Here is a 56365-nt window from a genome sequence, read left to right on the forward strand (position 1 = left end):
GAAGCGGTGGGCGGCCTCGGTCTCGCGCAGCGTGTAGGCGGTGTGGGGCTGGGCGAGCTCGGTGGGGAAGGTGAATGCCGCATCGGCGGCGTGGGCGAGGTAGCGCTGGGCGAGCTCGCTGAGGGCGAGGCCGTGGGAGATGCCATCGGTGAGGGCGTGGTCGGCGCCGTAGTAGAGCGTGAACGAGCCGCCGTGGTCGATGGCGCCGAACGCGCAGCCCGGCGCGCTCCAGGGGACGCATTGGGCTGCGAGGTGCTCGGTGATGTGGCGCGCGGCATCTGCGCTAGCGACGGCGTCCCCGTCGCGCAGCGTGGTCGCGATGCCTTCCGGTGGGTGGACGAGGCGGGTGTAGCTGCCGTCGCGTTCCTCGAAGAAGGTGCGGGTGTTCTCGTGGGTGGCGCTGAATCCGGTGACGGCCGCGGCGAGGGCATCGCGGTCGAGCGGCTGGTCGATGCGGGTGAGGCCCCCGATGAACGCCCGGTAGGGCTGGCCCGCTGCCTGGTTGGCGGTGGCGGCGCGCAGGTGATCGAGCTGCAGGAAGCTGGCGGTGTGCTCGCGCGGCGCGCTATCGGCCCGGGGCGCGGGCGAGACGGTCACGGGGATGCCTCCGGTGGCGTTCCACTCGGACAGGGCGGTGAGGATCAAGCGGTCCTCCTGTTCATCGGGGGCTCGTTCGTTGGGTTCCCGGGCGGGAGCGGGCGTGCTCAGGCAGCGACGGGGGTGGTGCTGGCGCTGCGCAGCACCGTTGTGAGCTCGCTGAGGAATGCCTCGATCGCCTGGTGCGCCTGGGGGGCATCGGGGTAGCGGGTGGAGACGTTGAGCCCGTGGGGGGTGCGGTTGATCCAGAAGTAGACCTCGTTGCTGCTGTAGCAGTCGGAGCGCAGGGCCCGGCCCTGGATGTCGGGCATGCGGTCGGCCTCGGGGAGGTAGCGGATGTCGACGTAGGAGACCACGAAGCGGGGTGTCGCGGTGGTGCCGAGCAGCTCGGCGACGCGGGCGAACGGGGCGAGGGCGAGTGGCTTGGTGGCGGCGAGCGCGCGGGTGGCGGACTGGAGCGCGCCGGGCAGGTCCTGGCCGTGGGCGACCGAGAGCGTGAGGGGGACGATGTTGACGAACCAGCCCATCGATTCGGCCCAGCTCTCGTGGACGCGGGTGTGCACGGGCATGATCGTGGAGAAGGTGGTGCTGCCGCTAGTGCGGGCCTGCGCCAGCGCGAGGGCGGCGAGGATGCCGGCCTGCGAGCTGAAGCCGTTGGCGCGGCAGGTGGTGTTGAAGGCGTGCGCCTCATCGGGGGCGAGGAGCCAGCGGGAGAGGCTGGCCTGCCTGCCAGTTCCGGTGGTGGCCGAGACGGGGCCGCTGGCGGGCTCGACGGGAGCGAAGGCGGGGAATTGCCCGTCGTGCTGGTCGAGGAACTCGCGCCAGGCGTGGACGGCGGGGGCCTCGGGGTCCAGCGCCGCGCACGCCTTCTGCTCGAGGGCGGCGAAGTCGAGGTGGCTTCCGTAGGACTTCGTGGTGGTGTGCTCGGTGCCGTCGATGATGTCGTTGTAGAGCGCCCGCAGCTCGCTGATGGCGATGACCTGGCTGTAGGCGTCCATCACGGAGTGGTCGGCGCCGAAGATGCAGAGGAAGGAACCCGTGTCGCTGCTGGGCTCAAGGGTGGCGAGGATGCAGTGCGGCCAGGCCAGTGGCGAGAGGGCGGTCTCGAACTGCTCGGTGAGGAAGTCGCGGGCCTCGGCGCCGGTGCGGGCGCGGGTGACAGGGACGGGCACGGCGTCGATGGCGTCGGCGGGAAGCGTCTGGCGGGCCCAGCCTGCGGGCGTGGGGATGACGGTGGTGCGCAGGGCCTCGTGGCGGGCGAACCAGGTGGTGATGAGGGTGCGCATGGCGTCGGCGGAGTAGGGGCGCTCGATGCGGAACGCGGAGCCGATCCAGCTGCCGCGGCCGGGTCGGTCGGTGGCGCGGTCGACGCGGTCGCAGTGCTCGCGGTGCGCGGAGGCGAGCGGCCGGGGATCCGGGGCCCAGCTTCCGCGGGCGGCCACGGGGGTCCAGGTGGTGAGGCGGCCGTCGGGGAGCGGGTATTGATCGAGCTCGGTGTATTCCATCGTGGCCCCTTATTTCCTATCGCAGGGTTTGTTTTCTGGCGGCTTGCGATGGATTGATCGTAGGGAGCATCAAACTCTTGCGGGGATCGTGCTGCGGAGTGGGTCGGATCACGCTTGCAATAGTGCTGTGGATGTGAATAATCCTGCGATGCCCGGTATTTCGCTTCGTTCCAGTACGTCACTTGCCTGGTCAGGGAACGATCGACGTAAAGATCTCCCGAGGTGGTCGAGGCGTGAATGCGTCGCTATTGTCGCCTTCATCGGCTTTCTGTCGCAGTGATGCCCGTTATTGTTCTCGGCGGCGTTAAAACCGTTGCGGCCATGTTTCGCAGGGCGTCCGGGCGGGCAACGCGAGATGAATACCGGGTGCTGTGACAGTCCATTCACCGAGCCTGCCGAGTGAGCGCCATCACGGCGAGCGGGGCCGAGCGTGATATCTCACTCGCGCGCGGGCTGCGGCGTGGCGGGCGCCCGCAGGGCCTCGCGCCATTCCGACCACAGCGCGTTCATGACGTGGCCGGAGGCGTCGGTCCGTGGGTAGCGGGAGCGCAGGAAGATGCCGCGCTCGTCGCGCCAGAGCCAGAACTGGGCGTCGTCGGCGACGGTGGAGTTGCTGATGTGCACGGGATCGGTGCAGGTCGCGCCGTCGTGGCCGGGGGCTATGCCAGGCAGTGCCCGATAGTCGATGTAGGACAGCATGTAGACGTCCTGGCGGGTGCGCTGGAACTCGTCGGCGAGCGCGGTGAGCACGTGCGCGAGGGGGACGGGGGCGAGCTCGAGGGCGCTGCGGAAGGCTGCGTGGTTGGCGGCGAGGTTGGTGGCGAAGCTGGCGCTGGGCACGTTGATGGTCAGCGCGACGGTGTTGGTGTACCAGCCGAACGTGCGGTCGGACAGGGGCCGGTGGCGGGTATGGACGGGCATGAGGATGTCTTGCCGCAGAGGGCCGCCGCAGGCCTTGGTGGCCATGCCGAGCGAGGTGGCGAGCCCGCTGAACATGCTGCCCCCGTGGGTGCGCACCCATTTCTCGAAGTGGTGGGCCTGGTGGGCGTCGAGGAGCTGCCGGGAGTCGTCGGCCTGCGGGTGCAGCGTGCCGGGCTCGCCGATGCCGAGGGGGAGCGGGAACGAGGGCGCGGTGCCGCCGGAGGAGCGCAGGTAGTGCAGCCAGCGCTGGATGCGCCAGTCCTCGCGGGGGGTGGGGGGCATGGCGGTCTCGTGGGCGGTGTCGGCGACGAAGTCCCCGGCGTCCCCGGGCGCGAGGGGGGTGCCGTGGTGGGCGGCGAGGTAGTCGCGGGAGAGCTCGTGGATGGCGAGCGCGATGGAGTAGGCGTCGGCGTGGACGTGGTCGAACGCGGCGATGATCGTGGCGGTGCTGCCGTGGTCGATGGCGAGGAAGCGCATGGCGGGGTAGCGGGTGGGCCGGCAGTGCTCGCCGAGCAGGCGGGCAAGGAGCTGCTGCATCTGGCGAGGTGTGGTGGCGTCGTGGGGGAGCCGCTGCGGCCCGGTGATGGTGGTGCTGGCGTGGATGTGCCGGGTGACGGTGCCGTCCTGAGCCCGGAACTCGCTGCGCAGGGTGGGATGGCGCTGCAGGAACGCGGTGAGCGCGGTGGCGAGCGCGGCGCGGTCGAGGGCGTGGGTGACGGTGAAGGCCGCAGCGAGCCAGACGCTGCGCCCGTCGGGATCGGCGGTGGCTCCCGCTAGGTGGAACTGCTGGTTGAACGAGGGGGCGATGGGGGAGCGGGTGGGCGTCCCGGTGGTGGTGATGGGCCATTCCCAGATCTCGCCGGGCTGGGGCTGGTAGCGGCTGATCGTGGTGAGCTCCATGCCGATAGGAGCTTAATCGGCGCGGTCTCCTGCTGCAGCGTAAGCGCGGTCCATGGTGGCTCGCAGCGGGATATCCGGGTCGAAGTCGAGGCCGAGGGCTTGCATGTTGGTGCTGATCAGTTGCAGCGTCCAGCCGCAGAGCAGGCCCTCGAGCTGCGCGGCCTCGGGGACGCCGGTGCGCCGCCAGCGGTTGACGGTGGCATCGACGAGGCCGACGAGCGCGAAGGCGAGGGGCTCGGCGCTGGAGGTGTCGGCGCCGATCGCGTCGAGGACCGCGGTGAACAGGTCGGCGATCTGGGTGGCGATGGTGGTCTTGGCGGTGGTGGCGACGTCGGGGCCAGCGGTGCCGTCGCGGGATGCGCGGGAGCCCACGAAGTGGTGCAGGTGGGGGTGCTCGGTGGTCCAGGCCAGGTAGGTGTGGACGCTGTCGTGGATGAGCTCGGTGGGGGTCCGGGCCAGGTCGAGGCGGGGCGCGAGGTCGGCGAGGACCTTGTCGGCGATGTGCGCGCGGATCTGGTAGTCGAGGTCGGCGCGGTCGCGGAAGAACCGGTAGATGACGGCGCGGGTGACATGGGCGTGCTCGGCGATGCGGGAGACGCCGACGGCGGGGCCGTCCTTCTCGATAGCGGTGAGCGCGGAGTCGAGGATCTTCTGTCGGCGGGCCGCTTTGTGGTCCTCCCAGCGCACGGCGCGGCGGTCGGTGGGGCGATCATCCGGGCGGGGGCTGCGGGGAGTTGTCCTGGGCACGCCGAAAAGATTATCGAACAAACCCCTTGTGTGTAACACGTTGGATCACATAGATTGCTGATACACGATGACTCAGGTACCTGGGCTCGACTCTCCAGAGGAGCAAAAACCATGGCCCGCAGCACCATCCGCAACAAGGTCTACGTCGTCGGCGTCGGCATGACGAAGTTCGAGAAGCCCGGCTCCCGCGACTGGGACTACCCCGACATGGCCCGCGAGGCCGGCATCAATGCCATCGACGACGCCGGGATCGCCTATCACGAGATCGGCCAGGCCTACGCCGGCTACGTCTACGGCGAATCCACCTCCGGCCAGCGAGCCATCTATGAGCTCGGCATGTCCGGCATCCCGATCGTCAACGTCAACAACAACTGCTCCACCGGCTCCGCGGCACTGTTCCTCGCCGCGCAGGCCATCCGCGGCGGATCCACCGACTGCGCTCTCGCCCTCGGCTTCGAGAAGATGCAGCCCGGCTCGCTCGGCTCCACCTACGACGACCGCGAGCAGCCCATGATGCGCCACCTCCTCGCCCTCGCTGAGCTGCAGGAATTCGCCATGCCCCCGGCGCCCTACATGTTCGGCGCGGCCGGGCGCGAGCACATGGAGCGCTACGGCACCACTGCCGAGCAGTTCGCGAAGATCGGTGTCAAGAACCACCGGCACTCCCGCAACAACCCCTACGCGCAGTTCCAGGTGGAGTACACCCTCGACGAGGTGCTCGGCGCCAAGCAGATCTACGCGCCCCTGACCAAGCTGCAATGCTCCCCGACCTCCGACGGCGCCGGTGCCGCAATCCTCGCTAGCGAGCGCTTCGTCGAGGAGCACGGGCTCTCCGGCCAAGCCGTCGAGATCGTCGGCCAGTCCATGGTCACCGATATGCGCTCGACCTTCGACGACAACAGTGCCATCAGCCTCGTCGGTGCCGACATGACCCGCACCGCCGCCCGGCAGGTCTACCAGCAGGCCGGCATCACCGCCGACGACATCGACGTGATCGAGCTGCACGACTGCTTCTCCACCAACGAGCTCATCACCTACGAGGCCCTCGAGCTGTGCGGGCCCGGCGAGGGCGGCAAGCTCATCGACAACGATGACACCACCTACGGAGGGCGCTGGGTCGTCAACCCCTCCGGCGGCCTGATCTCGAAGGGCCACCCCCTTGGCGCCACCGGCCTCGCCCAGTGCGCCGAGCTGACCTGGCAGCTGCGCGGCACAGCCGGTGCCCGCCAGGTCGACAGCGCCGCCACCCCCAGCGGCGTGGCGCTGCAGCACAACATCGGCCTCGGTGGCGCAGTGGTCATCACCGCCTACCGCCCCGCCGAGCGCTAGCCCACCCCACCCCAGCAAGAAAACCCCAGCAACAACCGATCGAAGGAACCCCTCATGGCATCCGTATCCGTCTCCGCCCACGTCCCCGCCGCCCCCGAGAAGGCCTGGGACCTGCTCTGCGACCTCACCCGCTGGGACGAGTGGCTCACCATGCACGTCAAGTGGAAGGGTGAGATCCCCACCGAGATCGGCACCGGAACCACCATCACCCAGGTCGTCTCGGTCATGGGCATGGCCAACAAGATCGAGTGGAACGTCGATGAGTACGACGCGCCCCGCCTCGTGCGGATCTCGGGCACCGGAATGGCCGGGGTGAAGGTCGAGTTCGTCCTCTCCGTCGCCCCCGAGGACGCGGGATCCAACGTCACCATCGACGCTTCCTTCACCGGCACGATGATCGTTGGACCGATCGGCAAGGCCGTCGCCAAGAACGCCCGGGCCGACCTCGAGACGTCCATCGCGAAGTTCACCGAGCTGCTCGGCTGAGCCCGCCATGACACCCTCCGCCAGTCCTCCAGCCACTCAGGCCGTCGCGTTCGACTCCTCGGGCCTCGGCGAATGGACCGATCCCGAGGTCTTCGACGTCACCGCGGAGCGCATCGCTGCCTACGCCGCGGCCACCAACGACCCCATCGCCAGGCACCGCGACGGCACCGTCGCGCCACCGGTGTTCGCGGTGGTGCCAGTCTTCTTCTCGATGGCACCGGCCGCGCTGTCGGTCGCGCCACCGGAGCTGCTGATGAAGCTCGTCCACGGCGAGCAGGACTTCCGCTTCCACCGGCCCATCCTCGCCGGGGACCAGCTCACCGTGCGAGCACGGCCGATCGGCTTCACCGGTAGGCCCAACGGCTCCACCGTGGTCGTCTACGCCGAATCCCGGGATCGCGGTGGCGAGCTCGTCAACGAGCAATGGATGACCGCGTTCTTCCGCAACGTCGATGCCGGCGAGACACGGGGCGAGCAAGCCCCGGAGCACCGGTTCGATGACTCTCTGCGCGAGCAAGCACCCGTGGCAACGCTCGCGCAGCACATCGACGAGGACCAGACCTACCGCTACTCGCCGGCCTCGGGCGATCCCATGCCCATCCACCTCGATGACGAGATCGCCCGCATGGCCGGGCTGCCCGGGATCATCAACCACGGCCTGTGCACCATGGCCTTCGCCTCCTGGGCAGCGCTCACCGAGCTCGGCGACGGCCAGACCGAGCGGCTCCGGCGCCTCGCGGTCCGCTTCGCCAAGCCCGTCCTGCCCGGGCAGGACATCACGACCCGGATGTGGGCGAGCCCGCAGCGGCAGAGCACCTACCACTTCGAGACCAGCGTGGCCGATACGCCCGTCCTCACCGATGGACTGATCGAGCTCGCCTAGTCCCAGAGATCCGCCCGAGAGATCCGCCAGCCCCCTCAAGGAGCCACCCACGATGAACACGCTCGACGGAAAAGTCGCCATCGTCACCGGCGCCGGGCGCGGCATCGGCCGCGAGCACGCACTCCTGCTCGCCGCCGAGGGAGCCCGCGTCGTCGTCAACGATCTCGGCGGCGCCAACGATGGCACCGGCACCGACGCCGGGCCCGCCCAGCAGGTCGTCGACGAGATCACCGCCGCTGGCGGCACCGCCGTGGCCAACACCGACAACATCGCCACCTGGGCCGGGGCCGAGCGTCTCGTGCAGCAGGCCATCGACACGTTCGGCGACCTTCACATCCTCGTCAACAACGCCGGCATCCTCCGCGACGCGTTCCTCGCCGGCATGACCGAGGAGCAGTGGGATGCCGTCATCGCCGTGCACCTCAAGGGCCACGCCGCCCCCACCCACCACGCGGCCGCGTACTGGAAATCGCGCGCCAAGGCTGGGGAGCACGTCAACGCGGCAGTGATCAACACTTCCTCGGCGTCGGGCACGTTCATGCCCAACGCGGGGCAGAGCAACTATGGCGCAGCCAAGGCCGGCATCGCCGCGTTCACCCTCGTCGCCGCGGACGAGCTCGAGCGCTACGGCGTGCGCGTCAACGCCATCGCTCCCATCGCCCGCACCCGCCTCACTCTCGCCACCCCCGGCATGGGCGCGATCTTCGCCGAGGAAGTCCCGGAGGGGGAGTTCGATCCCTTCAGCCCCGCCAATATCGCGCCGCTCGTCGTCCGGCTCGCCCACCCCGAGTGCAAGCTCACCGGCAAGGTCTACGCCGTGCAGGGCGGCGCCATCACCGAGCTGCACGGCTGGACCGGCGGCACCACCATCGAATCCGACGGCCCCTGGACGGTTCGCGACCTCGCGGACCGCCTCGGGTGAAAGGCACCATCATGGCATCGGCCAGCACAGAAGCATCCGCTAGCGCCCTGCGTGCTATCGAGCATGGCGTCGGTATCCTCGACGAGCATCGCGCGCTCGCCGACTCCGTCCGCGCCTTCACCGAGCGCTATATCCGCACCGAGGACGTCCGCGCCGAGATCGACGCCACCGACGAGGAACGCACCCCGCCGTTCTGGTCCGAGCTCGCCGGCCAGGAGCTCCTCGGGCTCGCCATCCCCGAGGAGCACGGTGGCAGCGGCGAGGGGATCCTCACCCTCGCCGTGGCGCTCGAGGCGCTCGGGCGCCGCATCGCCCCCGGCCCCTTCGCGCCCACCGTGCTCGCGAGCGCCATGATCAGCGCCTCGGACTCCAAAGCACGCGTCGAGCTGCTGCCGGGCCTCGCTCGCGGGGAGAAGGTGGCCGCCGTTGCCCTGCGTGGCACGTTCACCGCCACCCGCGATGCTGACGGCCTCGTCCTTGACGGTCACGCCGATGCGGTGCTCTCCGCCGAGCACGCCGACATCCTCGTGCTGCCCGTCACGCTCGGCAACGATGAGACCCTCTGGCTCGCTGTCGACGCCGCCGAGGTCCACGCCACGGCCCAGGACAGCATCGACCTGCTGCGCGGCTCCGCCCGCGTCGAGGCACGCGGCGCGCGCATCAGCACCGGGCGCATCCTTGATGGTCTCGGGCACGAGCACGGCCAGGCACTCGCCACCACGATCCTCGGCGCCGAGGCGCTTGGCATCATGTCCTGGTGCGTCACCACGGCCGCGGAGTACGCCCGCGTCCGCGAGCAGTTCGGGCGGCCCATCGGGCAGTTCCAGGGCGTCAAGCACCTCTGCGCGCGCATGGGAGTTGCCCTGGAGAAGGCTCGCGCCGTCATCTGGGATTCCGCGAGCGCCCTCGACAACAACGACGACACCGCGGCCCTCGCTGCTTCCATCGCCGCGACGATCGTGCCCCGCGCCGCGGTCACCGTCGCGCAGGACTGCATCCAGGTGCACGGCGGCATCGGTTTCACCTGGGATCATGACGCGCACATTTACTACCGGCGGGCGCTGGCCATCCGTGGCGCGCTCGATCACCACGACGCGCACGCCCGCCGCGTGGCCGATTCCGCGCTTGCCGGGACCACTCGGGGATCGACCATCGAGCTGCCGCCCGAGGCCGACTCGATCCGCTCGCGCATCCGGTCCGCCCTCGAGCCGATCGCGGGCATCACAGACGAGGACGAGCAACTCATCGCCCTCGGTGACGGGGGATGGGTGCAGCCGCACCTGGCCGAGCCGTACGGCCGCGCCGCGGCCCCGCTCGAGCAGATCGTCATCGCCCAGGAGATCGACGCCGCCGGGATCGCTATGCCCCAGCTGCTCATGGGCGGGTGGGCGATCCAGGCCATCGTCGCGCACGGCAGCGAGCAGCAGAAGCGCGACCTCGCCGTGCCCACCCTGCGCGGCGACCTGGTGTGGTGCCAGCTATTCTCCGAGCCCGGCGCGGGATCGGACCTCGCCTCGCTCAGCACCAAGGCCGTGCGCGCCGAAGGCGGATGGAGGGTGACTGGCCAGAAGATCTGGACGACCGTGGCGCAGTTCGCGGACTGGGCGATGCTCATTGCCCGCACCGATCCCGACCAGCCCAAGCACCAGGGCATCACCTACTTCGTGCTCGATATGTCCAGCCCCGGCATCACCGTCCGGCCGCTGCGCGAGATGACCGGTTCAGCGCTGTTCAACCAGGTGTTCCTTGATGATGTGTTCATCCCGGACGAGAACGTCGTCGGCCAGGTCAACGACGGTTGGCATGTCGCCCGCACCACCCTCGCCGGGGAGCGGGTGGCGCTGAGCCAGAAGATGGAGGCCTACGCCACCGATCGTGACCTGCTGCAATTCGCGCGCGGCCGCGACCTCTCGCCGACCTCGCTGGTGCGCCTCGGCGAGCTGCTCGCCGAGAGCCAGGCCGTGGACCTCATCGGCGCGCGCGTCGTGCTCAAGCAGCTCGCCGGCATCGACGTCAGCACTACCTCCTCGGTGGGGAAGCTGCTCGCCATGTCGCTCGGCCAGGCGATCTCCGAGTTCGTCGTGGAGGAGCTCGGCCCCGCGGGCACGGCAGCGGTGCCCGGCGAGCCCAGCGACAAAGCCATGGAGCAGCTCCTCGCCGGTCGTGCCACCACCATTTATGGCGGCACCACCGAGGTGCAGCTCAACGTCATCGGCGAGCGCATGCTGGGCCTGCCCCGGGACGCTGACCCCGTGGCCGCGCGGTGACCGAGGGCATCACGCAGCCGGGCCGCGCCATCGTCCAGGGCGCAGGCAGGGATCTCGTCATCCTCGTGCACGGGTTCTCCGACAGTGCCGACGGGTGGCATCGCGTCCAGCCGATCCTCGCGCGCGGGCGCACCGTGGTGGCCATCGACCTGCCAGGCTTCGGGCAGTCCCACGAGGCATGGCCGCTGCCGCTGCTCGAGACCTACCGCGACCTGATCCTCGCGGTAGCACGCGAGCACGGCCGCGGCGGGACCACCACGATCGTTGGCAACTCCCTCGGTGGCGTCGCCGCAGCGCATGCCGCCGCTCACGCCCCGGACCTGATCGATAGGATCGTCCTCGCCGATGTGCCCGGGCTCGCGCCGACTCCGCCGCTGTGGGCGCGAGCCTCCTCGGACCGGGCCGAGGCAATCCTGCGCGCGCTCACGCGCAGGCTTCCCGCCCCGGCGGCCATCACTGTGTTCGAGCTCGTGTTCAGCGCCGCGGCCCGGCACCGCAAGCGCCTCGACATCGCAGCCCGCCGCGCCGTGCGGGAGAACTACCCCCACCCGAGCACGGTCGTCGCGCTGCTGCCCAAGGCCCGCGATGTGCTGCGCGCCATCGACGAGCTCGACCTGCCTGGCCTGATCGCGGACCTGTCGATGCCCGTGCACCTCGTCTGGGGCGAGCGTGACTGGCTGACACCCCCGCGCACCGGCCGCCACCTGCTCGCCCACCCCCATGTGAGCAGTGCCGTCCTCCCTGGCTGCGGGCATTGCCCGCAGCATGACCGGCCGCGCGCCTTCGCCACGTACCTCGAGGCCGTGCTCGGCGCCCCCCGTGACGCGGTCGGCCAGGACACCACCGAGAGAAAAGAGATCGTTCCGTGAACCTGCTTCGAAGCGTGCCCCGCATCACTGGGACCGTCCACGGCGCCCGCGCCATGATCGCCTCCGGCATCGTGCCGCTCTCGCGGCCCGGCCTGGGGCTCCGGTCCATCCGCGCTCTCCGCCGGGAGGGACCGTTCGTGGGGGCGATGCAGGTTCCGCTCGGGCGCGCGCCGCATACCGTGGCACTGATCGACGATGCCGGGCCGATGACGTACTGGGAGCTCGATCAGGGATCGACCGCGTTGGCGCGGGCGTGGGGGTCGTGCGGGCTCGGCAGTGGATCAGTGGTGGCGACGCTCTGCCGCGACCACCGGTACCTCGTGATCGCCATGCTGGCCGCAGGCAAGCTCGGGGCCCGGCTCGTGCTGCTCAACACCGGGTTCTCGGGGCCGCAGCTGCGCGCCATCGCCGAGCGCGAGAAAGTCGACGCATTGGTGCATGACAGCGAGTTCGACGCGATCGTCGCGCATGCGCCCGCTTCGGTGACCACCTACCTGGGCTGGCACGACCCGGATGCCCCAGCGCGCCGCTCTTGCCCCTCGATCAGCGACCTCATGCTCTACCCGCCCACGCTGCCGCTGCCCCGGCCCCGCTCGTCGCGCGGATTCGTCCTCCTCACCAGCGGCACCACCGGCACCCCCAAGGGTGCGCCACGGGAACGGACATCGATCTTCTCGACCGGCCAGTTCCTCGACCGCATCCCGCTGCGCGCGGGCGGGACCACGATCATCGCTACTCCTGTGTTCCACGGCACGGGCCTGTCGCAGCTGCTGATCGCGCTCGCGCTCGGAAGCACCGTCGTGCTCGCGCGCAGGTTCGACCCCGCCACCACGCTCGCAGCGATCGAGGAGCACCGTGCCGACTCCGTGATCGTCGTGCCCACCATGCTCCACCGCATGCTCGAGGTGGATGCAGCCGCCGCGGAGCGCCGCGACACCTCGTCGCTCCGGGTGATCCTCACCGCTGGATCCGCGCTCGCCCCCGAGCTGCAGCGCCGCGCCGCCGAACGGTTCGGCGATGTGATGCACAACCTCTACGGCTCCACCGAGGTCGCGGTGGCCTCGGTAGCGACGCCCGACGAGCTGCGACGGGCGCCGGGCACCGTCGGCAGGCCACCCGCGGGATGCCAGGTGATTCTCGTTGACCGCGACGGCAACGAGGTGACCGTGGCCCATAGCCGCGGGCGGGTATTCGTGGGGAGCGGGCTCTCCTTCGAGGGCTACACCGATGGCAAGTCCCGCGAGACCTACCGGGGCCTGCTCGATACCGGGGACATCGGTCACTGGGACTGGTCGGGCCTGCTCTATATCGATGGCCGCGCCGACGACATGATCGTCTCGGGCGGCGAGAACATCCACCCCATCGCGGTGGAGAACAGCCTCCTCGAGCATCCGGGCGTGAGCGATGCCGCGGTGATCGGAGTGCCGGACGAGGACTTCGGGCAGCGACTGCGGGCGTACGTCGTGCCCGCCGCCGAGGGCGGGGGAGCACCCGAGGATCTCGCGGATTCCGTTCGCGATCACGTTCGCTCCCAGCTTGGCCGGCTAGCCGTGCCGCGTGATGTGGTGATTGTCGAGGAACTTCCGCGCAATGCCACCGGCAAGCTGCTCCGGAGCGTGCTCCAGGATAGTGTGCTGCAGGATACAGAGACGGTCATCACAATAGATGAGAACGTGCGGCGCTGATACATTCAAGGGTTGCGGGATGGTGGTGATCCCGGGGCGCTATTCGTACACGGAAGCACTCGGGCTGGGCCTTTTGAGCAGTGCTTTCTTCTTTGGCGGGGGAGTGGGAAGCGCCTGGCGGCATGGCTGTTTCGCTGGTTCGCGGACTGATTGCCGGGCCTACTTGATGTTAAGCAAGGAATAATGCGCGGTCCCGGAATGCCGCAATTGTTGCCTTTTCTGTTACGCGGGCAATAACTGCCGGGCCTCGCCCGAAAATGGTGCTCCGCGCTATTCCTTGAATCCCTTTACGATCAGCGCATGGCCATACGACTCGCACCGCTCGACTGCGCCGCCTACCGGGTGGAAGCCGCCACCGGTCGTCGCGTGGCCAGCCAGGCCGTGTGGAAATACGATCGCCCCGTCGATCACGACGCCCTCGCGCGCTTCCACCGCCGGCTCGGGCAGGGCCCGCTCGCGCGCCGCATCGCTCCAGCCAGCATCCCCGCCGCCGGTGACCGCTGGATCAAGGAACCGGCCAACCCACCCATCGAGCATGCGCCCGCGCCGCTGCCCGATCACACCATCGAGGACTGGATACGCGACCGCAGCCACGACCCCGTCAGTGGCACCGGTCCCACCTGGCGCATGGCCGTCGCCGACCTCGAGTCCGGTGGCGCCATAGTCTCCGTCCTCGCCTCGCACAGCATCGTCGACGGGCAGGCATTCACCTACGCGCTCCTCGCCGCCGCCTCGGATGCCGCGCTCGAGGTCCCTGCCGGAGAAGCAGCACCACGCGCTGCCTCCGTCCTCGCCGATGCGCGATCCGTCCTCGCCGCCGCGCCCGCGACCTTGCGGACCCTCGCCTCGCTGCCCAGCGCGCTCGCTGCCAGCAAGCCAGCGCACCGCCCAAGACCACGCACCACCGAGGTCGCCGCCGAGGCCGCCGACGTCATCGCGCGGCTCACCACCGCGAGCGGCGAGTTCCGCTTCCCCGGCGTATCGCTGCCCGTGGCCAGCCACGACTGGACCACCCGTGCCACCGAGCTCGGCGGCACCCCCAACTCGCTTTTCATGGCCATCGCCGCGGACATCGCTGCTCGCCTCGGCCGTATCGCCGACGACGGATCGGTGCAGCTCGCCATCCCGGTCAGCGAGAGGAAGCCTGGCGATGATCGCGCCAATGCCATCACTGGAGTGACCATCTCGCTCGACCCCCTCGCCGCCCGCGAGGGGCTCGGTCCAGTCCGGACGCTCACCAAGAACAAGCTGAGCGAGGCCAAGGGCAAGCCGCACCCGCTCGAGCCGCTCATCCCGATCATCACCGCGCTGCCCCGGCCCGCCGTCCGCGCGCTCGCCGGAACGATCCTCAACGGCGACTACCTCAGCGTCGGTTGCTCCAATGTTGGCGTCGCTCCCGAGCAGCTCCTGTCCATCGACGGCACCCCCGCCACCCACATGATGATGACCTTTGTGCTCCAGGGATACCGGCCCGAGCAGATCCTCGGCACCGGCGGCCGCCTCAATATCGGCATGCTCGAGGCCGCCGGAGTGATACGCCTGCGCGTCTACGGATTCGACCCGCGCGTACCCCTCGACGACGAGGGCCTGCGCGAGCTCGGCGCTGATGCCGTGCGCTCCTGGGGGCTCGCCGTCCAGCCCTGGTAGGTCCTGACCAGCTCACCCGTTCCCCGGCACCGACGAGAGGCAAACCGCATGAACGAACCAACCCTCGCCATCGACGCGCGGGGCCTCGCCAAGCACTACGGGACCTTCGCTGCCGTCACCTCCGTCGACCTCGCAGTCCCCACCGGCACCGTCCACGCCGTGCTCGGGCCCAACGGCGCCGGCAAGACCACCACCGTGCGCATGCTCGCCACCCTCACCCGGCCGACCGGCGGCACCGCCCGCATCCTCGGCCACGACATCGTCCGCGACGCCACCGCCGTGCGCTCCCTCATCGGGCTCACCGGCCAGTACGCCAGCGTCGACAATGACCTCAGCGCCCGCGAGAACCTCACCATCTTCGCCCGGCTCCTCGGCTACAACCGAGCCCGCGCCCGCGCCCGCACCGACGAGCTCCTCGAGGAGTTCAGCCTCACCGGATCCGCCACCAAGCCACTGAAGAGCTTCTCCGGCGGGATGCGCCGCCGCCTCGACCTCGCCGCCAGCCTCATCGCCGAGCCACCGCTGATCTTCCTCGACGAGCCCACCACCGGCCTCGACCCCCGCACCCGTGTCGACATGTGGAACACCGTGCGCTCGCTCGTGGCGCGCGGCTCCACGATCCTGCTCACCACCCAGTACCTCGAGGAGGCCGACGAGCTCGCTGATCGCATCACCGTCATCGACCACGGCACCGTCGTCGCCGAGGGCAGCCCCGACGAGCTCAAGGACAGCATCGGCCACAGCGTGCTGCGCATCACCGTCACCGACCCGCACGACACCCTCCGCGCTGCCCGCATCGTCGCTGGCCTCACCGGCACCGAGGCCTCCGCCGCCACGCCTGGAACCCTCACTGCCGCGCTCGCTAGCACCAGCGAGGTGCCCGAGGTGCTCCTCGCGCTGCGCGCCGCCAGCATCGGCATCCGCGACCTCGCCATCGAGCGCCCCGACCTCAACGCTGTCTTCTTCGCACTCACCGGCCACCCGCACCAGAAGGACGCCGCATGACCATCACCCGCGCGCCCGCCCGCCCCGCCGAGCCCATCACCCGCGTGACGCTGCCGGCCACGTTCCACCAGACCCGCATGATGGCCTACCGCGGACTGCTCAAGCTGCGCCGCAGCCCCCAGCAGCTCTACGACGTCATCATCCTGCCCATCGTGGGCACCGTGCTGTTCGCCACCATCTTCGGCGGCGTCGTCACCGGCAGTGTCGACACCTACCTGCCGTTCCTCATCCCTGGCGTGCTCGTGCAGATCATTGTCACCGTCAGCGTCGTCACCGGCGTGCAGCTCTCCGACGACATCAGCAAGGGCATCTTCGACCGCTTCAACGCGCTGCCCGTCGCCCGCATCGCCCCGCTCGCCGGAGCTCTCGCCGCCTCCACCATCCGCTACGCCATCGCCGCGATCATGACCATCCTCGTTGGCTACCTCATGGGCTACCGAGCCGAGAGCATTCCCGGGCTGCTCCTCAGCGCCATCCTGGTCGTTCTCGCTGGGTTCGTCGTCAGCTGGATCTTCGCGCTCCTCGGTGTGCTCCTCACCGAGCCCTCCGCGGTCCAGGGCCTCTCCATGCTCGTGCTGACCCCGCTGATGTTCGCCTCCAACGCGCTCGTGCCCATCGAGACCATGCCCGGCTGGATGCAGGCCGTCGCCCGCTTCAACCCCATATCCCACCTGGTCTCGGCCCTGCGCGAGCTCACCATGACGGGCAGCCCCGGCAGCGACACCGCCTGGGCGATCCTCGGCCTCGCCCTCATCCTCGCGGTGTTCGTGCCTCTCACCGTGGGCGCCTACATGCGCCGGTCCTAGGCAGCCTGGCCGATGGGTCGTGGGCCCGCTTTGACGAGCAGGCACGAAAACCTGGAACAATAGCGGGCGTGACGGCGACAAGACTTGATGGCAAGGCCACCCGCGACGAACTCTTCCACGATCTCGCAGCACGCGTCGAGGTGCTCAAGTCCCGCGGCATCCAGCCCGGGCTAGGCACGATCCTCGTCGGCGACGACCCCGGCTCGGCAGCATACGTGCGCGGCAAGCACGCCGACTGCGCGCGCGTCGGCATCGCTTCCATCCGGCGCGACCTGCCCGCCGACATCACCCAGGAGAAGCTGCTCGCCACCATCGACGAGCTCAACGCCGACCCGGCCTGCACCGGCTACATCGTGCAGCTGCCCCTGCCCAAGCATCTCGACGAGAACGCCGCCCTCGAGCGGGTGGACCCCGACAAGGACGCCGACGGGCTGCACCCCATCAACCTTGGCCGGCTCGTCCTCGGCAAGGAAGCACCCCTGCCGTGCACCCCGCGCGGCATCGTGCACCTGCTGCGCCGCTACGACGTTCCCATCGCCGGTGCCCACGTCGTCGTTGTCGGCCGTGGCATCACCGTGGGCCGACCGATCGGGCTGCTCCTCACCCGGCGCAGCGAGAACGCCACCGTCACCCTCTGCCACACCGGCACTCGCGACCTCGCTGCCCACGTCCGCCAGGCCGATATCATCGTCGCCGCAGCCGGAGTGCCTGGCATCATCACCGCCGACATGGTCAAGCCCGGTGCCGCAGTCCTCGACGTCGGCGTGAGCCGTGTCGACGGCAAGCTCGCCGGTGATGTTGCCCCCGAGGTGTGGGAGACCGCCGACTACGTATCGCCCAACCCCGGCGGGGTGGGACCCCTCACCCGGGCTTTCCTCATCGCCAACGTCGTCGAGCGCGCCGAGCGGCAGCAAGGCTGATCGAGCCACCGGCACGGTTGGCCGGCGCGCGGCGATAGATCCCTCGCGCCCGGCGCCCACGCCGCTAGGTTGAGCAGTGCACGAGGTCGGCCGGTGCAATACCCGGCCGCTGGACAGCGTCACTATGCAGCACCACCGCAGGTGACCGGCAGACAAAGGGGGCACGAGTGGCACCGCGCATCCATCCAGCGCGGCGGGAGCAGATCCGCGCCGCGATGTCGCATGTGCCGCTCGCCATCATCAGCGTGTTCCTGCTGCTCGCGCTCGTGCTCGTGCTGCAGGACCGCTGGCGGCGCGGGGCATTCGTCCTCGGTGTCACCGCGCTGCTCGCCGCCTGGTTCAGGCTCATCCTGCCGGAGATCCAGGCCGGGCTGATCGCAGTGCGCAGCAAGCCCTTCGACGTATCCGTGCTCGTATCCATGGGCGTCATCATCGTGTGGCTCACCCTGTCGATCGATCCGCTCGGCACCGACTAGCTGGTAGCGGCGGCGCTCGGGCTTGGGCCGCTGGTCTTGGGCCAGCTTGGGGCCGCCTGGGTGCGCTTTGGGCCGCCCGGGGTCGCCGCCTGGGCGCGCCGCCGCAAACGCGATAGAAGCGGTAGGAAATCCCAGGCAGCTTCTATCGCGTTTAGCCACTTCCGGTGCTTTTGCAGCACTGCGCCGGTGAGCCGGGTCTGGACGCTGGGAGCCCCGGTACTTGGCCCCGCTGCCGGAGACCTCGCCGCTAGTGGAAACTTTTCCCGGTCCTGCCGGAAAAAGTTTCCACTAACCGTGAGCCGACGCCCCGGCGACGACCGCCGACCGCACCGAGACGCCGAGACTCAGCGAATGCGCTGGCGCGCGAGCTCCATCGTGTCCTCGAGGAGCACGGAGATCTCCTCGAGGTCGGTGAGGAACCCGTCGTGGCCCTTGTCGGTGTGCAGGACGCGAAGCTCCTTGCAGCCGGGCAGCTTCGCGGCGAGCTCCTCCTGCAGGCGCAGCGGGTAGAGCCGGTCGGAGGTGATGCCACCGACGATGGTGGGCACCGTGCAGGAGGCAAGCGCGGCGTCCACCCCACCGCGGTCGCGACCGACGTCGTGGCTGCTGAGGGAATCGCTGAGGATCACGTAGCTGCCAGCATCAAACCGGTGGACGAGCTTGCCGGCCTGGTGGTCGAGGTAGCTCTGGATGGAGTACTGGCCGCCGTGGACGGGCGGGACGTCGGTCTGGGCATTATTGCCAAAGCGGCTATCGAGCTCTTCCTCGCCGCGGTAGGTGAGGTGGGCGATGCGACGTGCCACGCCGAGGCCATGCTCGGGGGAGCGCCCGGTGCCGTAGTAGTCGCCGCCCTGCCAGCCGGGATCGGTCTTGATGGCGAGGATCTGCGCGGTCTGGGTGCCGATCTGGTCGGCGGTGGCGCGCGCGCCGACAGCAAGGACAAGTGCGCTGGCGACACGATCGGGGCAGGTGATGGCCCATTCGAGAGCGCGGGCGCCGCCCATGGAGCCGCCGAGGACGGACGCGAAGCGCTCGATGCCGAGCAAGTCGGCGAGCTTGCGCTCGGCGTTGACCTGGTCGCGGATGGTCACCGAGGGGAAGCGGGAGCCCCAGGGCTTGCCGTCGGGCGCGAGGGATCCAGGGCCGGTGCTGCCCTGGCAGCCGCCGACAGCGTTGGCGGAGAGGACGCACCACTCGTTGGTATCGACGACCGCGCCGGGACCGATGAGTCCGTCCCACCAGCCGGGGGAGGGGTGGTTGGCATCGGCGGGGCCGGTGACATGGGAGTCGCCGGTGAGGGCGTGCAGCGCCAGGATGACGTTGTCGCCGTTGGGCGAGACCTCGCCCCAGCGCTGCAGCGCGAGAGTCACATCGGGCAGCGTGGCACCGTTCTCCATGCGGAGCGGACCGATGCGGACATGGCCGACCGTCCCATCGGGCGCGGGCCAGAGGTCACTGCCGAGGCCACGCTCGGCTCCGCGCCCGGTGCTGGGAGCGGCCGGGGCGCGGTTGCTGAGCGGAGGGTGGACGCTGCGCGGGTGGCTCACTCTCAAGATGCCGCCGCTTCGAATCCGAGCTGCAGGTCGGCGAGGATGTCCTCGATGCCCTCGATCCCCACGGCGAGCCGCACGAGACCGGGGGTGACGCCAGCGGAGAGCTGCTCCTCGGGGGAGAGCTGCGCGTGGGTGGTGGAAGCAGGATGGATGACGAGGGAGCGCACGTCACCGATATTAGCGACATGGCTGTGGAGCTCGAGCGCGTTGACGAACCGCTTGCCGGCCTCTACCCCGCCCTCGAGCTCGAAGGACAGCACCGCGCCGGGTCCCTTGGGCGCGAGCTTGCTGGCGCGCTCGTACCAGGGGGATGCGGGCAGGCCGGAGTAGTGGACGGCGAGGACGTCGTCCCGGCTTGCGAGGTGTTCGGCGACGGCGCGGGCGTTCTGCACATGACGTTCAATGCGCAGGCTGAGGGTTTCTATTCCCTGCCCGATGAGGAACGCGTTGAACGGCGAGACCGCGGCGCCGGTATCGCGCAGCAGAGTCAGGCGGGCCTTGAGCGCGAAGGCGGGCGCGCCGAGGTCGGCATAGACCAGGCCGTTGTAGGACGGGTCGGGGGTGGTGAAGCCCGGGTAGCGGCCGGAGGTCCAGTCGAAGGTGCCGCCGTCGACGATGACACCGGCGACGGAGGTGCCGTGGCCGCCGAGGTACTTGGTGGCGGAGTGCACGACGATGTCGGCGCCGTGGGCGAGCGGCTGGATGAGGTAGGGGGTGGCGACGGTGTTGTCGACGATCAGCGGGACACCGTTGGCGTGGGCGACGCGTGCGACGCCGTCGATGTCGAGGATCTCGCCCCTGGGGTTCGCGATCGTTTCCCCGAAGAAGGCCTTGGTGTTGTCGCGGACGGCGGCCTGCCACTGGTCGAGATCATCGGGGTCGTCGACGAAGCTGACCGTGATGCCGAGCTTGGGCAGCGAGTAGTGGAACAGGTTATAGGTGCCGCCGTAGAGGCGCGGGCTGGAGACGATGTGGTCGCCAGCCTCGGCGAGAGTGAGGATCGCGTAGGTCTCGGCTGCCTGGCCGGAGGCGAGGAGCAGCGCGGCGACGCCACCCTCGAGCGCGGCGATGCGCTGCTCGATCACGTCCTGCGTGGGGTTGATGATGCGCGTGTAGATGTTGCCGGGCTCGGCGAGGCTGAACAGCGCCGCGGCGTGATCGGTGTCCCGGAAGGCATACGAGGTGGTCTGGTAGATCGGGAGGGCGCGCGCACCGGTCGTCGGGTCGGGTTGCTGGCCGGCGTGGATCTGCTTGGTCTCGAAGCTCCAGCTTGCTGCTGCGTCGGTCATGGCGTGTTCTCCTGGCAAGTCGTGTCGGGGCGGCATCCCGGCCTCGGACGTGCGGGGATGCGGGGGACGGCACGAATGGTCCGCGTGGAGCGCGGGAACCCACCTCGATGGCTGCCACGGGGCAATGCCCGGGGGATGCGCGGCGGGTGGTGTTCCGTGGGCGGGGCGCGGTCCGGCGCGCCCTCAGGCTCTAGCGGTTGCTAGCGACATCGACTCATGGTGAACCTCCGTTGGCGACAATACCCGGTTCTCGGGCCCGTCCCAGCGGGCCCGCGCTTGCAGCGCGCGTGAGGCGTTGCGCGCTGCCTGGTCATCACCCGGGGCACCCCACCGCGGAAGGAGGGTTGCCGAGCAGCCAGCCGGGGCTTGGCGCTGCTTCTCATGACCTGTTCCCGATAGTAGCGGCACCGGCGCGAAAGGGGGAATCGGGGAGGGACTGGTCCCCTCGTGGCGCTCCGGGGCTAGGCTTGGCGCGAGCGTGGCGGGCATTCCTGGCATGCGGGGCCGGGAGTGTCGCTCGCGGCCCAGCGCCAACCAGTACGCTTGTCATGTTTGCTGTGGGTGGGACGTGGACCACCGCAGCGCGATAGGTTTAACCCGATGAACCGTGATGCCTGAGCGCGGGCCGGATGCACTCACAAAGTGCGGCACGAGAGGCGCGCCGGGACCATTGCCGAGGAGGACGCGAACACCCATGTCCAAGATCAAGGTTGAGGGCACTGTCGTAGAGCTCGATGGCGACGAGATGACCCGTATCATCTGGCAGTTCATCAAGGACAAGCTGATCCATCCGTACCTCGATGTGAACCTCGAGTACTACGACCTCGGCATGGAGAACCGCGACGCCACCGATGACCAGGTCACCGTGGACGCGGCCAACGCGATCAAGAAGCACGGGGTAGGCGTCAAGTGCGCCACCATCACCCCCGATGAGGCGCGCATGGAGGAGTTCGGGCTCAAGAAGATGTGGCGGTCGCCCAACGGCACCATCCGCAACATCCTCGGGGGCACGATCTTTCGTGCCCCCATTATTATTTCCAACGTCCCGCGGCTCGTGCCCGGCTGGACGAAGCCCGTGGTCGTGGGGCGCCATGCGTTCGGCGACCAGTACCGCGCCACCGATTTCAAGGTGCACCAGGCAGGCACTGTCACGCTGACCTTCACGCCCGAGGACGGCAGCGAGCCCATCGTGCATGAGGTCGTCAAGATGCCCGAGGACGGCGGCGTCGTGCTGGGCATGTACAACTTCAAGAAATCCATCCAGGACTTCGCGCGCGCGTCCCTCTCCTATGGCTTGCAGCAGAACTACCCGGTGTACCTGTCGACGAAGAACACGATCCTCAAGGCCTACGACGGCATGTTCAAGGACGAGTTCCAGCGCGTCTTCGAGGAGGAGTTCAAGTCAGAGTTCGACGCGGCGGGGATCACCTATGAGCATCGCCTCATCGATGACATGGTCGCCTCCGCGCTCAAGTGGGAGGGCGGCTACGTCTGGGCCTGCAAGAACTACGACGGCGATGTGCAGTCCGACACGGTCGCGCAGGGCTACGGCTCGCTCGGCCTGATGACCTCGGTCCTGATGACCCCGGATGGCAAGACCGTCGAGGCCGAGGCCGCGCACGGCACCGTCACCCGCCACTACCGGATGCACCAGCAGGGCAAGCCCACCTCCACCAACCCGATCGCGTCGATCTTCGCCTGGACGCGCGGGCTGGAGCATCGTGGCAAGCTCGACGACACCCCGGCGGTGGTGGAGTTCGCTCACAAGCTCGAGGATGTCGTCATCAAGACCGTCGAGGATGGCCAGATGACCAAGGACCTCGCGGGCCTCGTCGGCGGAGACCAGGGCTGGCTCACCACCGAGGAGTTCCTCGCGGCGCTCGACGACAACCTCGCGGCCGCGCTGCGGGACTAGCCGGACTGGTGCCTGGACGGCCATTTGCCGGGATGCCGGAGAATCTTTAAATACCGCTACGAACCCCTTTGCGATCGTGTTACTTTACGCCCACGGTTTTTTTGGGACTAGCGGGGCTCAGGCCCCTCGATCGTGGAGGAATGTTGAAGATGAAGCGGACCGCAGCAGTTCTCGGGGCAGGCGCCCTCGCCTTCGCCGCGTCATGGGGCCCGGCGCTCGCCAGCCACAACGGCGCTGTCGTCACCACTGCTCCCGCGGGCGAATGCGGCGAGACGACGTTCGAGGCAACGATCAACGATCCCGCGGGCACGCACAAGAGCAACAATATGGTCCTCGTGGTCAGCGCGGAGGGCAACACCCAGACCGCGCCCATCCCGGTCGACGGCTCCGCCGCCTCCATCACGGTCGGGCCGTTCACGTCCGATACGACGATCAGTTACCGCGTGTTCGGCGGCGGCGAGCGCGACTACGACGATCCGTCCTGGAATGGCTACGGCACCGCGACCTTCGGCGCGGACATCGGTGCCTATGGCAATGAGAACGGCTACGACTGGGTGGTCTCCGGCCCGGAGGATCCGAACCCGTTCACCACGTTCAACACCCTCGACGTCGAGGGCTGCCCAGGAGTCGGCGGCGGCATCGAGGCATGCCTCGGTGGTGGGGCAGACCTTCTCAACCTTGACGCAGTGCTCGGCTGCCTCGAGGCCGAGCTCATGCTGGACTTCGGCGGGCTGTCCTAAGTTCTCGGGACTAGCGTCCCGGCTCTCTGGACCACCGCAAGCGATCCCCTCGGCATTCGTGCCGGGGGGATCGCTTGCTGATGCGCCCGGTCTCCTCGGGTCCTGGCCCCGGCCCGGTCGCGCGGGCTGCTCGGCCTGCTCGGGCGCGCGCCAGTGGAAACTTTTCCCCCTTGTAGCGGGAAAAGTTTCCACTCGCCCCGGGAGCCGGCGCGGGAAGCAACCGCCATAGGGCGCGGAAGCGGCGGTTCGGGCAGCGCGGGCGTAAGGCCGCTCACAATCCTGCTGGCCGGGGTACCGGAGCGGCGGCTGATGGTGTTGCGTGGTCTGGTGCGAGCGCGGGAGCATTGATCCTCCCGGGCCCGGCCACGTGCTCCCACCCATCCGAGGCCCACCGCCGTCAGGAGAATGCCCGTGCACCCGACCACCACCCCGGTCGAACCGCGAGACGATGCCACCGCGCGAGCACGACGGCGCCATGTCCGGCTCGCGATGCTCGCGATGATGCTCGGCTCGTTCGGCATCGGCACCACCGAATTCGTGGCGATGGGGCTGCTGCCGGAGATCGCGCGATCGATGGACGTGTCGGAGCCGCACGCGGGCAAGCTCATCAGTGCCTACGCGCTCGGTGTCGTGGTCGGCGCGCCCGCCATCGCGATCGCGGCATCGCGGGTGCCCCGCCGGGCGCTGCTCATCGGGCTGATGGTGGCGTTCACCCTCGGCAATGCCGCCACGGTGCTCGCGCCGACCTACGGCACGCTCATGGCGGCGCGGATCGTTGCTGGGCTCCCGCATGGCGCGTTCTTCGGCGTGGCAGCGCTGGTGGCCGCGGGCCTCGCTGCTCCTGGCGCGCGTGCTCGCGCGGTGGCGCAGATCATGCTGGGACTGAGCATCGCGAACGTGGTCGGGGTGCCGGCAGCGACGGCGCTGGGGCAGCACCTGGGGTGGCGTGCCGCGTTCGGGCTGGTGGTGCTGATCGGAGCCGCGGCAGCGCTGCTGATCCTCCGCTGGGTGCCCGATGTGCCGCTCACCGCGGGCACGAGCCCGCTCGCCGAGCTGTCGGGCTTCCGCAACCTCCAGATCTGGCTCGTGCTGCTCACCGGCATCGTCGGCTTCGGTGGCATGTTCGCCGTCTACACGTTCATCAGCTCTACCGTCACCGAGGAGATCGGGCTGCCCCGCGCCGTGGTGCCGCTGGTGCTGCTGCTCTACGGCGTGGGCATGGTGATCGGGAATTTCCTCGGCGGCGCGGTGGCCGATCGGGCCCTGGTCCCTGGGTTGTTCGGGTTGTTCACGCTGCTCGCGCTCGTGCTGGGGCTGTTCACGGTGACGAGCACGATCGTGGTGCTCGCGGTGGCCAACCTGGTCCTCATCGCCATTCTGGGCTCGGCGTTGGTCCCTGGCCTGCAGACGATGCTGATGGATGTGGCTGGCAACGCGCAGACCCTGGCCGCGACGGCGAACCATTCGGCGCTCAACATCGCCAACGCCATGGGCGCGGCACTGGGCGGCGCTGTGCTCGCCGCGGGGCTGGGCTACACAGCGCCGGCCGCGGCCGGGGCGGCGCTCGCGGTGGCGGGCATCGGAGTGCTCGCGCTCGCGGTGCTGCTGCAACGCCGTGGTGGTTTCCCTCGGGCGGGGTTGTCCGCTAGCGTGCGTTGACGTGCCCGGGATCATCGTGAGTACCGTCAATGTCAATGGCGTGCGCGCCGCTACCCGCAAGGGGCTGCTCGAGTGGCTGGGCGGCACCGAGGCAGAGGTCGTGTGCCTGCAGGAGACGCGGGCCGATGACAAGCAACTTGCCACGGCCCTCGCGCCGGTCCTTGATGACGGCTGGTCGCTGGCTTCCGCCGAGCCTGCCGCGAAGGGCCGCAATGGCGTGGCCGTGCTCTCGCGCGCCGAGCCCGCTGCGGTGCGCATCGGTTTCGGATCGGACGAGTTCGATGACTCTGGCCGCTACCTCGAGGCGGACTTCGACCACGACGGGCATGCCCTGACGGTGGCGAGCCTGTACCTGCCGTCGGGGGAGGCGAACACGCCGAAGCAGGACGAGAAGGATCGCTTCCTCGCCGAGTTCGGCCCCTTCCTCGCCGAGCGCGCGAGCCGGGGCCGCGAGATGGTGGTGTGCGGTGACTGGAACATCGCGCACGCCGAGGCGGACATCAAGAACTGGAAGGGCAACCTCAAGTCGTCGGGCTTCCTCCCGCACGAGCGGGAGTGGCTCACCGGCATCATCGGCGACGGCACGCCGTGGACCGATGTGGTGCGGGCGCTGCATCCGGGCGTGGATGGCCCGTACTCCTGGTGGTCCTACCGGGGGAAGGCTTTCGACAACGATGCCGGCTGGCGCATCGACTACCAGGTGGCGACGAGCGCGCTAGCGGATCGTGCCGCGGACGCGCGGGTGGAGCGGGCCGCCACGTACGATGCTCGGTGGTCCGATCATGCCCCGGTCACCGTCCGCTACGCCGCCTAGTCCGATCCGATCCCGGCTTGGCCCGGTTCGATCCAGAAGGAAGACACCGCGATGACCTCCACCAACCCTGCTGCCCCGGCCCCTGGAATTCAGGCCCCGAGCAGCAAGCCGCGCGTGCTCTCGGGCATCCAGCCGACGGCAGACTCGTTCCACCTCGGCAATTATCTTGGCGCGCTGCAGAACTGGGTGTCGATGCAGGACGATTTCGACGCGTTCTACTTCATCCCGGACATGCATGCGATCACGGTGCCGCATGATCCCGAGGCGCTGCGGGCCCGCACGCGCGTGGCGGCGGCGCAGTTGCTCGCGGTGGGCATCGATCCGGGCAAGTCGACGATCTTCGCGCAGAGCCAGGTTCCCGAGCATGCCCAGCTCGCCTGGGTGCTCATGTGCCTGACCGGGTTCGGCGAGGCGAGCCGGATGACGCAATTCAAGGACAAGTCGGCCAAGCAGGGCTCGGATTCCTCCAGCGTGGGGCTGTTCACCTATCCGATGCTCATGGCGGCGGACATCCTGCTCTACCAGGCGCAGTTCGTGCCGGTGGGGGAGGACCAGCGCCAGCACCTCGAGCTGACCCGTGATCTCGCGCAGCGGTTCAACAGCCGCTTCGGCAAGGCGTTCACTGTTCCGGATGCGTTCATCACGAAGGAATCCGCGAAGATCTATGACCTGCAGGATCCGACGTCGAAGATGAGCAAGTCGGGCCCGAGCCCGGCCGGGCTGATCAATCTGCTCGATGACCCGAAGGTGTCGGCGAAGAAGATCCGCTCGGCCGTCACCGACGCGGAGCGGGAGATCCGCTATGACCCGGCCGCGAAGGCTGGCGTATCCAACCTCCTGGTGATCAATTCAGTGCTGTCGGGCCGGAGCATCGCGGAACTCGAACAGCACTTCGCCGGAAAGGGATACGGTGATCTCAAGGTCGATACCGCGGACGTCCTCACGAGCTTCGTCGTGCCACTGAAGGCGAAGGTCGATGGGTTCCTCGATGATCGGGCCGAGCTTGATCGCATCCTCGAGCTCGGGGCCGACCGGGCCCGCTCGGTGGCGTCCGAGACGCTCGCGACCGTGTACGACAAGATTGGGTTCCTCCCACCGAAGGGGTGACGGCAATGGCCGACCAGCCAGGATTTCTTGACCGGCAGCGCGCCAAGCGTCCGTGGCTCGACCATCTGATCCGGGCAGCGCTGCGCTTCACCGAGCAGCACGGCGACTACTACGCCGCCGGTATCACCTACTTCAGCGTGCTCGCGCTCTTCCCGCTGCTGATGGTCGGGTTCGCCGGTGCAGGTTTCGTGCTCGCCGGCAACATCGAGCTGCTCGATCAGGTGAAGAACCAGGTCTCCGAGTCGATCCCGGGCGGGATGGGCGAGCAGGTCAATGCGTTGATCGATCAAGCCATCGAGCAGCGCAGCACGGTCGGCATCATCGGTATCGTCATCGCGCTGTACTCGGGACTGGGCTGGATCGGCAACCTGCGCAAGGCGCTCACCGCCCAATGGGACCAGCCGATCCCCAAGGCGAACTTCATCAAGACCAAGCTGGTGGACCTGGTCGCGATGATCACCCTCTTCCTCGCGTTCGCGATCTCGATCGGCCTCAGCGCGCTCGGCGGCAGCGGCCTGACCCGCTCGCTCCTCGGGCTGGTGAACCTTGACGACGCCCCTGGCGTGGGGATCCTCGTGCGGGTCGTCTCGTTCGCTGTCGCGATCGCGGCCACCTGGTGGGTGTTCACCTGGGTCATCGCGCGCATGCCCCGCCAGCCCGTGGCCCTCGCGAGCGCCGCGCGCGCCGGCCTCATCGCGGCACTGGTCTTCGAGGTGTTCAAGCAGGTCGGCGTGGCCTACCTGACCGGGGTGACGCAGAGCCCGGCCGGCGCGGTGTTCGGCCCGATCATCGGCATCCTGGTGTTCATCTTCACCACCTCCCGGGTCCTGCTCTTCGCCACGGCCTGGGCCGCGACATCCGAGGAGAGCATGGCGAAGGCCATCGTGGCCCCGCCGGACCCGGCGATCATCAACACACCAGTCGTGATGCGCCAGGGCAGCCCCGTTGCTAGCGGCATCGTGGGATTCGGACTGGGGGCGGCAGCGGTGCTGGGCGTTTCCTCGGGGCTGCGCCGCAAGCCGGCCGCGCCACGGTCCTAGGGCTGCCGGGCCCCGGATAGCGCCCGCAACGCTACAACGTGGCGCCGTTCCTGCCGCGCTGCCTGATAATCGCGGAAGCGATGCCAATGAGAATGATCGCTCCGACGATGGTGACCACGAGTATCCGCGTGGGCAGGCTGCGCTCGTCGGGGTCCTGCGTGATGGGTGGCGCCGTTGTGGCATCGCGCGTGGCGTTGTCGCTGCCAGGGTCGGCGGCCAGCTCGTCGAGGTATGAGGCAGCGTCGAGCGAGCCGACTGATTGGCCCTCGGGCAGCTCGAACCCGTAGTCGAAGAGCGCGGCGATCTGCTGCCAGACCTGCTGTGGCTCGTTGTCGGCGCGCAGGATGGACAGGACGAGGCGACGACCGTCCTTCTCGGCTGCTCCGACGTAGGTCTGGCGGGCGGAGTCGGTGAACCCGTTCTTGCCGCCGAGGGAGGGCTCGTAGTACCAGTTGACGACGTTGTCGTTGCCGAGGGCGAAGCCGGGGCGGTCGACGTCGCCCGGGATGGCGGGGTCGGCGGGATAGCCGGGGAAGTCGATCTGGTTGGTGGTGATGGCGCGGGCGAACTCGGGGAGGGCCATGGCCTCGCGGAACAGCATGGCGAGGTCGTAGGCGGAGGAAGACATGCCGGGTCCGTCGAGGCCCGAGGGGGTGGCGACGCGCGTGTCGAGGGCGCCGAGCTGACGGGCGAGGGCGGTCATCTGCTCGGTGGTCGATTCGGTGCCGCCGAGCTGGCGGGCGAAGGCGTTGGCGGCGTCGTTGCCGGAGGCGAGCAGGAGGGCCTGGAGGAGCAGGCGGTTGGTGTAGGTGCCGCGGGGGCCGATGCCGGCGCGGCTGCCTTCGATATTGGCGTCCTCCAGGGTCCCGGTGATGGTGGCGCCGAGGTCGAGATTGTCGAGGACCACGAGCGCGAGGAGCGTCTTGATGGTGCTCGCGGGCCGGTAGCGGCCGTGCGGGTCCTTGGCCGCGAGGACCTCGCCGGTGTCGAGGTCGGCGAGCAGCCAGCCGGCCGCGGAGATATCCCTGGGGGGCGGTGGCGCTCCGGGGAGGGTGACCAGGTCGCACTCGGCGAGCTGCGGGCCACCGATGACGATGGCCGGAACGGGCAGTGGGCTGGGTGCTGGCTGTCCGGGGCGGGGTACCTCGGAGCTGTCGGCAGCGGGCCCCGGGGTGCGCCGGTTTGGGCAGTCGCTGGTGCTTGGCGTGGTGAATGGCGCTGTGCTGGTGGCGGTCTCGCTCGGGCTATTGTCCTGCGCGCGGGCGGTGTGGTGCGGTCCGCCGAGCAGGACGAGCATGGGCACGGCGAGCAGCAAGGCCGTCACGATGGTTGCCGTCACGATGGCTGAGGAGGCATGCACTGGCGTCTTCATCGGATCAAGACACTATGCGAACCGCTCGTCTCCGCTGGGCATTTCGGGCGGGAGTCGCTGGATGGAGATACGACAAGAGCGCATGCTGCTCGCATGCGCTCTTGTCATCCCCCAATGATCAGCGGCCGCTAACCCCCCAGTCGCGTGGCCGCGATCACCTCGTGCCCATGACATTAAAGGACGGGTAAGAAAATGGGAAGCACGCTTGTTCGCGCAATGGTTGAACGTTGATCGAGCTGGAGTTGGACGCGTAGAATATTCGCAGGTAGGAGGCATGCCGAGCCGGTGTGCTGGCTCTCTCCCGCGCTCAGAATGTGGCCGAGATCTCTCAGGCTGCTCACAGGAAAAGCCGGATGGGATTCCCGGTGGCCTGGCGCGACCCGGCCTAGTGCCGCGAGGTCAGCGCGGCGATATCCCCGCCGATGATGCTCTGATAGGTATCCATCGCCGCATCGACGTCCACGAACTGGTCCCCGATCTCATGGGTGTTCTGCACCGAGAGCTCGCGCAGGCCCGACCGCGAGATCAGGTCATCGATCTTCCCATCGAGGCTGCGGGCGCGCCGCACCGTGTTGATCGTTCGCAGCTTGTACTCGGCCTGCGTCAACAGGTCACCGATGCGCGCGAGCGCCGCCACCCGCTCCACGAGCTGCTCCCACACCGGCACCAGCGCCTCGAACCGCTCCTTGATGTGATCCTGCGCCGCGGCGTTCGACGTCCGGTCCAGCGCGTTGAGCTCCGTCACGATCATGCGCAGCGCCGCGGTATCCACCGCGATCTGCGTCAGCTCCTCACCGAGATCGAGCTGGCCCCGCTGCATCGTGAAATGCTCCGAGTGCCAGGCCGACGAGTTGCTGATGCGGTCATACAACGACCCCGCGAGATACAGCAACGTGTCATACCGATCCGTGAACTGTCCCGGGTCCGGGATGAACGTGGGCATCCGGGGGCCGGCCGCCCGGCCAAGCAGGAACCGCCGCGTGCCCTCCGAGATCTGCGCGAGCACCTCCGCGGCATGTCCGAGCGGCCGGGTGAACTGCTCCACCTGATCGGGGCTCGCCGCCATCGGGGCGGGCGTGCGGCGCAAGGCATCGAACAGGGCCTCCCGCTGCTCCACCGAGAGATAGACCCCATCTCGCTTGTCGCGCCGCACCGCGCGCGCATTGCGCGGGAAATGCTTGTCCGAGAACACGAACTCGTTCTGCTTGAGCTGCAACTGATGCCCCAGCTCGCCCGCCCGCACCCCGAGCAGGGAGCGCGACACCCCCAGGTTGGCCGCCCGGAACCGCGCGATCGCGCGCGCATGCTCGTCCGAGAGCGCCCGCAGCTCCGAGTAGCCGCCGATATCGGGCAGGTCCCGGTCAGCGCGGCGCCGGGCGATCAGCACCTCGCGGACGTCCTCGTCGAGGTAGCCCATCGCGATCAGCAGCGCGGACTCGTCCGACAGGTCGGGATGAGTCCCGTCGATCTCCTCCTCGGCGATGAATGACTGCTCGCTCCAGAGCCGGACCTGCTGGGTGATGCGATCGCGTCGCTGCTCCACCGATTCAGCAGCATGCTCGACGAGCGAGAACGAGCCTGGATCGCCACCGTGGTAAGCGTCATGGCTGGCATGGCGGGACATGGAACCTCCTTGGACGCGGCAACGCCTCCATTTTCCCCGCGATCACGTGCCGAGCGCGAGGAATGTGAACCCAAACATACCGTCAGGCCCTGCGTGGGCTCACTGCGGCCGTCGTGCCCCGCCACTGATGCTGGAGCTCGTCGTCTCCGCATGGTCATCACCGTCGATCGGCACGAGCAGCTCGACGATCGTGCCGTGCCCGGGCTCGCTCTCGATGCGGGCGCTGCCGCCATGCTCGGCGAGCCGTGCGGTGATCGACTGGGTGATCCCGAACCCAGGCGGGGAGCTCTCTGCCGAGAACCCGATGCCGCGGTCGACCACCCGCAGCGAGATCGTGCCAGCATCGACGGTCAAGGTGACCCAGGCATCAGCGGACCCGGAATGCTTGGCGACATTGTTGAGCGCCTCGCCGGTCGCGCCGCACAGCGCGTCGACTACCTCGGCAGGTATGGAGCCCGGAACCGGATCATGCTGGAAGCGAACCCGCAGCCCGAGCGTCTCTGCCCGCCGGATCGTGTCGGTGAGGCACGTGGTGAGGCTGGTATCCGGGGCATCCTTCTCGGTGCTGATGAGCCGCCGGATGTAGTCGGCCTCCGCCGCGCAGCGCGACCGTACATCCGCGCCACGGTGATCGAGCCCTCCGCGGGCGATCGCCGTGAGCGTGGTGAGCACGGTGTCGTGGAGCCGGCGATGCTGCGCGAGCCGTTCCTCCAGGCGGGCCTGCGCCGCCGCCTCGGTGGCCTTGAGCTCGGCCTGCTGCTGGGTGAGCTGGTCGAGCTTGCGGGCCTGCGAGACGAGGTAGTGACGGATGAAGTAGAAGACCAGCCCGAACCACACGTATCCGTTGAAGATGCTCGCGAACTCATCGACCGGAGGCTCGAAAGCACCAGCGACGAGGGTGGTGCTGCCGATACGGACCACGACGATGGTGATCCAGGCAACGAGGAACTGCCGCAGGGGCAGCGCCGCCGCCACCAGCGCCACCGTCCCCATCGCGAGGCGCCCGGACCAGTTCATGCCGCTGTAGACCTGCTCGGGGAAGGAATTGGCAGCGGTAGCGATGAGCAGCGCGCTCATGATGGCGACATCGGCCCAGGCGATGCGCGGCGGGATCCAATGCTTGCGCCGCACGATGCCAACGAGCACGAGGTTCCATGCGACGGCGATGATGACGAGGCCGGCATTCGTGGCGGGATGGCGATAGGTGTGCGCGGGATTCACGAGCAGCACCCCGATGATGACGATGAGGTAGGCGGCCCGCTGGACCAGTAGCACGATCGATAGCAGCAGCAGGGCGCGTTCCTCGCTGGACCGCAAAGAACTACCGCTACGCATGGTCGACCTCCTGTTATGCGGCCCATGTCGGGTAAGTTCGGATTGCTGGTACGCGAGCAAGTCTATAGATGGGGGATGCAATGATCCGGGTGGCGTTCATCGATGATGACCGCATGCTGCTCGACGGCATCGGATCCTGGCTCGCGGGGAGCGATGCACTGACCGTGGTCGCCAAGGCACAGACGGTCCGGGAGTTCCTCGAGACCTTGTCGGTGCAGGTCGATGTGGTGGTGCTCGATCTCTTCCTCGCGGACGGTTCCGATCCCGCGGAGAATGTGGCCAATCTCGTCGAGGCCGGGCACAAGGTGCTCGTGGTGAGCGTGACGCCACAGGCCACCCACGGCATCGACGTCGTCCGCGCCGGTGCATCGGGATACCTCACCAAGGATAATGATCTCGCCACCCTGACCTCCGCGATCGAGGTGGTGGCCTCCGGCGAGATGGCATATTCGCCCGAGCTCGCGTTCGCCTGGGCGCGCGATGACCGGCCCTCGAAGCCACGGCTCTCCCCGCAGGAGCGCGCGGTGCTGCTCGACTACGCCACCGGGCTGACCCTGGAGGTGGCCGCGCGCCGCGCCGGGGTCAAGACCTCGACGGCGAAGTCCTACCTCGATCGTGTCAAGATGAAGTACGCGCAGGTGGGGCGCCCCGCGAACACCAAGCTGGACCTCGCGACCCGGGTGCGCGAGGACGGCCTGCACCGGGATTCGCGCTCCGGCTCGGAGTAGGGCCAGCCCGCCGCCGCTGCGATCAGAACCCGGCGCGCTCGAGCTCGGTGTCCCAGGCCTCGATGAGGTCCTGGCCCTGCACGCCTGATTCGACGAGCGTGGTGTAGGCGCGGAGCAGGTCGTCCTGGCGGGCCTGGTAGCGGCGCTGGAAGTCCTCCTTGTCCTGCCGCCAGTACCCGATCACGGTCATGCGGGCGTTGGGCAGTCCGCGGTCGCGCCGCAGGTGCTTGCGGATCTCGCGCGTGGTGGAGGCTTCCGCGGCGACCCAGACATGGGTGTCATCGGGGAGGGGCCCGAGCGCGCGAGCGGCATCGGCTAGGCGCGAGGGCGCGTGGCCGAGCCCGCTTCCGGCGAGCCAGGTGGCGCTGGAACCGGCGGGGACCGCGAGGTAGTCCTCGTCCTCGGCGGCCGGGACCTCGAGGATGGCGTCGGCGACGGTGCCCGGCGGTGCTTCCTCGATGATGCGGGCGGCGGCGGGCAGGCCAGTGGCGTCGGCGACGAGCAGGTAGCGGGTCGTGCCAGCGGCGGGAGCGAACCATCCATCAGCGTCGGAGAGTCCGACGATGTCTCCGGGGCGTGCTCGCATCGCCCATGCGGAGGCGATGCCGCCCTCGTGGACGACGAAGTCGATGTCGATCTCGCCGCGCTCGGGCCGCGCGCGGCGCACCGTGTAGCTGCGTCCCTCGGGAACGTCGTCGGGGTCGGCGAACTCCCAGGCCCCGTCGGTGATGGTGGGGCGCTGCGGCTCGTGCTTGCCGGGGTTGGGGAAGTAGACGCCGAGGCGCTCGTCGGGCTTGCCGCTCGTGGCGAACCCGGCGAGCCCTGGCCCGCCCAGCGTCACGCGCACCATGCTCGGCGTGACCTGTCGTGCCTCGATGACCTCGCCCAGGTGGAATCCTTCTCCCCGTGCCACAACGCCCCCTCGATCTAGTAGGTAAACCTAACCTACCGTGCGGGCGCAACGGTTGTCATCACTCGTCGCGCAGATGCCGCAGTGCATCCTCGATGCCCCGGTGGAACGTCGGATACGCCCAGATCATCCCCCGCAGCGCGGCCACGGGCACCCGGGCATGCACCGCCACCGAGAGCGCGCCCAGCACCTCGCCGCCATGCGGTCCGACGGATGTGGCTCCCACCAGCACCCCGGCGTCCGCGTCCTCGATCAGCTTGATGACGCCCTCGTTGCCGGACTTGTGGATCCAGCCCCGCGCCGTCGACGGCACCCGCGCCACGCCCACCCGGACACGCAGGCCCTGCTCCCGGGCCTGCTGCTCGGTCAGTCCCACCGCCCCAGACTCGGGATCGGTGAACGTCACCCGCGGCACCGCGTGATACTCCGCCGCCCGTGGCTCCTGTCCCAGGATGTCCTGCACGACGATGCCGGCCTGGTACATCGACATGTGGGTGAACGCGCCCTTGCCGGTGACATCACCGAGCGCCCACACGCCCTCGGTCACGCGCAGCGTCCCATCCGTTGGCAAGAACCGTGACTGCGGATCGACGCCGATGCAGGCCGCCCCGAGCTCATCGAGCCGCGTCGTGCGCCCGGCCGACACGAGCAACCGCTCCGCCGTGACCACCCGATCGGGGAGCCTGATGGTGAAGACCGAGCCATCATGCGACACCTGCTCGGCGGGGGCGCCGGCATGGATCGTCACGCCATCACGCTCGAGGGCCTCCGCGACGATGCGGGCAGCCTCCGGCTCATCCGCGGCCAGGATGCGATCCGCGGCCTCGATCACCGTCACCTCCGAGCGGAAGCGCGCGAATGCCTGAGCGAGCTCGACCCCGATAGCGCCCCCGCCGAGGATCGCGAGGGAACGGGGCGGCTCCTCCACCGCGAAGATGTCACGATTCGTCCAGAACGGTGTTTCCGCGAGCCCCGGGATCGGCGGCACCGCCGGCGCGGTTCCCGTCGCGATGACGATGCCCTTGCGCGCGGTCAGCGGCACGCCTCCGACCTGCACCGCATCCTTCCCCACGAGCGTGCCTGTGCCGCGGATGAAACGCCCGCCCTTGCTCTCGAACCGCTCGACCGCGACCCGGTCGTCCCAGTAGTCCGTCGCTTCCTCGCGGATCCGCAGGGCCACCGGTCCGAGGTCCGGCTCCACGCTGCTCGAGCCAGCGAGATCGTTCACTCGCCGCGCCTCGGACAGCGCATTGGCAGCCCGGATGAGCATCTTGCTCGGTATGCACCCGTAGTAGGGGCATTCGCCGCCCACGAGCCGCTCGTCGATGCCCACCACATCGAGGCCGGCCTCGGCAAGGGTTCCTGCGACCGACTCGCCGCCGGGGCCCATGCCCAGCACGATCACATCCGCCTCGCGATTGCTCATCGAGTCGTTCACGGTGTTGTCCTCGGCCATCACAAGCACCTCTCCTTGCCGATCATGCCGATCAGCGATACTCGGGGTTCTCGAAATCGAAGCGGCAGCCCGCATCCCACTCGGTGCGCTGGTTGCCATGGGCGGGAACCCCGCCCTGATCGGTCAGCATCCGGGCGAAATGCAGCAAGTTCCACGTCATGAACGTCGTGTTCTTGTTGGTGAAGTCGTTCTCCGGGCCGCCCGAGCCCTCATCGAGATACGACGGGCCCGGTCCGGCCTCGCCCACCCACGCGGCATCCGCCTGCGGCGGGATCGCATACCCCACATGCTGCAACGAGTACAAGGTATTCATCGCGCAATGCTTCGCGCCGTCCTCGTTGCCGGTGATCAAGCACCCACCGACGCGTCCGTAGTAGAGGTACTGGCCAGCATCGTTGAGCAGCCCCGAGCACGCGTAGAGCCGCTCATGGATCTTCTTCATCTCGGAGCTGTTGTCACCCAGCCAGATCGGGCCCGCCAGCACGAGGATGTGCGCGGCTTTCACCTTCTCGAACAGCTCCGGCCACTCATCAGTCGACCAGCCGTGCTCCGTCATGTCCGGGTACACGCCCGGCGGGATCACATGATCCACCGACCGGAACTGCTCCACAGCCACGCCCTGCTTGCGCATGATCCCGGCGCTGATGTCGATCAAGCCCTGCGTGTGGCTCTTCTGCGGCGACGGCTTCAACGTGCAGTTGATGAACAATGCCCGCAGGTCGCTGTAGTCGGCGGGCGGCCTCGTGCGGTTCTGGTCTGCCATGAAACGCTCCTCGGATCGATCGGATCGCGCTATCGGCCGCCAGCATCGCACCGCCCAGTGGCCTCCGCGGGATCATTGTCACCCACCTGCCAAAGCCTGGCCCGGACCCAGCTAGCAGCGGCCTTCCGCGGCGTCGATGGCGGCCCGCTCGAACGCTTCGCGCTCATCCCCGGACATCTCCTCCCACGTCGGGATCTCGTGGCCGTCGAGCCCGGCGTCCTCGGCCACGGCGTCCATCATGTCGGAGAAGTCCTCCCGCGCGAACCGCACGAACTCCTCCGCCTCGGCGCGGCGATCCACCTCGCCCATGTCGAGCTCCTGGTGCATCTCCTCGATCTGCTTCAAGTAGGCGCTCACCTCCGTGCAGACCTCGTTGTACGTCGCGTCGGCCTCCGGGCTGGAGGACCCGGACGAGCAGGAGGCGAGCAGGAACGCGGCAGCCACTCCGGCGATCACCGAGCGGGGCGAGGTCATCAGTGTTCTCACCGCGCCCATTCTTCCCGAGACCACGCCGCCGGCGCAGGAGAACCCGGCACGAGAAGCCCGACCGCGCCCTGCCGTGGTACCGCTCGGTGGTGTGCGATCCTGGGGAAGCATCCGGCATCCCGTGGCAGAACAGGAAACCCAGCGGTGAACAGGCGTCAACTCCTGAGGCTCGGCGGCGGAGCGCTCGTCATCGGCGCGGCAACAGGCCTGAGCGTGCTCAGCAGCCGGGGAGCCTCGGAGGCGGCGAACCAGCTGCCCGCGCTCGTGCGCAGCGACCGGCCACTGCCGCCCCGCTTCGTCGTCCCGCTGCCGCGCCCCGCGCAGCGCACCGGTGGCAGCGTGTCGTTCGTGCAGCGCATCGCCGAGCAGGAGATCATCCCAGGGACCCGCACCCGCATCACCGGCTACGACGGCACCTTCCCCGGGCCCACCATCCGGGCCCGCCGCGGCCAGCCCGTCTCGGTGCGCGTGCGCAACGAGCTCGACATCGCCACCGTCATGCACCTCCACGGCGGACGCATGCCACCCGAGCAGGACGGATACCCCACCGACCTGCTGCTCCCCGCATCCGGGCGCACGCCGAAGTCCATCGAGTCCGGCCTCGCGATGCCCGGCCACACCACCGTCGGCGAGCGCGACTACATCTATCCCATGGACCAGCGCGCCGCTACCCTCTGGTACCACGATCACGCGATGGACTTCACCGGCCCCAACGTCTACGCCGGGCTCGCCGGGGCCTGCATCATCAGTGACGACGAGGAGCGCGCCCACCCCCTGCCCGAGGCCGACCGCGACCTCGAGCTCGTCCTCGCTGACCGCTCCTTCGACGCCGACGCCCAGTTCGCGTACCCCGCGCTCGCCCCCGACCAGGCCTACCCCGGCGTGCACCCGCTCTACCTCGCCGGGGTGCTCGGCGACACCATCCTCGTCAACGGTGCCCCGTGGCCCGTGCATGAGGTTTCCGCCGGCCGCTACCGGCTCCGCTGGATCAACGCCTCCAACGCCCGCGCCTACCGCCTCGAGCTCGACACCGGAGGCGAGCTCATCCAGATCGGCAGCGACGGCGGTCTTCTCGAGCGTCCCGTCCGCCGCCGCGTCATCACCATCGCCCCCGGCGAGCGCATCGACACGATCCTCGACTTCAGCGCCTACCCCGATGGCAGCCGCGTCACCATCCGCAACACCTTCGGCTTCGGCAGCACCGACGCGGTGATGCAGTTCCACGTGGTGCGCCGCATGAAGGACGAGACGCACATCCCCGACCGGCTGAGCACCGTGCCCGCGCTGCGCCGCGAGGACGCCGTGCGCACCCGCGACTTCTTCCTCGCCCTCGAGCTCGGCGCCGGCCACCAGCACGGCGGCCCGCCCCGGCCCACCGGGTTCCTCCCGCACCGCTGGACCATCAACGGGCTCACCTTCGACACCGAGCGAGACTGGGCCAGCCCCCGGTTCGGCGACGTCGAGATCTGGCGCTTCACCGGCGTCGCCGCCCATCCCGTGCACATGCACCTCGTCGCGTTCCAGGTGCTCAGCCGCAACGGCGGGCCCACCCGGCCCGGCGATATCGGCTGGAAGGACACCGTCGATCTCGGTCCGCTCGAGACCCTCGAGGTGATCACCAGGTTCGACGGGTACCGCGGGCGCTACGTCATGCACTGCCACAACCTCGAGCATGAGGACATGGCCATGATGGCCAACTTCACCGTCGTCTAGGTGCTGTTCGTCTAGGGGGCTCAGCTGCTGCGCGCGGTCGGCGCCCCGATCTCGGACGTGTTACCTTTTGCACCCTTCTGCAGTGGTGCGAGGGTGCAGAACCGCACACAACGTGGCCGCGTGACGCGCTCTAGCCACCCGAGGCGGGAGCGTCCCCGCTCTGCCCCAGGCGTTCCCGATGGATCGCGCTCGACAGTGGCCGCCGCGAGCGCCACCCGTGCCGCTCAAGGTCCGGGACCTCATGCAGGTGCGTCACCGGCCCCACGCAGAGCCACGCTATCGGCCGCACCGGGGGAGTGGCCCCGACGAACCGTGCGAGGAAATCCTCCTCGTAGAACGACACCCAGCCCAGGCCCAGGCCCTCCGCGGTGGCCGCCAGCCAGATGTTCTGGATCGCCAGCACCGCCGAGAACAAGCCAGTGTCCTCGACGGTGTGCCTGCCGAGCACGTGCGCGCCACCGCGGGCGGGGTCATAGGTGACCACGATCCCGGTGCCGCTCTCCCGGATGCCCTCGATCTTGATGCGGTCGAACACCGACCGGCGCTCCGCGTCCAGCCCCTCGGCGAACGCGTCCCGCCGCTCCGCCACATGCTGCGCGAACGCATCGAGCCGCGCCTGGTCCTGGATGACCACGAAGTCCCACGGCTGCGTGTTGCCCACGCTGGGCGCGCGATGACCAGCCTCGAGGATGCGGGCTAGCACCGCCTCGTCGATGGTCTCGCCGGTGAACTCGGCGCGGACGTCACGGCGGGCGGCGATGGTCTCGTACAGGGGGAGGGGAGCGGGCATGGGGATATTCGATCATGCGCGGGGCGAGAGGCGTCCGGCTGGGCACGCGCGAATGCTGCTCCCGGAGTGTCGGTTTCGTAGCGGGTTGATCACGTTTCGGGCTTGATGCGTGGTGTCCTGGCGCACATCCGGCACTCATGCCTCAATCTAAAGTGCAGGTAGAGGGTTGATCGGGTTTTACCAGCTCAGGGTCGTGCCTGAGATCACAGTAGTTAACACCAGCAACAGTGCAACACTGGTTTCACACGGCAGGTCAACCTGGCCGGAACCACCACGCAGAACAGCCCAGCAACACCCCCGCCCCGCTCGGGCGGGCCGAAGGGAGATCCCAATGAACGCTCGTCGATTCGCCGCCGGAATCACAGCGGGCACCGCCGCGCTGGCACTCGGAACGGCAGGCGCAGCACAGGCCGCCGTCATCGCGAACTCGCCCGAGGTCGTTCCCGCAGTGATCGTCGATCCGCAGGGCAACAGCCAGGTGGAGCCCGAGTCCATCATCATCACCCCGGCCGACGCGAACAACGCCGTCAACTTCATCACCTGGCTGGTGTGGAACGACAACGTGGCCGTCGGCACCGGCGTCGAGCAGATCAACAACTGCCAGCCCACCTGCGCCGAGGGCACCGTCTTCTCCGCCCCAGTCGTGATCGTGCTCGACGACGCGACCGAGGCCGAGGAGGGCGAGGACAGCGAGTTCACCGAGATCCGCATCTCGGGCGTGCAGGGCGAGCGCACCCTCGACCTCACTTCCGTCGAGGTCCTCCCGCTCCCCGTCCCGGAGGAAGACGCACCCGAGGACGAGGCCCCTGCCGAGGAGCCTGAGGTCACCACCCCGGCCGAGGAGCCTGCTGTCGAGGACGAGGCTCCCGCCGAGGAAGCCCCCGCTGAAGAGGCTGCCGCTGAGGAATCAGCCGACGACGCGATCGCACCCGAGGAAGAGGCCGCCGTCACCGCCGCTGCCGAGGTCGAGGCCGCCGGTGGCAACCTCACCCCGGAGCAGGTGCAGACCATCATCGAGGCCGCGAAGGCTGCTGCGGAAGCCGCTGCCGATGCAGACGTTGATGCCGACGCTGACGCCGAGGCAAGCGTGACCGCCGAGGGCGACGACGCCTGATCCATCCACACCAGGCGAGGGGCCCGACCAGCACCACGGTCGGGCCCCCTTGCAATTCAGTGGATCAGCGCGCGGACCAGCTGTCGGGGCCGAACACCTCGTAGTGGATGCGCGAGGCGGGAACACCACGCGCGATCAGCCCCTCGCGCAGTGACATCATGAACGGCAGTGGCCCGCACAGATAGGCGCGCGTGCCCTCCCTGACGGGCAGTTCCGCGATATCGGCCCGGCCCGCGCGCACCAGAGCAGGCACCGCGTGCTCGTCGGTGATGGTCTCGTACCAGCGATGCAGCGTCGAGCCAGGAATGCTGCGCGCGACCTCCTCGAGCTCCCGGCGGTGGGCGTGGTCGGCCAGCGAGCGATCCGCATGCACGATGGCAACCTCGCGCTCCCGCTCCGGGGAACTGGCGAGGTGGTGGAGCATGCCGAGCATGGGCGTGCAGCCGATCCCGGCGGACGCGAGCAGGACGGGGGACCCATCGTCGATCAGCTCGAGATCCCCGAACGGCGTCGTGACAGAGAGCTCGTCGCCCTCGAAAACGGTATTGTACAGGTGGTTGGAGACCTCCCCGGCCGGGCGCGTGCTGCCATCGGGTCCGATGCTCGCGGGCACTCGCTTGATAGTGATGCGCCACGTCTCGTCGCTGGGGCTGCCGCACAGGCTGTACTGGCGGATCTGGCGGGCGCCATCGGGCAGGTGGGCACCGACGGAGATGTACTGGCCCGGGGCGAAGCGGGGCAGCTCCTCGCCGGGCAGGGCAGTGAGGGTGAAGGTCACGGCATCGGCGGACTGGAGCTCGCGCCGCGCCACGCGCACGGTGCGCCACACCTCGCCGGGCTGCACCCCGGACCGGGCGTAGAGGCCATTCTCGAGATCGATGAGGGTGTGCGCCATCAGCCAATAGACCTCGTCCCAGGCGCTCGCGACCTCGGGGGTGACGGCCTCGCCGAGGATCTCCACGATCGCTGCGAACAGGTGCTCGTGGACGATCCAGTACTGCTCCGCCGTGACGCCGAGGGAGGCGTGCTTGTGGGCGATGCGCGAGAGGATCAGTGCCACGCGCTCGGGGTCCGGATCGAGCTGGAGCGAGGCGAATGCTGCGACGGCACCGGCGAGGGCTTTCTGCTGCTCGCCCTGATGCTGGTTGCCGCGGTTGAACAGGTCGCGCTCGAGCTCGGGGCGGGCGGCGAACATGCGCCGGTAGAACGTGGTGGTGATGGCGTCGAGGTGGGCTCCGACGACGGGGAGGGTGGCGCGGATCGTCTCGCGAGAGGCGGTGGAGAGCATGGGGTTCAGCCTTCCTGCTGGAGCGGATAGGTCCCGGTGTTGACGGGCTCGGTGGGGCGCCTGCTGAGGGAGAGCAGGATCGCGCGGGCGGGGGGCAAGGCGAGATCGCCGACGGTGTGGGCATCGAGCGCGGCGTAGAACGCTTCCTGGGCATCGCGCAGGGCGCGGCGGAGCTGGCAGCCGTGGCGCAGCGGGCACGGCTTGTCGCCCTCGCACGTGACGACCTCGCCGTCGCCCTCGAGCTTGCGGGCCAGCCAGCCGATGCGTGCCTCGCGCCCAAGATCGGTGATCATCAATCCGCCACCGCGTCCGCGCTGGGCCGCGACGACGCCGAGCTCGCTGAGCCGTGCCACGACCTTCGTGGCGTGGGCGTAGGAGATGTTCATGTCTGCGGCCACCACGCGCGTGCTTGGGTGGCTAGGGGCGCTGGAGGCTGTGGCCTGTGCTGGGGTGCCGCGTGCTGGAGCGCCCTGTGCTGGGGGAGCGACGGCGAGGCGCATGACGATCCGCAATCCGAGGTCGGTGAACTGCGTGAGCTGCATGGCAACAGCCTAGATAACTTGCATCTGAAATGTAAATTAAAGAGCGTTGTGGTGCTCGCCACTGGTTTGGTGCAGTGCTCGACCACTCTCGCCTGGTCGCGATCGGCGCAGCCGCGCTACCCGGCGTGAGTGGAAACTTTTCCCGCACCAGGCGGGAAAAGTTTCCACTGGCGCCGACGGACCTCCTGGCTTGAGCGCTGCCGCCAGCGTCTAGTCCCGGTTGCCGAGTAGCACCGCGGTGATCAGCGACTCGATGGTGGGGGCGAGGCCGCCTAGCTGGTCGAGGGCATCGCGCTCGGAGGCGTCGAGGATGAGCTCGCTGATGGCGCCGACGAGGGCGAGTGCCATCTCGTGCGTGATCGCGGTCATGGCGGGGTTGCGCTGGCTGCCGCGCAGCGCGAGCTCCTGGAGCAGGGTGGCGAGCATGTGCTGGGTCTCGCGGCGGGCCTGGCGGGGGCGGTCCCCGGCGGCGGCCATCTCGACGAAGTAGACGCGGGCCTCCGCGGGGTGTTGCTGGAGGGCAGCGAGCAGGGCCGCGACGGTTCCGGTGATGCGTTCCGTCGACGTGGTGCCGCGCTGCGAGGCGTCGGACAGCTTCTGGGCGAGGGCCGCGCTGAACGCGTGGTGGCACGCGAGCAGGCAGTCCTCCTTGTCGGTGAAGTGCTCGTAGAAGGTGCGGCGCGAGACGTGCGCGCGGCCAACAACATCGGTGATGGTGGTGGCGCTGAATCCCTTGTCGGCCACGGAGCCGGCCAGCGCGTCGAGCATGCGTGCGCGCGCTGGACTGGTCGCGCTCTCGACGGGCGGGGTGGTGCTCATGGCGCTCCTCGTGGCTCGGTTCCTGCGGTAGGTGATCGTACTCGTGGCGCGGCGCTGGGGAGCGCCTGCCGCGCGAGCCGCGCCACCTGCGTCGATGGGGTGTGACAAACACCACTTGTCAAGCGGTACTGTGCCGTACCATACTGGTGCACAGCTGGTACGGAGTAGTACCACCGACTTCTTCCTCGACGCCGCCGTCGCTCGCCATCCCCGGACCAGGCCCACCACGCCCTCCGGCCGGATGCCGGGAACCCGGAAGCACACCGCCCCGAATCCAGAATCCCGACCAAGGAGCAATCCCATGGCCACCCTCGCCCCCGCCACCTTCCTCGCCTTCACCCAGCCCGCCGACCTGCTCGTGCAAACCCTCGCCACCCCGGCCCGCGACGCCTTCGCACCGGTAGCCCGCGCACCCCGCCAGGCCGCCGCGGCAATGAGCAGCACCCTGCGCTCGCGCCGCCCCAGCACCACGAAGCCGCTGAATGATCGCCGCATCGTCATCACCGGCGCGTCCTCCGGCATCGGCGCTGCGGCCGCGCACCAGATCGCTGCGAACGGCGGCACCGTGCTCCTCGTCGCCCGCAGCCTCGACAAGCTTCTCGAGGTCAAGCAGAGCATCGAGACCGACGGCGGCACGGCTTTCGCCTACCCGTGCGACATCACCGACGGCGATGCCGTGGACCGGCTCATCGACCAGATCGTCCATGACCACGGCACCATCGACATGCTCGTCAACAATGCTGGCCGCTCCATCCGCCGGTCGGTCGCGCTCTCCCACGACCGGTTCCACGACTTCGAGCGCACCATGTCGCTCAACTACTTCGCCGCGATCCGCCTCATCCTCGGCCTGCTGCCACACATGAAGGCCAACGCGTTCGGCCACATCGTCAACATCTCCTCGATCGGCGTGCAGACCAGCGCACCCCGCTTCTCCGCCTACGTCGCCTCGAAGGCCGCGCTCGACGCGTTCAGCGATGTCGTCGCCACCGAGACCCTCGGTAGCGGCGTCACCTTCACCACCATCCACATGCCGCTCGTGCGCACCCCGATGATCGCGCCCACCACCATGTACGACGCGTTCCCCACGCTCAGCCCCGACGAGGCAGCCAGCCTCGTGGTCCGCGCGGTCGTCAAGCGTCCCGTCGAGATCGGCACGCCCGTCGGAACGTTCGGCGAGCTCATGCACGCCCTCGCGCCCAAGCTCACCGACCGCATCCTGCACCAGGCCTACAAGGCGTTCCCCGACTCCCTGGCCGCGCAAGGGGAGCACACCCCCGGCGAGAAGCCCCAGGGCGAGAACACCAAGAGCACCGGCCCCGGCCTCTCCCGCCGCACCCTGCTGCTCGCCCGCGCCTCACGCCTCGCCCGCACCCAGCCGCTCTCGGGCACTGCCACCGCCATGATGCGGCTGCTGCCCGGCATCCACTGGTGAACACCCACCACAACACGAAGGACCACAGCTCCATGAAGAACATCAACGGCAAGACTGTCCTGATCACTGGCGCAGCAATGGGCATGGGTGCCCTCCACGCCCACCGCGCCGTGGTCGAGGGCGCCGCCACCCTCGTCCTCTGGGACATCAACGAGCCCGCGCTCGCAAAGACTGCCCGGGAACTGCGCGAGCTCGGTGCCACCGTCCACGCCCAGGTCGTGGATGTCTCCGACGCGGACGCCATCGCGGCCGCCGCGCAACAGGTGCGCGACGAGATCGGCACCGTCCACATCCTCATCAACAACGCCGGCATCGTGCGCGGCAACTCCTACTTCTGGGAGACCCCCAGCGCCGCCGATACCACCCTCACCATGGCCATCAACGCGGTCGCACCAATGCTCATCACCCGCGAGTTCCTGCCGGGCATGGTCGCGACCACCGAGGAATGCCGCGTCATCAACGTCGCCTCCGCGGCCGGGCTCACCGCGAACCCCCGCATGGCCGCCTACTGCGGATCCAAATGGGCCGCGGTCGGCTGGTCGGACTCGGTGCGCCTCGAGCTCGAGCAGGCCGGGCACCGGCACATCAAGGTCACCACGGTGTGCCCGTACTACATCAGCACCGGCATGTTCGACGGCGCTCGCCCCGCCCCGCTGCTGCCGATCCTCGACCCCCAGCATGTCGTTGACCAGGCGTGGAAGCACTCCAAGTCGGGCTCGCCGTTCGTGATCCTGCCGCGCGCGGTCGTGCTCAGCGAGGTCGTCAAGGGCATCGTTCCTACCCCGGTCCGCGACTTCCTCGCCGGCCGCGTGCTCGGCATCCACAAGACCATGGACGACTTCGTCGGCCGTCGCTGACCAACCCCGCCAGGAGAACACCATGACCATCCTCGCCCCGCGCCCCATCCAATCGCTGCGGCCCCGCATCACCGACCAGCCCACCGCTCCCGTCCTCCAGATCGCCGCAGCCCCGCAGGAGCCCCGGCTCGCCGTGCCGGGCCACGCGGTCTCAAGAGTCCAGGCCCGCCGCCAGCCCTGGCCATTCCGCCAGCCCAGCACCCGCCGCTGGGTCCACGAGCTCCTGCCGCACGCCATCCTCTCGGCCAGCCGCGACGCGGACGGCGCGCCCGTGCACCTCGTCGGCCGCGACTCGGCCGGGCTGCGGGCGCTGCTGTGCGCGGCGGAGTTCCCGCACCTGCCCATCGCCTCGATCACTGTGCTCGCCGCCACCCCCGAGGACGCGGCACTGCCCGGAAGCCAGCACCCAGGGCACGCGCACCTCGGCGATCACTGCGTCGACCTGTCGCGCATCGCCGTGCCCGTCGCGATCCTGCTGCCGGCCGCCACGCCCTGGACCTCGGAACTGCTCGAGCTCGACACTCAGGCCCGTGCCGCGCTGCCCGCTTCCACCCACCTCAGCATCAGTGCCGGGGCACAGGGGTCCCTGCCCCGCTTCCTTCGCGAGGTGGAAGCGATCAGGTCCCTGCGCTTCGACCGAAACCCCACCAGCGCGGAGCGCCGCGCCGCCATCCGATCCCTCATCACCACCTCCTAGGAGTCCCACCCCATGCGCGAGATGACCGTCCCCCCAGCGCAGCACGTCGAGCCCGGCGACAGCCTCACCGACATGATCGTGCGCAATGCCATCACCGACCCCACGCGCATCGCGTTCCAGCGACAGGCCGAGGGCGACTGGATCGATGTGACCGCCGCCGGGTTCCTGCGCGAGGTCGACGATCTCGCCAAGGGGCTCATCGCCAGTGGCATCCTGCCTGGGGATCGCGTGGCGCTGCTGTCCCGCACTCGCTACGAGTGGACCCTGTGCGACTTCGCGATCTGGAGCGCCGGGGCGATCACCGTTCCGATCTACGAGACGTCGTCGGCCGAGCAGATCCAGTGGATCCTCTCCGACTCCGGTGCCGTAGCCTGCATCGCTGAGACACCCGCTCTGGCACTCACCGTCGCCACCGTCCTGGATAGCAACGCCTGCGACGTGTGGCAGATCGAGGGCCCGGCCACCGAGCCGGCCCGGCCGCTCGCAGTGCTCCGCGATCTCGGCACCGGCCTCGCGGACGACACCGTCGCGCTGCGCCGCGCGGGACTGAGCGCCACCACCACCGCCACCCTCATCTACACCTCCGGCACCACCGGTCGGCCCAAGGGCTGCGCGCTCACCCACGGACATTTCCTCGGCGAGGTCACCAACGTCACCGCGCAGCTCGCCGACGTGTTCGACCGTCCCGGCAGCGCCACCCTGCTCTTCCTGCCGCTCGCGCATGTCTTCGCCCGCGTCATCCAGCTCGGTTGCGTCCACGCCGGAGTGGTGCTCGGCCACTCGTCCGATATCAAGACGCTCCTCGATGATCTCGCCGCGTTCCAGCCCACGTTCATCCTCGCTGTCCCGCGCGTCTTCGAGAAGGTCTACAACGGCGCCGCCCGCAAGGCCGACGCGGCGGGCAAGGGCACCATCTTCGCCCGCGCCACGGCCACCGCTATCGCCTACAGCGAGGCCATCGATGACGGCCGCATCACCTGGCCGCTGCGCGCCCGCCACAAGCTCTACGACGTGCTCGTCTACCGCAAGCTCCGCGCCACCCTCGGCGGGCAGGCCACCCACGCCATCTCCGGCGGATCGCCCCTCGGCGCGCGGCTCGGGCACTTCTACCGCGGCATCGGGCTCACCGTCCTCGAGGGCTACGGGCTCACCGAGACCACCGCTGCGATCACCGTCAACCCGCCTGCGGCGCCCCGCATGGGAACCGTGGGGCAGCCCGTCCCCGGCACCACCATCCGCATCGCCGAGGACGGCGAGGTCCTAGCGCGCGGCCCGATGGTGTTCGGCGGCTACTGGAACAATGACGCCGCCACCGCCGAGGCGCTCGACGCGGATGGCTGGTTCCACACCGGCGACATCGGCACCCTCGACGAGGACGGCTACCTCGCCATCACCGGGCGGAAGAAGGAGCTCATCGTCACCGCCGGCGGCAAGAACGTCGCGCCCGCCGTCATCGAGGACCGCATCCGCGCCCATCCGCTGATCAGCCAGGTCATGGTGGTCGGTGACAACGAGCCCTTCGTCGGCGCGCTCATCACGCTCGACGCCGAGGCCCTCGAGCCGTGGGCTCTGGCCCGGGGCAAGACTTCCGATATCGCTGGCCTGATCGAGGACGCCGAGCTGCGCGCCGAGATCGACAGCGCTATCGCGGAGGGCAACAAGGCCGTCTCCAAGGCCGAGTCCGTGCGCGCGTACCGCATCGTGCCGCTCGACTGGACCGTTGAGGACGGGCAGCTCACCCCGTCGATGAAGCTCAAGCGCGCCATCGTCGCCAAGGAGCACGCCGCTGACATCGAGGCGCTCTACGGAAGGTGAGGGGGCTGGCTCTGGCGGCCTCTGCTCACGGGCTCGAATCTGCTGGTCAATGTCACCCGACACGCCGCGACACGGCTGTGGAAACGTGACATTGGCTAGCAGATCCTGGGTGTTGCGCCTGGATGCAGCGGCCAAGTCCAGCTCGAACGCCTGCCGACCGCCGTGGATGGGGCGTCACCATGTGGTGCTGGTAGCGCCCCATCCACGGGGTTCAGGAGCGGCGGGCGAGGACCTGGAGGGCCTCGTCGGCGTGGGCGTTGGCCTTGAACTCGCTGGAGATGACACCGAGGATCGTGCGATCGGTGTCGATGACGAACGTCTTGCGCTTGACGGGCGCGAGCTTGCCTAGCAGGCCGCGCTTGACGCCGAACCGCGCGGCGACGGCGCTGTCGGCGTCGGAGAGCAGCGGGTAGTCGATCTCCTGGGCGGAGGCGAAGCCGGCCTGGGTCTGCATGTCGTCGGTGCTGATGCCCACCCGGGATGCTCCGGCGGCGGCGAAGTCGGCGGAGAGGTCGCGGAAGTGGCACGCCTCGGCGGTGCAGACGGGGGTGTTCGCGGCCGGGTAGAAGAACAGCACGATGGGGCCGTCGGCGAGGAGCTCGTCGAGGGAGCGGACAGTGCCGAACTGGTCGGGCAGGGCGAAGTCGGGGGCTTTGTCTCCTGTGTTCACACGGCTGAGATTACCGCCGTTGGCCGTGGAGTTCAGCGCGAGCGCGAATGCCTGGACCAGTATGGCCATGCAACGGGCGCTCGGCCACTATCGTCGGTATCACCGGTCCCCGAGGAAAGGCGGCGGCGATGGGCACGGAGGTCACGGCGATCCGGTTCACCCATGAGGATCGTCGCGTGTTCCGCCGGAAGGTGCATGAGTGCACCGAGGCGCTGGAGCGGATGCTCCACGATGGCGCGTTCGACAGCCATCGGGCCGTGCCGCTGCTGGGCATGGAGGTCGAGCTCAACCTCGTCGATGACGCGATGGAACCGGCGAAGGCGAACGACGAGGTGCTCGCCGCGATCGCGGACAACGACTACCAGACCGAGCTGGGCCGGTTCAACATCGAGCTGAATGTCGCGCCCGCTCCGCTAGCGGGAGAGTCGATCCGCGAGGTGGAGCTGGGGCTGCGCCGGTCGCTGGAGCATGCCGACGACATGGCCTCGCGCAATGGCGCCCGCGTGGTGCTCACCGGGATGCTGCCGACGCTGCGCACCGAGCATTTCGATGCTGCCTGGATCACCGACAATCCGCGCTATGCGCTGCTCAACGAGCAGATCTTCGCGGCACGCGGCGAGGACATCGAGATCGACATCAGTGGCAACGGTCTCGACGGTGGTGCCGAGCGGCTGCGCATCGATTGCACCTCGGTGCTGCCCGAGGCCGCGTGCACCTCGGTGCAGCTGCACCTCGCGGTGGATCCGGACATGTTCGCGGCGTACTGGAACGCCGCGCAATGCGTGGCGGGCGTGCAGGTGGCGCTGGGCGCGAACTCGCCGTTCCTCGCTCAGACGGCGCTGTGGCACGAGAGCCGGATACCAGTCTTCGAGCAGGCCATCGATACGCGCTCGCTGGAGCTGAAGAACCAGGGCGTGCGGCCCCGGGTGTGGTTCGGGGAGCGGTGGATCACCTCCATCTTCGATCTGTTCGACGAGAACGCCCGCTACTTCCCGGCGCTGCTGCCCGAGGCCACCGACGAGGCTCCGCTCGCGCGGCTGGAAGCGGGGGAGACGCCGTCGCTCGCTGAGCTGTCGATGCACAACGGCACCATCTATCGGTGGAACCGGCCGGTGTATGCGGTGGTGGAGGGGACGCCGCAGATCCGGGTGGAGAATCGCGTGCTGCCGGGCGGGCCGACGGTGATCGACACGATGGCCAACGCCGCCTTCTACTACGGGGTCGTGCATGCCCTGGCCCATGCGGACCGGCCCGCGTGGACGCAGATGTCGTTCGATGCGGCACGGACCAACCTGGAGAAGGCAGCCCGGCACGGCATGGATGCGCGGCTGTACTGGCCGTCGTGCGGGGAGGTGGGGCCCGATGAGCTGGCGCTGCGCTGGTTGCTGCCGCTCGCGGAGCAGGGGCTCTCCGATTATGGCGTGGCAGCGGAGGTGCGCGACCGGTACTTGTCGATCATCGAGGAACGTTGCTTGCAGCGGCGCAATGGCGCGGGGTGGCAGCGCCGGATGGTGGCGCGGCTCGAGAAATCCGGGATGACGCGTCAGGAGGCATTGCCCCGCATGCTGGCCGAGTACGCGGAGCTGATGCGGGCAGGCGATCCGGTGCACACCTGGCCGTGGTAGCACTCAGGGCGCTAGCGGTGGGCATGCTGGTGGCGCGTGCCGCTGCTGCAGGATCTGCTTGGCCTCGCTGACCTGCTCGGGGGTGAGGCTGGCGACGGTCAGGGGCAGGTGCTCGCGGTCGCCGCGCAGGCTGTCGAGGAACAGCACGAGGTAGCGGCGCCACGCATCGGGCGCGACGGGGCCGGAGAAAGCCGCGAAGTTGGCCACCATGTGGATGGTGGCGAAGAGGTCGGAGAGGGTGGCGTCGGGCCGCAGCGCGCCAGCGTCGTGCGCGCGGTCGAACACCGCGGCGAATGATGAACGCATGCGGTCCGCAGCGCGGGAGATGCCCTCGCGGTCGTTCTCGCGGCCGATGACCACTTCGGAGAGGCCCCGGTCGACGGCGAGGCGCTGGCAGGCGTGCTCGGCAAGGTGCGTGTATCCACTCCAGGGATCGGGGTCGCCGAGCGCGCGCTCGGCCGCCTCGGCGAGATTGGTGAGGCTGAGCTCGAACAGTGCCTCGATGAGCTCGTGCTTGTTGGCGAACCTCCGGTAGACGGTGCCGACGCCGACTCCGGCAGCGCGGGCCACTTCATCGAGGGTGATGGCGAGCCCCTGGGTGGCGTAGAGCTCGCGCGCGGACTCGATGATGCGTTGCCGGTTGCGCTCGGCGTCGGCGCGCAATGGGGCGCTCGTCGTGGGGGGCGGGGTGGCCTCGGTCATTGTGATTCACCTCACGGATCTATTCGGAGGGGGAATCTCCGCTTACCATCATAAGTTGTGTAAAGCGGAGATGGTAACTCCACTTAGTAAAGATCTCGCAAAGCCGCCCCTCCATCACGCGCCCCCGCACGGAAGCAGAGCCGACCCATGACCACCACCACGCCCCTCGAGAGCCCAGGCGCCGGCACCCAGCGCGACCGTCGCTGGCTCGTCCTCGCCGTCCTCGGCATCGCCCAGCTGATGGTGGTGCTCGACGCCACCATCGTGAACATCGCCCTCCCTGCCGCCCAGGCAGACCTCGGGTTCACCGACTCCGACCGGCAATGGGTCATCATCGCCTACGCCCTCACCTTCGGCAGCCTGCTCCTCCTCGGCGGCCGCCTCTCCGACCTCTTCGGGCGCCGCATCACCTTCCTCACCGGCCTCGCTGGCTTCGCCGCCGCCTCCGCCGTCGGTGGGCTCGCCCCCAGCTTCGAGATCCTCGTCGCCGCCCGCGCCGGGCAAGGCATCTTCGGCGCGCTGCTCGCCCCCACCGCCCTTGCCCTGCTCACCACCACCTTCACCGACCCCAAGGAACGCGCCAAGGCATTCGGCATCTTCGGCGCCATCGCCGGTTCCGGAGCAGGCGTCGGGCTCCTGCTCGGCGGCGTGCTCACCGAATGGGCCGACTGGCGCTGGACGCTGCTGGTCAACGTGTTCTTCGCCGGCATTGCCCTGATCGGCGCGGCCATCCTGCTCGACCCCCAGCGGTCCACCAACCGGCCACGCCTGGACATCCCCGGCACCGTCGTCGGCTCCGTCGCGCTGTTCGCCATCGTCTTCGGGTTCTCCAGCGCCGAGCACAACGGCTGGACCGCCACCTCCACCCTCGCCTGGATCACCGTCGGCATCGTGCTGCTCGTGGCCTTCGTGTACCTCCAGAGCCGGGTCGAGCATCCTCTGCTCCCGCTGAAGATCATCCTCGACCGCACCCGTGGGGCCGCGTTCCTGTCGATGCTCCTCGCCGGCAGCGGAATGTTCGCGGTGTTCCTCTTCCTCACCTACTACCTGCAGGTCACCGTCGGGTACTCGCCCATCCAGACCGGGTTCGCCTTCCTCCCGATGGTGATGATGATCATGGTCTCCTCGATCGTCATCAATGCCGTCCTGCTGCCCAAGCACGGACCGCGCCCCCTCGTCACCACCGGCATGGCGCTCGGCGCCCTCGGCCTCGCCTGGCTCACCCAGATCGAGATCGGGAGCAGCTACCTCGCGCACATCCTCCCGTCGCTGGTGGTCATGGGCCTCGGCATGGGCGCGATCTTCGCCTCCTCCATCCAGTCCGCCGTGTCCGGCGTCGCCCCTGCTGACGCGGGAATCGCCTCCGCCACCATGAACACCATGCAGCAGGTGGGTGGCTCCATCGGTACCGCGCTGCTCAGCACCATCGCAGCGACCGCGGCATCGGACTACCTCGCCGCCGGTGGCACCGGCGGCCCGCTCCAGGCCGCCATGGAGAGCTACACGACAGCCTTCGCCTGGGGCGCCGGGATCTTCGTCCTCGGTGCCATCGTCGCCGTCACGCTGTTCCGGCCCGGCCAGCTGCCCGCGCAGCAGGGCGTGCCCGTCGCCGCGCACTGAACCGCTTCTGGACCAGGCGGCGGCTCGGCTAGTGGAAACTTTTCCCGCTCACAGCGGGAAAAGTTTCCACTACCAGCGCGCGGGCCCCGGTGGCCAAGCCATCAGCAGCGGCGTCCGACCGCGACCAGGCGCCTCCCCCCGCTACTGCTCGAACGGCACCACCGAGCATGTGGCTCCGGTGCCGTGGGAGCCCGCGGGTTCCACATCGACGACCCTGGTGGTGCTCGAGGTGATTGCCTCGGCGTCGAGCGCGTAGGCGACCGTGCCGGCGAGTCCTAGGTTCAGGACCGCGACAAGCAGCGCGACGCGGGTGATCCGGTTCGCAGTCCGGGGACGCATGGGGCTCCTAGCGCGTTTGGGAATGAGAGCAGCTTGAATAGTGCCAACACGATCTTGAATGATGCGGTGGCTCCGTGCATGACTTGGCTTGCACTGGTTAGCCGACTGTGACCACAGCGTTGTCTGTTGCGTTGATCGCACTTCGCGCTACGACGCAGCACCTTCTGACCAGCGAGCGGTAGCCTGAGCGGTGGCGTCCTGACCTCGGCGCGACTCCTCGAGTGCACACATCACGACAGGGACCCGAACGTGACTCAACCGATCACCGTGGCAGCGGTGTGCATCCTCCACGAGGGGAAGCGCATCCTGCTCGTCCGCAAAGCGGGGACGCAGCGGTTCATGCTGCCTGGAGGCAAGCCCGAGCCGGGCGAGTCCATCCACGCCGCGGCGATCCGCGAGTGCCGCGAGGAGATCTCCGTCGAGCTAGGCACCACATCGCTGAGGTTCCTGGGCCGATGGACCGCGCCCGCCGCCAACGAGCAGGGCCGGCGCGTGGATGCCACCGTCTACGTCACCGACGCGGCATCGCTGGCCGCACCGCATGGCCATCGCCTGGTCGAGCCGAGTGGCGAGATCGCCGAGATTCACTGGCTCGACCTCTCCAGCAACCATTCCGGCCTTCCGCTGGCGCCCTTGCTCGCGGACAAGATCCTCCCCGAGCTCCGGAGGCCCCTGAGCATCGGCCAGGTCCGTCCCTAGCAAACCCGGGGCAGCGAGGAGTACACGTGCGCGCGATCATCGTGCATGGCTACAGCGCCCATACCGGCAAGCATTGGTTCCCCTGGCTCGATGACGAGCTCGCGGACCGTGGCCACGAGGTGCATCGAGTGGTCCTTCCGAGCCCGGACGAGCCGGAACGTGGTGCATGGGACGCGGCGCTCGCGCGGACCATCGGTCCCGTCGATGACGACACTGTGCTCATCGGGCACAGCCTGGGGTGCTTGTCACTGCTGCGCTATCTCGGCAACGTGGAAGGCAGGTGGAGCCTCGGCGGCCTCGTGCTGGTCGCCGGGTTCCTGGAGAAGCTGCCCGACCTGCCCGAGCTCGATGCGTTCATCGGGCACCGCGTGGATGCGTCCACGCTCGGTTCGCGGATCCGCCACGCTGCCGTCATCCATTCGGACAACGATGCGATCGTTCCACCGGAGCTGTCCGTGCAGCTCGCGAAGATCCTCGGGGCGCGGGACATCACGGTCTCCGGTGGAGGTCATTTCCTGGACGACACGCTGCCCGAGGCCCTGACCGAGGTTCTCGCGGCCACAGCTTCTCGGAGCTAGGTTGCCCCAGCCCCTCTGCGTCGCTACAGCCCCTCGGGGCCTCAGTCCGCCGGTACTACCGGGGGAGGGGTGGTGTCGAGCCCGAGCATGTCGAGGAACTCACGGCATTCCTTCGCGTTCTCGCTATGCGAGGCCACGATATTGGTGGCGCGCATCGCAAGGTCATCGTTCGGCGGCTCGTGGTGGTGGAGGACATGATCAGACATCGGGGTCTCCCTAGTTTCGAGCGGGCCGGCGTGCCCTCCACCAGCCTACCGCGCCCTGGTGGTCGCAATGGCCCGCGTGCTGGTGGCGCAGGGTGTCCGAACCAGGGTGTCCGGGCCGGTCCGGGGAACGCAAGGAGGGGCACCCCGGTCACGGGGTGCCCCTCCTGGTGCTAGCGCTGGTCAGCGGGCGAACAGCAGCGCCCGCTTGACCTCCTGGATGGCCTTGGTCACCTGGATGCCACGAGGGCATGCGTCGGTGCAGTTGAACGTGGTGCGGCAGCGCCACACACCATCCATGTCGTTGAGGATCTCAAGACGCTCGGCGGCACCCTCGTCGCGGCTATCGAAGATGAACCGGTGCGCGTTGACGATCGCTGCGGGCCCGAAGTACGAGCCGTCATGCCAGAACACGGGGCACGAGGTGGTGCAGCAGGCGCACAGGATGCACTTGGTCGTGTCGTCGAAGCGAGCGCGATCCTCCTGCGACTGGATGCGCTCGCGCGTCGGCTCCTGGCCGTTGGCGATGAGGAACGGCTTGACGGCACGGAACGCGTCGAAGAACGGCTCCATGTCGACAATGAGGTCCTTCTCGACCGGCAGCCCGCGGATCGGCTCGACGGTGATCGTGATCGGCTTGCCGTCCTTCGACAGCAGGTCCTTCATGAGGATCTTGCAGGCGAGCCGATTGACGCCGTTGATGCGCATGGCATCGGATCCGCACACGCCGTGCGCGCACGAGCGACGGAACGTCAGCGAGCCATCGAGGTACCACTTGACGTGGTGCAGCAGGTTCAGCAGCCGGTCGGACGGCAGCGCGGGGACCTCGAACTCCTCGAAGCCCTGCGCGTCCGGGTTCTCCGGGTTGAAGCGCCGGATCTTGAGCGTGACCATCGTCGCGCCCTCGGGCACCGGCGGAAGTGGACGCTGGCCTGTCTCGGCGGAAACGGTGGCAGTCATCAGTACTTACGCTCCATCGGCTCGTAGCGGGTGAAGGTCACTGGCTTGTAGTCCAGCGTGATGTCGGAGATCAGCGGCGCGCGGCTGTCCTTCGGCACCTGCTTGTAGGCCATGGTGTGGCGCATGAAGTTGGTGTCGTCCCGGTCCGGATAATCCTCGCGGGCGTGCCCGCCGCGGGATTCCTTGCGGTTCAATGCACCGGCCACGGTGACCTCGGCGAGCTCGAGGAGGAACCCGAGCTCCACGGCCTCGAGAAGGTCGCTGTTGTACCGCTTGCCCTTGTCCTGCACCTGGACCCGGCTGTAGCGCTCCTTGAGCACGCGGACATCCTCGAGCGCCTGCTTGAGGGTCTCCTCGGTGCGGAACACCGAAGCGTTGCGGTCCATGGTCGCCTGCAGCTCGATGCGGATATCGGCGACCCGCTCGTTGCCGCGATCCGACAGCATGAGCTTCATCCACTCCTGCACCATGCCCTCGGGGGACTCGGGCAGCGGCACGAGCTCCGACTGGGTGGCGTAGTCGGCAGCAGCGATGCCGGCGCGGCGGCCGAACACGTTGATGTCGAGCAGCGAGTTGGTGCCCAGGCGGTTCGCGCCATGCACCGATACGCACGCGCACTCGCCGGCCGCGTAGAGGCCCTTGACGATGGTGTCGTTGTCCTTGAGCACCTCGCCGGTGACGAGGGTGGGGATGCCGCCCATCACGTAGTGGCAGGTGGGGAACACGGGCACGAGCTCGGTCACCGGGTCGACACCGAGGTAGGTGCGGGAGAACTCGGTGATATCCGGCAGCTTCTCCTCGAGCACGTCCGCGCCGAGGTGGGTCACGTCGATGTAGACGTAGTCCTTGTTCGGGCCAGCGCCGCGGCCCTCGAGGACCTCGAGGACCATCGACCGGGCCACGATGTCACGCGGGGCGAGGTCCTTGATGGTCGGCGCGTAGCGCTCCATGAAGCGCTCGCCGTCGGCGTTGCGGAGGATGCCGCCCTCGCCGCGCACTGCCTCGGAGATGAGGATGCCGAGGCCAGCTAGGCCTGTCGGATGGAACTGGTGGAACTCCATGTCCTCGAGCGGCAGGCCCTTGCGGAGCACGATCGCCATGCCGTCACCGGTGAGGGTGTGGGCGTTCGAGGTGGTCTTGTACATG

The 56365-nt window shown here is 68.9% G+C and carries 52 protein-coding genes and 1 riboswitch (2 of these 53 only partly in view); of the genes, 29 read left to right on the forward strand and 23 right to left on the reverse strand.

The features are described 5' to 3' along the window. The 4 genes from FXO18_RS08560 to FXO18_RS08575 form a co-directional block, all read right to left on the reverse strand. Nucleotides 1-645, reverse strand: partial view of a condensation domain-containing protein gene (locus tag FXO18_RS08560; RefSeq protein WP_187774254.1) — the 5' end (the start) only. 753 nt of this gene lie to the left of the window's left edge; 645 of the gene's 1398 nt are visible here — the first part of the coding sequence; its start codon is at nucleotides 643-645; its stop codon lies off the left edge, out of view. A gap of 59 nt (nucleotides 646-704) precedes the next feature. Beyond that, nucleotides 705-2102 carry a condensation domain-containing protein gene (locus tag FXO18_RS08565; RefSeq protein ID WP_149360638.1) on the reverse strand — a complete coding sequence of 466 codons (1398 nt, stop codon included), beginning with the start codon at nucleotides 2100-2102 and terminating at the stop codon, nucleotides 705-707. A 438-nt stretch (nucleotides 2103-2540) separates the two neighbouring features. Continuing rightward, the gene (locus tag FXO18_RS08570; protein ID WP_149360639.1) at nucleotides 2541-3923 is read right to left on the reverse strand and encodes a condensation domain-containing protein; all 1383 of its coding nucleotides are present in this window, start codon (nucleotides 3921-3923) and stop codon (nucleotides 2541-2543) included. 12 nt (nucleotides 3924-3935) lie between these two features. Further along, nucleotides 3936-4670, reverse strand: coding sequence for a TetR/AcrR family transcriptional regulator (locus FXO18_RS08575; protein ID WP_187774255.1), 735 nt, complete (start codon nucleotides 4668-4670; stop codon nucleotides 3936-3938). Between the two features lie 111 nt (nucleotides 4671-4781). Here FXO18_RS08575 and FXO18_RS08580 point away from each other — a divergent pair, with 111 nt between their 5' ends. The 12 genes from FXO18_RS08580 to FXO18_RS08635 all read left to right on the forward strand — a co-directional run bounded on the left by FXO18_RS08580 (nucleotide 4782) and on the right by FXO18_RS08635 (nucleotide 17965). Further along, nucleotides 4782-5999, forward strand: coding sequence for a lipid-transfer protein (locus FXO18_RS08580; RefSeq protein WP_149360641.1), 1218 nt, complete (start codon nucleotides 4782-4784; stop codon nucleotides 5997-5999). 54 nt (nucleotides 6000-6053) lie between these two features. Continuing rightward, nucleotides 6054-6485 carry a type II toxin-antitoxin system Rv0910 family toxin gene (locus tag FXO18_RS08585; protein WP_149360642.1) on the forward strand — a complete coding sequence of 144 codons (432 nt, stop codon included), beginning with the start codon at nucleotides 6054-6056 and terminating at the stop codon, nucleotides 6483-6485. 7 nt (nucleotides 6486-6492) lie between these two features. After that, the gene (locus FXO18_RS08590; protein ID WP_149360643.1) at nucleotides 6493-7368 is read left to right on the forward strand and encodes a MaoC/PaaZ C-terminal domain-containing protein; all 876 of its coding nucleotides are present in this window, start codon (nucleotides 6493-6495) and stop codon (nucleotides 7366-7368) included. A gap of 52 nt (nucleotides 7369-7420) precedes the next feature. Next, nucleotides 7421-8290, forward strand: a complete 870-nt coding sequence (locus tag FXO18_RS08595; RefSeq protein ID WP_149360644.1) for an SDR family oxidoreductase — start codon at nucleotides 7421-7423, stop codon at nucleotides 8288-8290. Between the two features lie 11 nt (nucleotides 8291-8301). After that, nucleotides 8302-10557, forward strand: coding sequence for an acyl-CoA dehydrogenase (locus FXO18_RS08600; protein WP_149360645.1), 2256 nt, complete (start codon nucleotides 8302-8304; stop codon nucleotides 10555-10557). Further along, entirely contained in the window at nucleotides 10554-11426 is an 873-nt protein-coding gene (locus FXO18_RS08605) for an alpha/beta fold hydrolase (RefSeq protein ID WP_149360646.1), read from the forward strand. The genes FXO18_RS08600 and FXO18_RS08605 overlap by 4 nt, the downstream gene beginning before the upstream one ends. 53 nt (nucleotides 11427-11479) lie before the next feature. Continuing rightward, nucleotides 11480-13111, forward strand: coding sequence for an AMP-binding protein (locus FXO18_RS08610; RefSeq protein ID WP_223114636.1), 1632 nt, complete (start codon nucleotides 11480-11482; stop codon nucleotides 13109-13111). Between the two features lie 300 nt (nucleotides 13112-13411). Further along, complete coding sequence (locus FXO18_RS08615) at nucleotides 13412-14758, forward strand: hypothetical protein (protein ID WP_149360647.1); 1347 nt, start codon at nucleotides 13412-13414, stop codon at nucleotides 14756-14758. Nucleotides 14759-14806: 48 nt separating this feature from the next. Next, entirely contained in the window at nucleotides 14807-15763 is a 957-nt protein-coding gene (locus FXO18_RS08620; protein WP_149360648.1) for an ATP-binding cassette domain-containing protein, read from the forward strand. Then, nucleotides 15760-16569 (forward strand): ABC transporter permease, encoded by an 810-nt coding sequence (locus FXO18_RS08625; protein ID WP_235900536.1) that lies wholly within the window; start codon nucleotides 15760-15762, stop codon nucleotides 16567-16569. Before FXO18_RS08620 ends, FXO18_RS08625 begins: the two co-directional genes overlap by 4 nt. A gap of 68 nt (nucleotides 16570-16637) precedes the next feature. Further along, complete coding sequence (locus tag FXO18_RS08630) at nucleotides 16638-17489, forward strand: bifunctional methylenetetrahydrofolate dehydrogenase/methenyltetrahydrofolate cyclohydrolase (RefSeq protein ID WP_187774256.1); 852 nt, start codon at nucleotides 16638-16640, stop codon at nucleotides 17487-17489. Nucleotides 17490-17704: 215 nt separating this feature from the next. Next, nucleotides 17705-17965, forward strand: coding sequence for a DUF3017 domain-containing protein (locus FXO18_RS08635; RefSeq protein WP_149360820.1), 261 nt, complete (start codon nucleotides 17705-17707; stop codon nucleotides 17963-17965). Nucleotides 17966-18309: 344 nt separating this feature from the next. Here FXO18_RS08635 and metX read toward each other — a convergent pair whose 3' ends face one another. Continuing rightward, the gene (gene metX, locus FXO18_RS08640; protein ID WP_268884926.1) at nucleotides 18310-19512 is read right to left on the reverse strand and encodes a homoserine O-acetyltransferase MetX; all 1203 of its coding nucleotides are present in this window, start codon (nucleotides 19510-19512) and stop codon (nucleotides 18310-18312) included. Nucleotides 19513-19514: 2 nt separating this feature from the next. Then, complete coding sequence (locus FXO18_RS08645) at nucleotides 19515-20807, reverse strand: bifunctional o-acetylhomoserine/o-acetylserine sulfhydrylase (RefSeq protein ID WP_149360650.1); 1293 nt, start codon at nucleotides 20805-20807, stop codon at nucleotides 19515-19517. A gap of 267 nt (nucleotides 20808-21074) precedes the next feature. Further along, a riboswitch (SAM riboswitch) is annotated at nucleotides 21075-21194 on the reverse strand. 307 nt (nucleotides 21195-21501) lie between these two features. On the opposite strand from FXO18_RS08645, the gene FXO18_RS08650 reads away from it, so the two are divergent. The 6 genes from FXO18_RS08650 to yhjD all read left to right on the forward strand — a co-directional run bounded on the left by FXO18_RS08650 (nucleotide 21502) and on the right by yhjD (nucleotide 28082). Further along, complete coding sequence (locus FXO18_RS08650; protein ID WP_149360651.1) at nucleotides 21502-22722, forward strand: NADP-dependent isocitrate dehydrogenase; 1221 nt, start codon at nucleotides 21502-21504, stop codon at nucleotides 22720-22722. A gap of 149 nt (nucleotides 22723-22871) precedes the next feature. Next, a complete protein-coding gene (locus FXO18_RS08655) occupies nucleotides 22872-23462 on the forward strand; it encodes a hypothetical protein (protein ID WP_149360652.1) in 591 nt (196 codons plus the stop codon). A 405-nt stretch (nucleotides 23463-23867) separates the two neighbouring features. Then, on the forward strand, nucleotides 23868-25121 hold the full coding sequence (locus tag FXO18_RS08660; RefSeq protein WP_407936451.1) for an MFS transporter: 1254 nt from the start codon (nucleotides 23868-23870) through the stop codon (nucleotides 25119-25121). A gap of 1 nt (nucleotide 25122) precedes the next feature. Next, entirely contained in the window at nucleotides 25123-25935 is an 813-nt protein-coding gene (locus FXO18_RS08665) for an exodeoxyribonuclease III (RefSeq protein WP_149360653.1), read from the forward strand. Between the two features lie 51 nt (nucleotides 25936-25986). Continuing rightward, nucleotides 25987-27042 carry a tryptophan--tRNA ligase gene (trpS, locus tag FXO18_RS08670; protein WP_149360654.1) on the forward strand — a complete coding sequence of 352 codons (1056 nt, stop codon included), beginning with the start codon at nucleotides 25987-25989 and terminating at the stop codon, nucleotides 27040-27042. Nucleotides 27043-27047: 5 nt separating this feature from the next. Continuing rightward, entirely contained in the window at nucleotides 27048-28082 is a 1035-nt protein-coding gene (yhjD, locus tag FXO18_RS08675) for an inner membrane protein YhjD (protein WP_149360655.1), read from the forward strand. Nucleotides 28083-28113: 31 nt separating this feature from the next. On the opposite strand, the gene FXO18_RS08680 is transcribed toward yhjD, so the two are convergent. The 3 genes from FXO18_RS08680 to FXO18_RS08690 all read right to left on the reverse strand — a co-directional run bounded on the left by FXO18_RS08680 (nucleotide 28114) and on the right by FXO18_RS08690 (nucleotide 32413). Next, nucleotides 28114-29454, reverse strand: a complete 1341-nt coding sequence (locus tag FXO18_RS08680; protein ID WP_235900537.1) for a D-alanyl-D-alanine carboxypeptidase family protein — start codon at nucleotides 29452-29454, stop codon at nucleotides 28114-28116. 385 nt (nucleotides 29455-29839) lie between these two features. Continuing rightward, nucleotides 29840-31078, reverse strand: a complete 1239-nt coding sequence (locus FXO18_RS08685; protein WP_235900538.1) for a hypothetical protein — start codon at nucleotides 31076-31078, stop codon at nucleotides 29840-29842. Between the two features lie 99 nt (nucleotides 31079-31177). Beyond that, nucleotides 31178-32413: a sensor histidine kinase gene (locus FXO18_RS08690; RefSeq protein ID WP_149360656.1), complete on the reverse strand. Its 1236-nt coding sequence runs from the start codon at nucleotides 32411-32413 to the stop codon at nucleotides 31178-31180. Between the two features lie 68 nt (nucleotides 32414-32481). On the opposite strand from FXO18_RS08690, the gene FXO18_RS08695 reads away from it, so the two are divergent. After that, complete coding sequence (locus tag FXO18_RS08695) at nucleotides 32482-33141, forward strand: response regulator (RefSeq protein ID WP_223114622.1); 660 nt, start codon at nucleotides 32482-32484, stop codon at nucleotides 33139-33141. 22 nt (nucleotides 33142-33163) lie between these two features. Here FXO18_RS08695 and FXO18_RS08700 read toward each other — a convergent pair whose 3' ends face one another. The 4 genes from FXO18_RS08700 to FXO18_RS08715 all read right to left on the reverse strand — a co-directional run bounded on the left by FXO18_RS08700 (nucleotide 33164) and on the right by FXO18_RS08715 (nucleotide 36756). After that, nucleotides 33164-34054: a siderophore-interacting protein gene (locus FXO18_RS08700; protein WP_149360657.1), complete on the reverse strand. Its 891-nt coding sequence runs from the start codon at nucleotides 34052-34054 to the stop codon at nucleotides 33164-33166. 58 nt (nucleotides 34055-34112) lie between these two features. Beyond that, nucleotides 34113-35507, reverse strand: coding sequence for a dihydrolipoyl dehydrogenase family protein (locus FXO18_RS08705; RefSeq protein WP_235900570.1), 1395 nt, complete (start codon nucleotides 35505-35507; stop codon nucleotides 34113-34115). A 31-nt stretch (nucleotides 35508-35538) separates the two neighbouring features. After that, nucleotides 35539-36270 carry a flavodoxin family protein gene (locus tag FXO18_RS08710; RefSeq protein WP_149360658.1) on the reverse strand — a complete coding sequence of 244 codons (732 nt, stop codon included), beginning with the start codon at nucleotides 36268-36270 and terminating at the stop codon, nucleotides 35539-35541. Nucleotides 36271-36381: 111 nt separating this feature from the next. Next, nucleotides 36382-36756: a hypothetical protein gene (locus FXO18_RS08715; RefSeq protein ID WP_149360659.1), complete on the reverse strand. Its 375-nt coding sequence runs from the start codon at nucleotides 36754-36756 to the stop codon at nucleotides 36382-36384. Nucleotides 36757-36900: 144 nt separating this feature from the next. On the opposite strand from FXO18_RS08715, the gene FXO18_RS08720 reads away from it, so the two are divergent. Continuing rightward, nucleotides 36901-38469, forward strand: coding sequence for a multicopper oxidase family protein (locus FXO18_RS08720; RefSeq protein WP_149360660.1), 1569 nt, complete (start codon nucleotides 36901-36903; stop codon nucleotides 38467-38469). A 130-nt stretch (nucleotides 38470-38599) separates the two neighbouring features. Here the strand turns inward: FXO18_RS08720 and bluB are convergent, their stop codons facing one another. Next, the gene (gene bluB, locus FXO18_RS08725) at nucleotides 38600-39259 is read right to left on the reverse strand and encodes a 5,6-dimethylbenzimidazole synthase (protein WP_149360661.1); all 660 of its coding nucleotides are present in this window, start codon (nucleotides 39257-39259) and stop codon (nucleotides 38600-38602) included. 331 nt (nucleotides 39260-39590) lie between these two features. Here bluB and FXO18_RS08730 point away from each other — a divergent pair, with 331 nt between their 5' ends. Next, the gene (locus tag FXO18_RS08730) at nucleotides 39591-40373 is read left to right on the forward strand and encodes a hypothetical protein (RefSeq protein ID WP_149360662.1); all 783 of its coding nucleotides are present in this window, start codon (nucleotides 39591-39593) and stop codon (nucleotides 40371-40373) included. A 64-nt stretch (nucleotides 40374-40437) separates the two neighbouring features. Here FXO18_RS08730 and FXO18_RS08735 read toward each other — a convergent pair whose 3' ends face one another. The 3 genes from FXO18_RS08735 to FXO18_RS08745 form a co-directional block, all read right to left on the reverse strand. Further along, a complete protein-coding gene (locus tag FXO18_RS08735; RefSeq protein ID WP_149360663.1) occupies nucleotides 40438-41661 on the reverse strand; it encodes a globin domain-containing protein in 1224 nt (407 codons plus the stop codon). 5 nt (nucleotides 41662-41666) lie between these two features. After that, complete coding sequence (locus FXO18_RS08740) at nucleotides 41667-42203, reverse strand: RrF2 family transcriptional regulator (RefSeq protein WP_149360664.1); 537 nt, start codon at nucleotides 42201-42203, stop codon at nucleotides 41667-41669. Nucleotides 42204-42413: 210 nt separating this feature from the next. Beyond that, entirely contained in the window at nucleotides 42414-43022 is a 609-nt protein-coding gene (locus FXO18_RS08745; RefSeq protein ID WP_187774257.1) for a TetR/AcrR family transcriptional regulator, read from the reverse strand. 301 nt (nucleotides 43023-43323) lie between these two features. Between FXO18_RS08745 and FXO18_RS08750 the strand changes: the two genes are divergently transcribed. Genes FXO18_RS08750 through FXO18_RS08765 form a run of 4 tightly spaced genes read left to right on the forward strand, consistent with a single transcriptional unit; the run spans nucleotide 43324 to nucleotide 47823 of the window. Then, nucleotides 43324-44454 (forward strand): SDR family NAD(P)-dependent oxidoreductase, encoded by a 1131-nt coding sequence (locus FXO18_RS08750; protein ID WP_235900539.1) that lies wholly within the window; start codon nucleotides 43324-43326, stop codon nucleotides 44452-44454. 32 nt (nucleotides 44455-44486) lie between these two features. Further along, nucleotides 44487-45311 (forward strand): SDR family NAD(P)-dependent oxidoreductase, encoded by an 825-nt coding sequence (locus tag FXO18_RS08755; RefSeq protein WP_149360667.1) that lies wholly within the window; start codon nucleotides 44487-44489, stop codon nucleotides 45309-45311. A 22-nt stretch (nucleotides 45312-45333) separates the two neighbouring features. Beyond that, complete coding sequence (locus FXO18_RS08760) at nucleotides 45334-46008, forward strand: hypothetical protein (RefSeq protein ID WP_149360668.1); 675 nt, start codon at nucleotides 45334-45336, stop codon at nucleotides 46006-46008. Between the two features lie 12 nt (nucleotides 46009-46020). Further along, nucleotides 46021-47823, forward strand: coding sequence for an AMP-dependent synthetase/ligase (locus FXO18_RS08765; RefSeq protein ID WP_149360669.1), 1803 nt, complete (start codon nucleotides 46021-46023; stop codon nucleotides 47821-47823). Between the two features lie 211 nt (nucleotides 47824-48034). On the opposite strand, the gene FXO18_RS08770 is transcribed toward FXO18_RS08765, so the two are convergent. Next, the gene (locus FXO18_RS08770) at nucleotides 48035-48493 is read right to left on the reverse strand and encodes a peroxiredoxin (protein ID WP_187774258.1); all 459 of its coding nucleotides are present in this window, start codon (nucleotides 48491-48493) and stop codon (nucleotides 48035-48037) included. Nucleotides 48494-48621: 128 nt separating this feature from the next. On the opposite strand from FXO18_RS08770, the gene FXO18_RS08775 reads away from it, so the two are divergent. Next, nucleotides 48622-50118, forward strand: coding sequence for a glutamate--cysteine ligase family protein (locus FXO18_RS08775; protein WP_149360671.1), 1497 nt, complete (start codon nucleotides 48622-48624; stop codon nucleotides 50116-50118). 3 nt (nucleotides 50119-50121) lie between these two features. Here FXO18_RS08775 and FXO18_RS08780 read toward each other — a convergent pair whose 3' ends face one another. Next, the gene (locus FXO18_RS08780; protein ID WP_149360672.1) at nucleotides 50122-50820 is read right to left on the reverse strand and encodes a TetR/AcrR family transcriptional regulator; all 699 of its coding nucleotides are present in this window, start codon (nucleotides 50818-50820) and stop codon (nucleotides 50122-50124) included. 147 nt (nucleotides 50821-50967) lie between these two features. Here FXO18_RS08780 and FXO18_RS08785 point away from each other — a divergent pair, with 147 nt between their 5' ends. After that, complete coding sequence (locus tag FXO18_RS08785; RefSeq protein ID WP_149360673.1) at nucleotides 50968-52440, forward strand: MFS transporter; 1473 nt, start codon at nucleotides 50968-50970, stop codon at nucleotides 52438-52440. 141 nt (nucleotides 52441-52581) lie between these two features. On the opposite strand, the gene FXO18_RS08790 is transcribed toward FXO18_RS08785, so the two are convergent. After that, nucleotides 52582-52779 carry a hypothetical protein gene (locus tag FXO18_RS08790; RefSeq protein ID WP_149360674.1) on the reverse strand — a complete coding sequence of 66 codons (198 nt, stop codon included), beginning with the start codon at nucleotides 52777-52779 and terminating at the stop codon, nucleotides 52582-52584. A gap of 249 nt (nucleotides 52780-53028) precedes the next feature. Here FXO18_RS08790 and FXO18_RS08795 point away from each other — a divergent pair, with 249 nt between their 5' ends. Both FXO18_RS08795 and FXO18_RS08800 read left to right on the forward strand, forming a co-directional pair. Beyond that, nucleotides 53029-53478: an NUDIX hydrolase gene (locus FXO18_RS08795; protein ID WP_149360675.1), complete on the forward strand. Its 450-nt coding sequence runs from the start codon at nucleotides 53029-53031 to the stop codon at nucleotides 53476-53478. Nucleotides 53479-53504: 26 nt separating this feature from the next. Then, complete coding sequence (locus FXO18_RS08800; protein ID WP_187774259.1) at nucleotides 53505-54056, forward strand: RBBP9/YdeN family alpha/beta hydrolase; 552 nt, start codon at nucleotides 53505-53507, stop codon at nucleotides 54054-54056. A gap of 41 nt (nucleotides 54057-54097) precedes the next feature. Here the strand turns inward: FXO18_RS08800 and FXO18_RS15915 are convergent, their stop codons facing one another. The 3 genes from FXO18_RS15915 to sdhA all read right to left on the reverse strand — a co-directional run. Continuing rightward, nucleotides 54098-54262 carry a hypothetical protein gene (locus tag FXO18_RS15915; protein ID WP_187774260.1) on the reverse strand — a complete coding sequence of 55 codons (165 nt, stop codon included), beginning with the start codon at nucleotides 54260-54262 and terminating at the stop codon, nucleotides 54098-54100. A gap of 180 nt (nucleotides 54263-54442) precedes the next feature. After that, nucleotides 54443-55219: a succinate dehydrogenase iron-sulfur subunit gene (locus FXO18_RS08805; protein WP_149360677.1), complete on the reverse strand. Its 777-nt coding sequence runs from the start codon at nucleotides 55217-55219 to the stop codon at nucleotides 54443-54445. Continuing rightward, nucleotides 55219-56365 carry the 3' portion of a succinate dehydrogenase flavoprotein subunit gene (sdhA, locus tag FXO18_RS08810; RefSeq protein ID WP_149360678.1) on the reverse strand. The gene runs 620 nt beyond the window's last position, so only the last 1147 of its 1767 coding nucleotides appear in the window; its start codon lies off the right edge, out of view; it ends in the stop codon at nucleotides 55219-55221. The genes FXO18_RS08805 and sdhA overlap by 1 nt, the downstream gene beginning before the upstream one ends.

It is taken from the genome of Lolliginicoccus suaedae (genome assembly GCF_008312885.1).
In the GTDB taxonomy this organism is placed as follows: domain Bacteria; phylum Actinomycetota; class Actinomycetes; order Mycobacteriales; family Mycobacteriaceae; genus Lolliginicoccus; species Lolliginicoccus suaedae.

What these genes read in the sequence shown, in the direction of transcription:
- FXO18_RS08750 (WP_235900539.1), top strand. Translation starts at nt 43,324, where the DNA reads ATGGCCACCCTCGCCCCCGCCACCTTCCTCGCCTTCACCCAGCCCGCC.
- FXO18_RS08580 (WP_149360641.1), top strand. Translation starts at nt 4,782, where the DNA reads ATGGCCCGCAGCACCATCCGCAACAAGGTCTACGTCGTCGGCGTCGGC.
- FXO18_RS08790 (WP_149360674.1), bottom strand. Translation starts at nt 52,779, where the DNA reads ATGCGTCCCCGGACTGCGAACCGGATCACCCGCGTCGCGCTGCTTGTC.
- FXO18_RS08785 (WP_149360673.1), top strand. Translation starts at nt 50,968, where the DNA reads ATGACCACCACCACGCCCCTCGAGAGCCCAGGCGCCGGCACCCAGCGC.
- FXO18_RS08655 (WP_149360652.1), top strand. Translation starts at nt 22,872, where the DNA reads ATGAAGCGGACCGCAGCAGTTCTCGGGGCAGGCGCCCTCGCCTTCGCC.
- FXO18_RS15915 (WP_187774260.1), bottom strand. Translation starts at nt 54,262, where the DNA reads ATGTCTGATCATGTCCTCCACCACCACGAGCCGCCGAACGATGACCTT.
- FXO18_RS08805 (WP_149360677.1), bottom strand. Translation starts at nt 55,219, where the DNA reads ATGACTGCCACCGTTTCCGCCGAGACAGGCCAGCGTCCACTTCCGCCG.
- FXO18_RS08685 (WP_235900538.1), bottom strand. Translation starts at nt 31,078, where the DNA reads ATGTCCCGCCATGCCAGCCATGACGCTTACCACGGTGGCGATCCAGGC.
- FXO18_RS08585 (WP_149360642.1), top strand. Translation starts at nt 6,054, where the DNA reads ATGGCATCCGTATCCGTCTCCGCCCACGTCCCCGCCGCCCCCGAGAAG.
- FXO18_RS08610 (WP_223114636.1), top strand. Translation starts at nt 11,480, where the DNA reads ATGATCGCCTCCGGCATCGTGCCGCTCTCGCGGCCCGGCCTGGGGCTC.
- FXO18_RS08620 (WP_149360648.1), top strand. Translation starts at nt 14,807, where the DNA reads ATGAACGAACCAACCCTCGCCATCGACGCGCGGGGCCTCGCCAAGCAC.
- FXO18_RS08760 (WP_149360668.1), top strand. Translation starts at nt 45,334, where the DNA reads ATGACCATCCTCGCCCCGCGCCCCATCCAATCGCTGCGGCCCCGCATC.
- FXO18_RS08775 (WP_149360671.1), top strand. Translation starts at nt 48,622, where the DNA reads ATGGGCACGGAGGTCACGGCGATCCGGTTCACCCATGAGGATCGTCGC.
- bluB (WP_149360661.1), bottom strand. Translation starts at nt 39,259, where the DNA reads ATGCCCGCTCCCCTCCCCCTGTACGAGACCATCGCCGCCCGCCGTGAC.
- FXO18_RS08565 (WP_149360638.1), bottom strand. Translation starts at nt 2,102, where the DNA reads ATGGAATACACCGAGCTCGATCAATACCCGCTCCCCGACGGCCGCCTC.
- FXO18_RS08590 (WP_149360643.1), top strand. Translation starts at nt 6,493, where the DNA reads ATGACACCCTCCGCCAGTCCTCCAGCCACTCAGGCCGTCGCGTTCGAC.
- FXO18_RS08635 (WP_149360820.1), top strand. Translation starts at nt 17,705, where the DNA reads ATGTCGCATGTGCCGCTCGCCATCATCAGCGTGTTCCTGCTGCTCGCG.
- FXO18_RS08735 (WP_149360663.1), bottom strand. Translation starts at nt 41,661, where the DNA reads ATGCTCTCCACCGCCTCTCGCGAGACGATCCGCGCCACCCTCCCCGTC.
- FXO18_RS08650 (WP_149360651.1), top strand. Translation starts at nt 21,502, where the DNA reads ATGTCCAAGATCAAGGTTGAGGGCACTGTCGTAGAGCTCGATGGCGAC.
- FXO18_RS08680 (WP_235900537.1), bottom strand. Translation starts at nt 29,454, where the DNA reads ATGAAGACGCCAGTGCATGCCTCCTCAGCCATCGTGACGGCAACCATC.
- FXO18_RS08595 (WP_149360644.1), top strand. Translation starts at nt 7,421, where the DNA reads ATGAACACGCTCGACGGAAAAGTCGCCATCGTCACCGGCGCCGGGCGC.
- FXO18_RS08765 (WP_149360669.1), top strand. Translation starts at nt 46,021, where the DNA reads ATGCGCGAGATGACCGTCCCCCCAGCGCAGCACGTCGAGCCCGGCGAC.
- FXO18_RS08780 (WP_149360672.1), bottom strand. Translation starts at nt 50,820, where the DNA reads ATGACCGAGGCCACCCCGCCCCCCACGACGAGCGCCCCATTGCGCGCC.
- trpS (WP_149360654.1), top strand. Translation starts at nt 25,987, where the DNA reads ATGACCTCCACCAACCCTGCTGCCCCGGCCCCTGGAATTCAGGCCCCG.
- FXO18_RS08600 (WP_149360645.1), top strand. Translation starts at nt 8,302, where the DNA reads ATGGCATCGGCCAGCACAGAAGCATCCGCTAGCGCCCTGCGTGCTATC.
- FXO18_RS08615 (WP_149360647.1), top strand. Translation starts at nt 13,412, where the DNA reads ATGGCCATACGACTCGCACCGCTCGACTGCGCCGCCTACCGGGTGGAA.
- FXO18_RS08745 (WP_187774257.1), bottom strand. Translation starts at nt 43,022, where the DNA reads ATGAGCACCACCCCGCCCGTCGAGAGCGCGACCAGTCCAGCGCGCGCA.
- FXO18_RS08705 (WP_235900570.1), bottom strand. Translation starts at nt 35,507, where the DNA reads ATGGCCGAGGACAACACCGTGAACGACTCGATGAGCAATCGCGAGGCG.
- FXO18_RS08660 (WP_407936451.1), top strand. Translation starts at nt 23,868, where the DNA reads ATGCCCGTGCACCCGACCACCACCCCGGTCGAACCGCGAGACGATGCC.
- FXO18_RS08645 (WP_149360650.1), bottom strand. Translation starts at nt 20,807, where the DNA reads ATGACCGACGCAGCAGCAAGCTGGAGCTTCGAGACCAAGCAGATCCAC.
- FXO18_RS08570 (WP_149360639.1), bottom strand. Translation starts at nt 3,923, where the DNA reads ATGGAGCTCACCACGATCAGCCGCTACCAGCCCCAGCCCGGCGAGATC.
- FXO18_RS08730 (WP_149360662.1), top strand. Translation starts at nt 39,591, where the DNA reads ATGAACGCTCGTCGATTCGCCGCCGGAATCACAGCGGGCACCGCCGCG.
- FXO18_RS08755 (WP_149360667.1), top strand. Translation starts at nt 44,487, where the DNA reads ATGAAGAACATCAACGGCAAGACTGTCCTGATCACTGGCGCAGCAATG.
- FXO18_RS08695 (WP_223114622.1), top strand. Translation starts at nt 32,482, where the DNA reads ATGGGGGATGCAATGATCCGGGTGGCGTTCATCGATGATGACCGCATG.
- yhjD (WP_149360655.1), top strand. Translation starts at nt 27,048, where the DNA reads ATGGCCGACCAGCCAGGATTTCTTGACCGGCAGCGCGCCAAGCGTCCG.
- FXO18_RS08710 (WP_149360658.1), bottom strand. Translation starts at nt 36,270, where the DNA reads ATGGCAGACCAGAACCGCACGAGGCCGCCCGCCGACTACAGCGACCTG.
- FXO18_RS08625 (WP_235900536.1), top strand. Translation starts at nt 15,760, where the DNA reads ATGACCATCACCCGCGCGCCCGCCCGCCCCGCCGAGCCCATCACCCGC.
- FXO18_RS08690 (WP_149360656.1), bottom strand. Translation starts at nt 32,413, where the DNA reads ATGCGTAGCGGTAGTTCTTTGCGGTCCAGCGAGGAACGCGCCCTGCTG.
- FXO18_RS08740 (WP_149360664.1), bottom strand. Translation starts at nt 42,203, where the DNA reads ATGCAGCTCACGCAGTTCACCGACCTCGGATTGCGGATCGTCATGCGC.